Origin of the sequence: Enterococcus sp. HMSC076E04 (assembly GCF_001814285.1) — a bacterium.
Lineage (GTDB): Bacteria > Bacillota > Bacilli > Lactobacillales > Enterococcaceae > Enterococcus_B > Enterococcus_B lactis.
On the sequence record NZ_KV815613.1, the window covers coordinates 86,156 to 136,323 of the forward strand.

Consider the following 50,168-nt stretch of genomic DNA (forward strand, 5'->3'; position numbering starts at 1 on the left):
TTGAAGCTGACCACTTCTGTCACAACCTCTTTTTAATAACCATAAAATCCTATTCCTTCATATCTCCAGCCCATTGGCGTTAGCCAATCTCTTTCTTTCGCACTTAAGGTATAGTGATGGGTACCAGTTTTTTCATTTGGATTGAATAGTCGATAGATTGGCTTGGAACCACCAGAGTAAAAACTTAGACCTTCATAGCGCCAACCGATTTTTGTTAAGGAGTTGATCTCAGATTGCGCCATTGTGTAATGATGGTCTCCGCTGTAAGGATTGTATAAACGGTAGACAGGCTGTCCACTGTTTGGTGCTTGCCAAGCAATTCCTTCATATTCCCAGCCTACAGTTGGCAGATAATTTTTTTCGCCGGCATTCAATGTATACAAATGCTCTCCTGTATGACGATTATATAAACGATACATTGGAGAAGTTGAAGTTGGTGCTGTATCATACTGCGTCAGATTGTAAGTCTCGATTACATTGTTTAGTGTAGCACCATAATTAGGCGCAGTGGCATAACGACCGGTCAACCAAGCTGTAGCATCCTTGTAAGAGTTCGTATTGCTTTTCCATGCACCAGAATAGTAATACACGCCCGGCTGGAAAGAAGTCGTCTTCAATACCGTCACATTATCTTGTAATGATTCTTTGTACGAAGGATATTTTCTAAAAGCAGCATTTACCGTAATCCATTGTCCATTGACATATTCCGAAGTAGGCATCGTAACAGATTGACCATTATAGCTTCCTTTGATTCCAAATAGATTGTAATTAGGAGCAGAAGCCAAGGCACTGTTCCCCCAGCCGCTTTCAACGATTGCTTGTGCAATCATGACTGATGCGTATAAGTCATTGGCACTTGCCAAACTTTGTGCAGTGGATGCAATACTATCAATGAATGCTTGTCGAGAATTAGCAGATGAGCGGGCAGAAAAAGCGTAGCCAGTATAGTTTTCGAATTCAGACAAATCTGCTTGATGGGTATGTGTCAATGTTTGTCCATCTGTCAATTGGTTCGTGATTTCTTCCGCATTCTCTGGATTTTTCTGAGCTTCTGCTGATGTGCTTTTTTCCGTTTGCGGTTGTTCTGTTGTCCCTGTTGTTGATTCTTCAGTTGAAACCGTATTTTCGGAGACAGTAGCTGACTGCAACGTACTTTCTGTATCGTTTTCAATTCCTATTTCTGAAGAACTCGTTGTCTGAGCTGTGACTGTTCCTGTCGTTTCTTCAGCTAGCACGGTTGTGTTGGCAACTGCTAGATTTCCTAAAAGAATAACGCTAAATAATAAATTTCTTGCTTTCATTCTTTTTCTCCTTTAAATATGAAACTTTACCTAAATAACAGTGTAACTAAAAAAGTAAAAGTAAGTCAATGCTCATAATTAAATAACATACGTTTCTTTATTTTGTGCTCTCAATGATCCTCATATATTCCATTAAATTACTATAATTATAAAAAAAGAATTGACAAAACATAACTGTCTATATAAAATGATTACGTTAACAATAATTCGTTTCATGTGACTAGATCATACTAGGCATGAAAAATCTCTGAGGAACATGGTTTCCTAGGAGGTTTTTCGTGTCTATTTTTGTTTGGCCGCAATCAACTGGTCTAGCAGACATGAAAACCAAATCTTCAAAAAGGGTGCGCGCATGAAAATCAAAAAGATCTTTAATCAAAATGCAGTATTGGTAGATGACGGTGGGCAGGAAAAAGTAGCTATTGGAAAAGGAATTGGATTTGACAGAAAAAGAAATGATTTGATCTTTGATCGTGATATTGAGCGGATATTCGTCATGGAGCCAGAAGGACAAATCAAATTGCAAAATCTACTCAATCAGATCGATGAACGCTTTTTGTTTGCAGCAGAAACAATCATCGATCATGCGGAAACTGTCTTGATGGAGAAACTGAATGAACATGTGTTGATCGCTTTGACCGACCACATTGCTTTTTCTGCGGAGAATATCAATAACGGTATCGTCATCCGCAACAAGCTTTTGAGAGAAATCGAAGTGCTTTACAGTGATGAATCCAGTATTGCTCAATGGGCAGTAGAATATCTGACAAAAGAGCTTGGGATTCCATACACTTATGACGAAGCAGGATATATCGCAATCCATATCCACAGCGGTCGAAGCGGTCGAAATAATAACCATCGCAGTATCCGTGAAGTGACGATTGTATCTGATATCATCCATTTAGTGGAATCAGAATTGGAAACAGATATCCATTCAGAACCATTTTCACTGAATTATTCAAGACTGGTGAATCATTTACGACTGCTTCTACAACGAACCCATGCGCAACAATATGCTGTCTTGGATACGGAAATCGTAGAAATGGTCAAACGAAAATACCCAGAAAGCTATAAGATTTCTAAAAAAATCCGTGTGTTGCTGACCAAAGAATACCAGCTCGCGATCACGAAAGAAGAACTGGGTTACTTGGCCATCCATATCGAGCGTTTAAGAAGCGCAATCGTACAAACAAATGTTAACAATCATGAGGAGGAAAAAAATTGAAAGCATATCTACAACGAATGGGACGTTCCCTTCAACTCCCAGTTGCGGTCTTACCTGCTGCTGCTTTGCTAGTAGGGATCGGAAACTGGTGGGCATCTTATAGTAACGACATTGTCGCTCATTTTTTACAAGCTGGAGGTAACGCAGTTTTAGGTCAATTGCCTTTGCTGTTTGCTGTTGGGTTAGCACTAGGGATGTCAGTGGACAAATCAGGTGCTGCTGCCTTGGCAGGTTTGGTTGCATTTGAAGTTCCCGTAAACGTTTTAAAAACTGATTCAGTAGCCACTTTATTGAATATCAAACCAGAATCAGTTGATCCATCTTTTGCTCAGATCAGTAACGTATTTATTGGTATTATTGCCGGATTGATTGCGGCAGCTCTTTATAATCGTTTCCACGAAGCAAAATTACCGATGGCTTTATCTTTCTTTAGCGGCAAGCGTTTAGTGCCAATCTTAGCTGCCTTCGTCATGCTGCTGATCAGTGCAGTGCTACTGCTCGTATGGCCTCCGGTTTACTCTGCTTTAGTTTCTTTTGCTAAATTCATTTTGAGTTTAGGATGGGTTGGTGCAGGTCTTTATGGCTTCTTCAACCGTTTACTGATCCCTACAGGATTGCATCAAGCAATGAACTCCGTGTTCTGGTTTGACGTAGCTGGAATCAATGATATCGGTAAATTCTTGGCTTCTGAAGGAACAAAAGGCGTAACAGGAATGTATCAAGCTGGATTTTTCCCAATCATGATGTTCGGGCTTCCAGCAGGAGCATATGCTATTTACAGAAATGCACGTCCAGAAAACAAAGCAAAAACAGCTTCATTGATGTTAGCAGCAGCTTTTGCTTCATTCTTTACTGGTGTAACAGAACCACTTGAATTCTCATTTATGTTCGTTGCTTGGCCATTATATGTCTTGCATGCCATTTTCACTGGGATTTCTTTAGCAGTGAGTGCATTCTTCCATTGGACAGCAGGATTTGCCTTTAGTGCCGGATTTGTCGATTACTTCCTATCTTTGAAAAATCCGATTGCGAATCAGCCTTTGATGTTGATCGTCCAAGGGTTAGTAACAGCAGTGATTTACTACTTTGGTTTTAACTTTGCTATCAAAAAATTCCATCTGATGACTCCTGGCCGCGAGGAAGCAGATCTTTCAGATGACGATACTGCAACGACTAATTCAGACAATAAATATGCGGCACAAGCAAACAAAATCTACGCTGCATTAGGCGGAGCTGACAATGTAACTTCAATCGACAACTGTACTACACGTCTTCGTTTGCAAGTCAAAGATACAGGCCTGATCGATCAAAACAAAATCAAAGCCACTGGCGTACCTGGAATGAAAATCATTGATGGGAAAAATGCGCAAGTCATCGTAGGTACAGAAGTACAATTCGTTGCAGATGAGATGGCAAAACTGCATGGTGGTGCTGCAGCACGACCTGCACAAACAAACACTGTGGTTAAAACAGAAACATTTGCCGGTGGAACGATCGAACAAGATATTTACGCTATCGCAAATGGGAAACTGATTCCAATCACTGAAGTTTCAGATGATGTATTCGCAGAAAAAATGATGGGTGACGGCTATGCTGTATTACCAGAAAATGGAGAAATCTTCTCTCCAATCGCTGGTACGATCACAAACATTTTCCCAACGAAACATGCCGTTGGTATCCAAACTGATTCTGGTATCGAAGTCTTGCTTCATATGGGAATCAACACTGTTGACTTAAAAGGCGAACCATTCACTTTATATGTAGAAGAAGGTCAAAAAGTCGCAAGAGGTCAATTGATTGCTTTAGTTGATCTTGCTGCTATTCAATCTGCAGGCAAAAACACGGATATGGTCGTTGTATTCACAAATGGCGACAAAGTCCAAAACCTAGAAATTAAACCCGCACGTGATGTAAAAGCAAATGATAAAATCGGCTCTGTTTCCAACAAAGCCTGATCCATCGTCTTCCCCAGACTTTTTTATCGATAAACAAAAGCAGCTGAGACAAAAATCTTGTCTCAGCTGCTTTTTTCGAATAAAAACGGCGTTCTCCTGCCAACTCCGCGGTAATAAGTCCAGCCAAACGAAACATATGAAGAGCTATTTTTTATTTGACTCTTCTTATTACTTGATGCAGAACAGCTTTTTTACAACCTCTGGTAAACGGTGTTCAAAAACCAGTTTATCGGCATGAAGTCAAATTTATGCAAAAATGTGGAAAGCCATTTTCATAAAATTTTTCTTCATACTCAAAACTAAGCGGCTTTTTCACAACCTCTTTATATCATCCATTATTCCTGATCCAATATTTCTTTCAATGCTGCTTCAAGAGAGACTAATGGTTTTTCCAAAACTTTTTCTAAATCATCAGAAGAAACAGCTAACTGACCCTTTTTGATATCATGTTGGATCGCTAAAAACATGTCAGCTGCTTCTTGAGGGAATCCGGCTTCTTTTAGATTTTCGACAAACGCTGCATCACTTGCTTCAATAATTTCTAACTCTTTACCTGTCGCACGCTCTAATGCCTTGGCTAATTCTTCATAGTCAGTTAGATGGCCGGATAATTCTAAGATTTCTGGGGAGTCATTCTCTACTAGTACTTTTGCTGCGGCTTCTGCATATTCCCGTTTCAATGCCCAACCTGTTTTTCCATTTCCTGCAGCATAAACGAATTGACCAGTTTTTAAAGCTTGCCCAATGATAGGTAATTCATTCTCTACATACCAATTGTTCCGTAAAAATGTATGGGGAATACCTGAATCCTTAATCGTTTTTTCAGTGAATTGGTGATCTGGCGCTAATACACTGATTGAGTGATCGGCATCTGCAAAACTTGTATAAGCGATATAAGATACCCCGGCTGCTTGCGCTGCTTTCACTACATTCTCATGTTCAGCTTGGCGATTTCCTGGAACGCCAGAGACAAAAAGCAATCGATCTATTCCTTTCAACGCTTCTTTCATTGAATCTAAATCATCATAATCACCAATACGTATGTTAAATCCAGCTTCTTTCAGTGCTTCTCCTTTTTCTTCACTACGTACTAGTGCATAGATTTCATTTTGTGGAACCATCTTTTTTAAGAATTCTAGCGCATAACCACCAAAACCTCCAGTTGCTCCTGTTACTAAATAATGCATCTTTCCCACTCCTTATTCTTTTTATTTGTTAAGATTTATAGCTGTACATTTATAAATTACACCTTTATCATAAAGAGTGTGGTAAGATAAGTCAAGCAAAAAAAATGAAAGGATGACAACTGATGAAGTATTCTCTGCAATTTAGTGATGCAATCCATGTACTTGCCTATATTGAAATGTTTCAAGATACCCGATTGCTTTCTAGTGAGATGATTGCCAACAGTATCGAAACAAATGCAGCAAATGTACGTAAAATCATGAGTCAGCTCAAAAAATCCGGCTTGATCCTTACAAAAACCGGAAAACCGCAACCTTCCCTTGCCAAAAGACCAGATCAGATTTCTTTACTAGATGTCTACCGCAGCATTGAAGGTAATACACAGCTTATCCAAGTCGATCCAAAAACAAACCCAAATTGCGTCGTTGGTGCAAATATCCAGGAAGCTTTAGAAGAAAGCTACGCTCGACTGCAGAAAAAAGCAGAAGAAGAAATGGCTAAGATCACACTTGATAGTCTGATACATAAAATAGCCGTTTTGGAAAAAGAAAAAAGACCAGAAAACACAGGCCTCGTAGAGAGATTTTTATAATTCTCTCTACTGGGCCTGCATTTTTCTGATCGGAATCGTCTACATAAATTCTTTTATTCTCCGGGAGACAAAAGCCTTGTCATGCCTCATTTTCCTCTCTAATGCTCAGGTCAAAACGCTACTTTCACGACCTCTATATTATCATGGTTTGTTGACTACCGGTATCCAGATTTCTCCAATGTATTTCCCATCGGCAACACCCATTTCAACGACAGCATTCGGTCCCCCAACATAGGCGTAATCTTCTACTTCTCTTAAAACATGTCCAAAGGCCGTATTCGTCAAATCATTTCTCAACTCTTCAGACGACTCAGCAGAAGCGCTTACAATGAGATAGGTTCCTTTTGGAAATGGGATGATTCTCGTAGTGTTAGGAATATCCTGACTCGTTTGAACACCGACATAGTACATCATTTTCCCGTCATAGGGTTCGTTGACTGTAAAGAAATAATGATTTTCAGCAGCTTGTTTCAAGGTGTCTATTGTTCCGTCACTGATGACTTTTTGCTCAAAGGCTTGCTTCTCTGCTGCCAAACCGACAAAATCTGTATTGCTACTTTTCAATTCCACACCAATACCTGTCACTGCAAACTCTGGTTTTTCTTCAATCTTATACTTTGCCATTTCTCCCACCCTTTCTATTATGTTAAGTTCATCTTACATAAAATTAAAGAGAAATGACACGATTACGCTCTTCTTGTAGGGATACTTTCATTTTTTAACTATTTTTTTGCTTTCACTGCAATCCAAATTTCACTGTAAACATGACTGAAGTCCTCTCCCCATTTTGTAAAAGAGATCTCGGGAGCTTCAACTAACTCATAATCTGAAGAAGGAAGCCATTCTGCATAGATTTTCCCCCAAGTGTCTTGTAAAGTTTGGGGAAATGGTCCTTTATTAGGAAAAATGGCCCAAGTGTGTTCTTCTATAGCAAACATTTCTAAATCAGCGTACGGATTTTCTTTTGTCGTAGCAAAGCCGATCATGTGCATCAAACTACCCTTTTCTTCCAAGCGGTCTCCATCAAATCCATAAGAAACGTTGATTACTTGATGTGGATATAAATCTCCTAACTTATGCATCTCTTCCCTTTGAGTCTCCGTGATCGTCTGCGCTAACTTTTGTATTTCTTGATTAACTCCTTCAAATTGGACAGGGACTTTTTTCGCCACACCTGCCACATAAAACTGTTCTTTCTTTTCGATACGAAATTCCATCGATTTTCCTCCTCTGACATCAATAAAAAATGTCAAGCGTGGAAAAGATTTTTGTATGCCATATCTGCTGATTTCTGAAGGCAGATAACCTGACCAATCACGAAAAGCTCTTGAAAAACCCTCGACTGTTTCATATCCATATCTAAACGCCGTTTCTGTTACTTTTTCCCCACCTAGAAGATCGCGATTAGCCAAAGCCAATCTACGGTTTTTGATATAGTCCATCAGAGACATCCCTGCAATAAACGTAAAGATGCGCTTTAACTGATATTCAGAGATTCCTGTATTTTCGGCTATTTTTTTATAGGTAAGACTTTCTGTCAAATGTTCTTCGATGTAATCAATCAATTGGTTCAGATCTTTAAGCATATTTATCTTCCTCCTTGCTTGCCTTTTCATCATATTATCAAAGAAAGTCAATTACTTGATGAATCAGGAACCAATTTAGTCGGGTATAGAAAAATTTGTATGGATTTAAAGAAAATTCTCAAGCAGCGTTTTGTAACGGATAATTGGTAGTATCTGCCTACTTATGTTTTACCTTTAGAAAAAATGAATTTTGGGGAAGACACATTCTAAGTTAACAAAGCAGGAAAAATAGCTTTTATCCCCTTCGTTAAACCGCTTACTATCTACTGTACAAAGCAAGTAGCTATTCGGACTGTTGATACGAACGCTGCTTGAATCTTTCTTTGCGTTACATCATACCTCTTTTATTGATTGAAACCATTATTTATTTCCAACAAAATTCCTTCATTTTTGCCAGATAAATAAAAAAACAAAAAGTTCCATCTTTAAAATACGCTATTTTTTTACTTTTTCTCCCATTCTCTAAGAAAAGGAACGCAGAATTAATTTTTGACAATTCGAGAAAAAGTTGCTTCACAGATATGGTAAAATCAGCTACTTTTTTCTTTGACGATTCTTTATACTAAATATAAACAAATGTTTCATGAAAGGAGAACTATATGAATAATTGGCTTGAGCTTTTTCCTGAAAACATTTTGGAACGCGGGTACAGCTATCATCTGCACGGATTTGTCAGTCATTTGAACTATACGAGTAAACACTTGACCGCAACAGTTTCTGGCACGGAAGATTATAAGGTAGTGATCACATGGGATGAAAAGACGAATATGACTTGCGATTGTCTATATGCCATAGAAGGAAAAAACTGCAAGCACATGGCTGCTGTCTTATTCGCTTACGAAGAACGTCCAATAAAAAAATCCAACTACTCGCTTTCCGAACTCTCTTCCTTTGTTTCTTCCGCTAGTTCCTCTCTTGTACGGGAACTTTTAACAGAGATTCTTATAGAACATCCGCAATTTATCGAACGCTTCAAAGAGAAGATCCCGCTCCATGCAGTAAACTACACAGATAAATTAGCAACAATCATCCACAAATACGATCATCCTATCGGAAAAAACAAAAACAGGAAAACAGCGAAGTTCATCATGGAGATGCGAACGTTCATTCAAGAAGCTGTTGAGTCGCTTATACAGCAAAATGCCTATCTTCCCGCATTCGAATTGATCAATGAAGTGATTGCTACTCTTGAAACATGCTATTTGGAGCCTGCGGACGAACGATCACTTCTTCTGATAGAGGACTGTTATTATTTATGGAAAGAATTATTAGCAGAAGCACCCCGTGCAGAAAAAAGACAAATGTTCTCTTGGTTCGTCTACCAAGTCGATCATACTGACGCCTCTTATTCAAAAAGCTACTCCATAAAAATCCTGAAAGAAGAATTTCAGGAAAAAGAGTTTTCTAGCCAAAAGAAAAAAATAGCCAAAAAACGAAAAGAATCTGTAAAAAAAGGCGAGCCCCACAAAAAAGGACAAACACACGCGGACAAGCAGTCTGAATCCCTCAAAAAAACAACTGGCTCTACTTTAAAAAATGCGGATGATACAAGTAAAATAGACAATTTGAAAAAACGTTTATTAGCATCTGACAGTATCCACTTCCCTACATTGGAAAAACTAAAAAACGCATGTCCACCTGAAACATGGCCGATCATACGTAATGAACTGTTTTCAGCTCTTAAATATCATAAAAATGTGGATCGTTTTTATGCAGCAGAAGGTTGTTATGATTTATTGTGGGATTATGTAAAAAGTACAGACAGATTGATCATGATCGATCGGTACTTTGATATCTTGAAAAACTATTGTCCTAAACAGTTATTACAAAAATATGAATTTGAATTACGCCAAAACGTAGCTAATTTTGCGACAAAATTGGAATACCAAAAACTTGGCAACCAAATAGAAAAAATGGCTAGCTTGCCAAACGGACTTGTGACAGCTAAATTGTTGACCAAAGAACTTCGAGAAAAATATCCGCGCAGAAAAGCATTGATTGCTGAGATGAAAAGAATTGAACCAAGGTTGAAGTAAAGAAGATGGAAAAGATTGTGACAGAAGTGGTCAGATTCAAGAAATAAGAAGAGACTGTGACAAAAGTTTTGTCACAGCCCTTCTGTTTTATAATTTATAAGTTATGACAGATTTCCTTCGTTGCTGGATAGATTTTTCGGTATTGTTGATAGATTTTGCGATACTTTTCTACATTTTGTGAGAGAGGTTCCACTGCATCTGTATATTGGATAAAAGTCTGACAACAGCTTTCAGGCGTATCGAACCATCCTAATCCTAGTGCAGCAATCATTGTTGCGCCTAATGCAGGTCCTTCCTCCACACTTAAACCATAGATCGTTGCATCGAAAATATCTGCTTGGATTTGTAGCCATGCAAGATTTTTTGCGCCTCCTCCCACCGAAACAATACGTGTAAATCTGCGACCCGCTAGTTCTTCCATCAACTGTTGCGAATCTTTCAATGAAAAGGTGATTCCTTCCAACACTGCTCGGGTAAAATGGCTAAGTGTATGTCGAGTATCCATACCAATGAAACTCCCCCGTATCTGACTATCGGCGTACGGTGTTCGTTCCCCTGAAAGATAGGGTGTAAACAATAATCCATTTGAACCTGGCTCGATCTTTTCGATTCCTTGCAGCAGTTCTTCAAAAGAAAGTCCTTTGGCAAAAGTCTTTTTGAACCAATTGAGACTGTGTCCCGCAGCTAATGTCACTCCCATAGAATAATAAGCATCATTTATTGCATGATGGAATAAATGGAGTTTGCCTTCATAAGACTTTTGGTTATTTTTCTCATAAGACAAAAATACTCCTGAGGTTCCAATACTAACCATAGCTGCGCCATCTTGGATGATCCCAGCACCTAAAGCAGCACATGCATTGTCTGCTCCGCCAGCAAATACCTTTACTTCTTTGTGGAAACCAAATTGTTCTGCTAGTTCTTTGCGTACCGATCCAATGCAATTAGTAGAAGATACAAGCGGAGGCAATATTTTAGGAGAGATATGGAAAGTCTGTAAGAGCTCCTCAGACCATGTTTTTCTTTCCATATCAAGTAATAACGTACCTGCAGCATCTGAATAATCCATCTGCTGGTTTCCTGTCAGCCAAAACCCAAGGTAATCTTTCGGCAATAAAACATGACGAACATTTGCCCATAATTCCGGCTCATTTTCTTGAAGCCATAGCATTTTAGGCAACGTAAAACCTTCTAATGCGCGATTATTGGTAATCTCAAGTAATCGATCACCAAAGTTTTCCATTATTTCTTCACATTCTTTGGTTGTACGCACATCATTCCATAAAATCGCATTTCTTAACGGTTGGTTCGCTTCATCTAGTACGACTAAACTGTGCATTTGACCAGAAAAACTGATTCCTTCTATTCTTTGAGTAAAATCAGGCACTTTTTCAGCTAATTCTTCGATCACTTGACCACAAGCTTGGATCCAGTCTTTAGGATCTTGTTCACTAAATCCAGCTTCTGGTTGTAGCAACGGATAGTCTTCGCTCGCCGCACCCTGGATCGTCCCATTCCTATCCATTACTAATCCCTTCAATGAACTAGTTCCTAGATCAATACCTAAAATATACATTTGACCACCTGCCTTGTTTTTATTATCCTATCAAAAACGACTGCTGACAATGTCTGTTTTTCCTATTCTTTGATCCCACCTGCAGTCACGCCACCTATAATGTACTTCGATAAAAACAGATAAATCAGCAGAAGCGGTGCGATACTGAGAGAAATCCCTAGATACATACTGCCGAATTCTGTACGATAGACATCGGTTTTTAACAGCTGGATCAACATCGGCAAGGTAAATTTGTCAGTATCGTTGATCAAGATCAGCGGCATCAAAAAATTGTTCCAAGTAGTCACGAATGAAAATATAGCCATCGTCGCTAATCCCGGTTTCATCAAAGGAAGCATCACTTTATGGAAAATCTTCAGCTCTCCTGCACCATCTAAACGCGCTGAATCTGCCAAATCGGAATGATAAACAGTCTCCAGATATTGTTTCAAAAAGAAGACAGTCGTAGGCGATGCAATCGCTGGAAAGATCAATGGAATATAGCTATTCAGCAAATCCAACCGATTCATAAATTGATAAAAACCAATCATGCTGATCTGCTGAGGAATCATGATCAAACCAAGAATAACGGCAAAAGCAAGTCTTTTTCCTTTGAAGCGATAAGCAATCAATCCATACGCAGTTAAGGCAGAGAAATAGACATTCAATAACGTAGCACCAGCTGAGATCACCAAACTATTTTGGAATCCGTTGAACACATCGAATCCTTTATTCCTCAAAACATGCCAATTCGCTGCTAACTGTGTTCCCGGAAGTAAGGATAGCCCTTGTTGTATTTGCTCTGCTGAACGTGTGGAATTCACCAGAACGACCCAAAAGGGAAAAATACTCAAAAACGTAAGTAACAACATGAATCCATAAATCAGCAGACGTTGCAACCGATAGTGTTTATCCATTTCTTCCCCTCACTTTGCTCTTTTCTTGGAAAAACCGGAAAAGCAATGTACTCAAAAGAATCGACATCCCTAACAAAATGACTGAAGCTGTCGCAGCAATCTGAAAATTCCGACTACCAGTAAATGCTTGTTTGTAGATGAACATCGTGATCGTGTTGACACTATTGTCAGGATTTCCGTTAGTCAATAAAAACGGGATATCGAACATCTGCAGACCCCCGATCAATGACGTCACTAAAGTATACAGCATGATAGGTTTCAATAACGGCAACGTGATCTTTCGAAAAATCTGAGCATCACTTGCGCCATCAACCATGGCAGATTCGAAAAGTGACTGATCGATACTTAATATCCCTGAAACAAGTACAATCGTTGTCTGCCCATACCACATCCAAAACTGAATAAAAGAGACAATCAAGCGTGTACTTGCCACACTTCGGAAAAAATCAAACGGTCGCTCCAACACGCCTAAATGAGTCAGGACCAAATTCATCGGCCCCATCGGAAAGCTGAACAATGCAAAAAATAGAACGGCTACAGACGCTGCTGTAATAATGTTTGGCAAATAGAAAATGATTTTAAAGAAACCTGTCCCCTTCAACTTCAATTTGAGATTTGTAAACCAAGCAGCCAAAAGGAGCGCCAACGTAATCTGAGGGACAAAATTCACACCCCAAAGAATCAACGTGTTTCTGATTGATTGAAGGAACAATGTATTGTTCAAAAGATTGACATAGTTTTCGAAACCGACGATCGAGGCTTCTGTATTCCATCCTTTCAAATCTGTGAAGCTTAAAAAAATAGTATAGAAGATTGGATAAAGCTGAAATACTAGAAATGCTAAGAAAAATGGGGCAATGAATAATAAACCATAACGATTGTAGCGCTCAAATCTAGCTTTTTTCACTCGAATCTCCTTTCTTGTACCTTTTAGACAACTGTCCCAGCTAATCGATTTCTAAATCAGGATAAGCATTCGCTACGGCATCTTTGAAATTTTGGATAGCCGATTCTTTGTCCGTCTCTCCTTTAGAATAAGGTGTCAAGCAATGGTCGATAAACAACGTTTCGATTGTTTGATCATATTCAGTCAGAATTTTTGCATTGATTGATTGGACTATTTCAGAAAATTCATCATAATGGTTTTGCCCGCCCAGAAAGTCTTCCTGGTAAGACGATTTGATTGCTTCTACTACCCGTTCATTCGATACAAAGTCTCCCGTATCTTTTGCCCATTGTTCCAAAAATTCTGGGTCAGTAGTTAGATATTGGATCAGCGCTGCCGCTTCTTCTTTCATTTCTGAGGTGTCCGTGGCACCGATCCATGTACCACCCCAAAACCAAGAAGAAGGTCCTTGGATCATCCGCCAATCCCCTTCTGTTGTTCTAGAGCCGTCTGCCGAAGTAGCATTTTGTTTCAACCAATAATGTAATCCCCATGTAGGCAGACTATATCCAAAGTCTGTCTCGCCATTCATTCCAGCAAACCATGCTTCTGATTGACCTTCTGTATCTTTCGTCAAATCTTCTTCAACAAATCGCCGTGAAATATCCATTAATTCATGAAGTTTATCATCGATGATTAGCTTTTCATCTTCCACCCATCCTGATTCCCGCATACCAAAAAATGGTTTTGCTAAGTCTTGGACACTGGAGATCATCTGGACAGTCCCACCACTGTTTTCTTTGACTTCTTTTGCCACTTCGTAAAATTTCTCGTAATCAGCTATTTGCTCTTGCATCTGGTCTGCATCTGTAATCCCTAAAAGTGATTCTGCTAGAGAAGCACGACAATAAAATCCGCCAGGCGCTGCTTGCCAAGCTAAAGCATGTAAAGTCCCTTCTCTGCTAGTTCCGACATCCTTGACATATAAGTAGGTATCACTTGCCGCTTCTTCCAGACCGTATTCTCCTAGATCAGCCATCAATCCCGATTCGACATATTTCTTTACGAACGCAGATTCTAAGGCAATGACATCAGGCGTATTTCTTGTTCCTAACACTGGATCTAATTTAGTCTCAAATTGATCAGAAGGGATCTCTACGATCTTTATCTCGTAATCCAAAGATTCATGAGCTGGCAAATAATATTCATTGATCATCGTCGAAAGTTCGTCTGTGAACGTCCACACAGTCAATTCTAAATTGTCTTCTGAAGAACGTTCAGAGCTCGTTCCGCAAGCAGTTAGTACGCCTATCAGACTGACTCCTAATAAAGTGACACTCAGCTTCTTCCATTGTTTCATGGCTTCCCTCCTTTTTCTTCATACGAAAAGAAATCAAAATCTGCAGCCAGCCTTGTGCCGGAAGTATCGATGGCAAACATACCGACAAATGCTCCCGTGAAAAATCCTTCTTGGGTTTCAGCAGTATAATCATCGGAAAGTTTTAAGCTATCAAAAGTATAACCAACGTCTATCCATACTTTCCCGTCGAATGAATAAGAATAACGATATGTCTCATAAGAAACAATAGTTTTTAAATATACAGCGCTTACATTATCAGGTGTGGGGATGATTCCGACTGGTTCACATAATTGTCCATTGACACAATCTAAAAGAGCGATGACCCTTCCCTTCTCTTCATCATGTGTGAGATGGATGCTTGACCAGTTCTTAGTATTGTAATAATTCGTCATTCCTGCTAGTTGCATAAAATTCTCAGGTGAACATTCTACTTTCGTCACGGCTTCAAATGAAAAATGCTGCCATCGTCTAGCAACTAAAGATTTGGTGAACAGCGAATGGAATGATTCTCGACCAAACAGTCTCAAATAACCTTTCCGCTCAGTCAAACTACCGATTTCTTCAGTAAAGGGAATCCTTAATGTTTGAAAATGCAGAGGGAGCTGTTCTTGATCGAATGATTCTTTGATAGGTGTTTTTTCCCACATCTGTTCTGGTATGGACGGGCTTTCCACTCTATTTTTTGGAAAATTCTCTCCAGTTATATACGGCCATCCCCCTTTCCACTCTATTTTCTGGATCGCAGTTTCCCTTCCTAAGGGGCAATACCCTCTGTTTTCTAAAAGCGGTGTTTCTTTGTATTTTAGTGGTCTAGCTGTCAAATGGACAAAATACCATTCATCTGTATGTGTCTGAACGAACGACCCATGACCTGCTTTTTGCAAAGGCAGTTCGGGATATGACCAAGAAGTAATCAACGGATTCTCTGGATGGATTTCGTACGGACCCTCGATTTTCTTTGATCGGGCAATGGTTGCCGCATGCTCATACTTCGTGCCACCTTCTGCAGTCAGCAAATAGTAATAGCCGTTGATTTTATAAAGATGAGGTGCTTCTGTCAATTTTCGATTCGTCCCTTTAAAGATGATCTTTGATGGACCAATCAATTTTCTTTCTTCTGGTGAATATTCTTGAAGGGCGATTCCATAGAAAGAATGACGAGTAGGACGATAATCCCAAACCATATTGACCAAGTACTTTTTCCCATCTTCCTCATGGAACAAGGAAGGATCGAATCCTGAGCTATTCAAATAGATTGGATCTGTCCATTTTCCGTCGATGGTATCACATGTAATCAAATAATTGTTCACGTCTTTCCAACTACCACTCAATTCTTTGACATCGGAATAGATCAGCCAGAATTTCCCATCGTGATAACTCAAAGCAGGAGCCCAGACACCTCCAGAATCCGGGTTCCCTAACATATTCAGCTGACTTGTTCGGTTGACAGGCGTACTTACCAAGTGCCAATGTTTTAAATCCTTTGAATGATAGATCATGACACCTGGGAACCATTCAAAAGTAGAAACAGCGATATAATAATCTTTCCCAACACGACAAACACTAGGATCTGGATGGAATCCAGTTAAAATCGGGTTATTTATCATAAAGAATTCCTTTCTATACTAGGTAATCGTTCAAACGCGACTTGATCCATTCTAAGTGACTTGACTCATTCTTTATTTGGTCATGTACTAAAGCATACTCTGTCAGTGATTCAAGATCTTCCTGATCCATGACGATCCGTTCTCCCACACCTGATTTATAGCTTGCATAACGTTTTTCTTTGATTGTTTCGAAAAACTCCTCTTCTATCAATCGTGCGGCAGCTTTCAACCCACGTGCAACTTGGCCACGCCCATTAATTGCTTGAGGAACAAGGCTTGCACGACCTACTAAGCTGGTGATTTCCGTTTCATCATTCAAATATAGAGCTATTTTGGTAGAAATATTACTCAGCATATTCATACGAAGGCTACCTACTCGATTAGCAGTAAAAATAAGATAGCATCCTAAACTCGCACCATCACGAAGTAGCTGCAGGAGTAGTCCATCGATTTTTTCCTTACGCGTATCATCCGTGCTTAGACCATCATAACTATCAAGAACTGTAACAACGATTGGTAATGTTATTTGCCTTTTCGTTTCATATTGTTCAAGATTTGCTACGCCGCATTCTTTGAATAACTGTTTTCTTTCTGTTAATACAAGAGAAATCCTATCCAACATTTTTTGCAGCTTTTCGTCTTCCTCCAAAGTGACAATGTCTGCTGTGTGAGGCAAATTTTTTAATGGCAATAGACCATTATTCCCAAAGTCCAATAAATGAAAGTGAATCTGTTCCGGCGTGTTCTGACGTGAAAGATTCATCGTAATCGTTTGCAATATTGTTGATTTTCCGTACCCCGGACTTGCAAATATAGCAGTGTGGCTAGCTTTTACCAAATCATAATTATAGATCTCTTGTGTTTGTTTGGACGGTATGTCTACTACTCCAAGCGGGATATCCATTTTTCTTTCTTTCGTTTCTTTCACAGACGGCGTCACGATCTGGTCTTCCAGATTGGGTAACCAAGGCTTCTCGGGGAGGATATAATCCGACTGTTGAAAAATTTGATCGATCTTGTCAATCACTGCCTCTAGTTGCGTTGGTAATTCGCTAGTATCTTTTCCTTGAATCACTTCCTCACCAGGATCATAGAGCACCTCTGATTGCCCTAAATCATTGATCATAAAAATCCGTTCGTCCACATTCTCTTCGATTATTTTGTCTGGATCATATGAAACACCGGCATAACCGCTTTGGAATAATTCATATACTTCATTTTCGCCAACTTTAAGATAACCACGACCAGGATTTATGATTTGAGCAGCATCTGGGGTTTTTAGTAATTCATTCGAATCTTGGACACTAGCCATTTTAAGTGCGATTTTACTTGTACTATTTGCTTCAATCTGGTCATTTACCACACCAGATGGCTTTTGTGTGGCTAGAATCAAATGGACTCCTAGCGATCGGCCGATTCGTGCTACTGAGGTCAATTCTTCTAAGAATTCAGGAACATTTGCTTTTAATTCAGCAAATTCATCTGAAACTAAAATCAAATGTGGTAATGGTTTACTAGGATAAGTGATAGCTGGATTAGGGTTTAGACGTTGTTTATATAAACTCATGTATCCATTGATATTGTTTACTCCATATTTAGCAAACTCTCTTTGTCTTTTGTTCAGTTCTGCTTTGATACTTGCCAATGCACGAGCCGTCCCTGCACCATCTAGATTAGTAATTGCCCCCATGAAATGAGGTAATTTTTCTAATGTATTTGCAATTCCTCCACCTTTCCAGTCAATAATCAGCATTCCGATATCCTCTGGAGAAAAATTAATCGCCAAACCTAGCAAATAGGTGGTCAAAAACTCCGATTTTCCTCTCCAGCCAATCAAAGAACGAATTGATTTGTTTGGTTCAGCTTTCAACCAGCGAGTCCGAATAGAAAGTTCTTCTATTTTTTTCACTTCGTATTGATCTAATAAACTAAGACTTTCCGGCACCGCATTCTTCTCCACTTCCACGTGCTGCAGGTTCGCTAAACGCTGGATGGCTTGCTCCAGTGGATAGCTAGTTGGCAGATGGTTTGGCAAGAAGGTCTGATTGATGTATTCGCTGTTTTGATTGATCAGGGTAGCAGATTCACTACTTTGATATTCGATGAGCGTTGTCGTTGTCTCCGGCAGCATGTTCAAAGCTTCTTTTCCCCAAATGACTGTCACACCGTAAAGACTCATGTCTTCAGCCAGAAATTCATTCAATCCATGACCTGAAAGCCAGCTTTCATCAAGGATCGAAAAAATGTAATGCGGCTGAAAAACAACTGTTTCATTTCCGGCTTCTTTGACTTGCTGGCGTCGCTTTGTCAGCATTTGATAAAAGGAATTCAGGACCATGTCCCGTGACTGTGCGTGATGGACGATTCCCCGAAGATTCAAATGTCGGATCTTCGTATGGGGCAGCCAGCGCCAGGCACTCCACTCCTTTTGATAATCCGCTTCCGGAACCAATGTGATGAATTCGACATCTCGGTACGAATGAAGAACCGATAATTGGAAAAGGATGGTTTGGACGGCGGTTCGCAGTACAGCAGATGGTCCTGCTAATCCTAGCGTCTGATCCTTTAGCGGAACGACGATTGGCGCTTCGTCCAACTGTTTATAAGGCCAGACGAGCTGTTCTTCTGCTTCTTTGCTCAAATCATCTTCTTCTGCTGGCTGGTAGTTCGTCTTGAAACTGGAGATGATTTCTCCTGTGCCCACTCGAATATTCAAAAAATCTTCATTGCGGCTCATACGCTCATAGATCCGCGCATGATATTCTTTAGCCATCACAGCCAAATCATCTATAGAAGGATTCATATACGCTAACGCTTCTTTTTGTTTTTGTTGCAGCTTGTTCAGTTCTGATTTTTTTTGAAGCATATACTGGCGGTAGGTGGTTTCCCGTTCCTCGTTTGTTCGTTTCGTTTCTTTTTTATTGGTCAGATAACTGGAAACTGAAAAACCAGCTGTCAATAGACTCGCACCACCCATGCTCAGCATCATGATCGGGTTTCCTCCGCTAAGAAAACTTGTGGCACCGCTTAAAACGACCATACCAAGTGGTGGTACGATTGTTTTCAATAAGTCATTCCTGCCTTCTGTTTCTTTTGGTTTCGGTGCAAGGATCTCGATTTCATTCGCTGGTTCTTTCAAATGGATACGCGGGCTTCTTCTAAAAAATGGGAAATCATCCGGATATTCGGGAAGAAACGTTTCTTCTACCAGTTTCCATGGATCCAGCTGATAGTTTGTGCCCAGACTGGTGAAACGCAGCTGCTTTTCCCGGACTTCGATCACTAAACGATCGACCATCAACCGATCTCCTACGCCAAACGAAAATGTACCTTCTTGTATAAGCTGATCGTTGTAGTAAACACGTTCCTTACTCGGATAGATCTTCAGCTGATATTCTTTGGTTTTAGGATCGATAGGAATTGAGATCAATGCATCTGTTTCTAAAAAAACTGCCGATTTTTTCGCTCCGGAGATCAGAAAATCTTTTTTGGGTTTATTCGTAAAAACAGTTTCCAGCTCTTCATGTCTTAAAATCAGCAAGTGTTCATCTGACTTGATTGGTTTTCCGTCACACAATAACTTCTGGTCTTCATAAGTGAAGCTTTGACCGTTAAGCACGACTTGACGCTGTTTCTCGGTGAGTTGTTCATGGACGAACGTTTCACCAAAATAAAAAATATCAAAGAGGATCTTTACAGATGTCCGGATTTGATCACTTAATGGGACGAACCGATCAGTTGGCTTCATTTCCATCTTCTCCTCCTAACAACTTCATGTATTTATTGATCTCTTCTTCATACTTTGTGAGCAATTCTTGTTTTTTCTCACCTTTCATCTTGTTGTTGGTCTTTGTTGCATCGTATAACTTGGTATAAGCGTGTAAGATATATTGATTGTCACCAAGATTCTTAGCGACATCCAGTGCCTTATCGAAGTTCCCTTTTCCAGCATAGATCCAGTAAAGCAATGTGTTGTCGCTCGATTTAAGGGACAAGTTATTTAAAATAGCTGCCTTTTGTTCATTGGACAAATTGTCCAGTTGTACGGCACTGACTGCGGCAACATATTTAGCACCAGTGGGCAGTTTTTCAGGTTCGTCTTCTTTCAACGTATTCAAAACACCAGCGTAATCATTGGCGATATATTGTGTCTCAGCGGAACTGATACGCTCTTGTGCCGGGAGTTTATCCAGAGCATAGATCCCTGTCGCAACAGCAAATCCGATTGTCGATATCCCCAATACCAAGCTGCTCCACTTAAAAATCTGATGATTTCTTTTACTGACCACTTGTGTTTCTTTGGCTCGTTTTTGCTTTTGCTTCAGAATCTCCGTTGCTAGCAACTGATCGATGATTTCGATCGTATCTGCTTCGTTTATTTTTTTTGTAAAGGCATCTTTCAGCGTACCGCTGCCTTCGATCAGCAGTTCATAGTTTAATCTAGGATGCAAGATATAAAGGACCAATGCCCGATATTGCTTGATAAAATCATCTTCTTCATTGATATAAGGGACGATCGTTTCCATAAATCCTCGGTGCCCGATAACTAGTTCTTCTCCACGAACGAATAGATTAGCAGGATGGAGGAAAGGCTGAGCTGGACGGTGTAGAAAATCCGTTAAGAAATGGATTTTTTGTGCCAGCAGCAAACGTTGGAAGAGCTCTTCCTTTTTGACGACTTGCTCAAGCGGCAAGGTAGCCGATTCTTTTTTATAGCGAATAACCAGCTTTTCTTCTGTTGCTTCTATAATCTCTCCTGACAGCATTCGGATACCAGGTGCTAAAAAGTGCTGATACTGTGTCAGTTTGTCCAGCCTATACTGATTGGCCTGCAGAGTCACCTCTACAGCGTTAGTTTCATTCATAAATCCAATGGTTTGGTCGATGTTCTGTATTTCTCTCACAGTGGGTTTTCCTCCCTGTTTTTTTGTCTTTCGATCACTTGTAACTGATCGCCATTGCCTAAAGAATAATCAGCTAAGATGGCCTCATTTCTCAAATGGATGGGTTTATTCAAAAGAGCCAATTCAAAATTTTCGGGAAGTCGGATATGAATGATTGGAAACGACTCTTGTAAAATTGTTTTCAGTCGTGCCACAGTGACTTGGCTTGGGACTTTCAGATCGATGATCCGATCAGCTGTATGCAGACTGATACTGATTGTTGTACCTTTTTCCATGCTACACGCCACTCCTGCTCCTTTTATTTTTGTGATAAGCTAATTGTTTCCCTAAAAATAGACCGATTCCTATGCATAGGCTTCCGCCAAGAACATAGCCGCTAAAGGTAACCAGCTGATTTACTTTCCTTTGCTGCATGGTCGAAGAAGAAGTACTTTGGACTGAAGCAACAGTGTCTCCTTCTTTGAAGAGATAAGGCATTACTTTTTGGTCAAGAGCTTCTAGCTCAGTCGTTTCCTCAAAAAATACTTTTTCCTGTGCAGTTGAGACCAGTTCTTTTTGTTTTGCTTTCAATTGCTGATCTTTCGCTTCTTTCTCCGCCAAAAACAAGTCGTCGATGGCAAATGAGACCTCGTTTCCGCCTGCTTCCGTTTGCTGATCCTCATAGATTACCTGATTGTTGATTGTAAGAGACCCTTGTTCAGCATGCACACGTGTTCCGTCGAAGCTAATAGGAAAAAGAACACTCAAAATACCGATGATCCAACAGATTTTTCTTTTTTTATTCATGATTCACGCTCTTTTCTATCTTGTTCTTCAGGAAGAACAATGAGATTCAGAAACAGTCCTAAAACAAGAAGGGTGGCGATCACAAGATAACTGACCCAACTGATACGGCCGCCATTCAGCAGGACTGTGAAACCATTTTGGATATTTTGGAACGGTGACAGCCGATAGAGAAACTCGGTGAATGAACCTATTTTGACCGTCACTCCTAATAATGGTGTGAGTATGAAATACAATCCTAGAACGATGCCGTAACCATATAAGGTAAGTTTCTTGAATTGCCGTAAACAGCCTGTGACAAGCAGCTGCATGCTGGCAAAGGTCAAAAAGGCATAGCTGAACCACAACAAGCGATTCGCCGTGCCAGCACTTGCACTGGTAGCACCAGCATAAAAACCGGCAAGTAAGATCGTCACAAACGAAAGAAGGAAGACATTAGGAACGTTCAGCCATATCCTTGTCGGCTGAACCAGCAGATTGGCTTCTGTCACTTTACGTTTTTTCATAAATCCTAGTAATGAAAGCCCTGCGACCATAAGCAGAATCGCGCCAGTTAATGTTGCGTAATAAGGAACTAACGAGATTTGTCTTGTTTGTCCGAACACACCTTTTCCTTGGATCGGCCGTGACAGAAAATGGAAAACTTGTGTATTGTCTGCTCCGCCGTTTTTCGTGTTGGACAACACTTTTTCAAAGGTCTTTGCATATTCTTCGTTTTCTTTCGTTATTTGCTTCGATTGTTGAATCGATTGATCCAGATTGGTGAGGATCGTTGTTGCATTTGTCTGAACATCAGCTGTCGTTGTTTTTAATTCTTCGATTACCGGCGCGATATCTTTGACTTCTGCAGCAGATTTCTCGGTGCTAGCAGCCGTTTCTTTGGATGATCGCATCAGTTCCTGCATCGTTTGGACTAAAGACTCTGTTTGGGTGGCAATTTGTTTCGTCTCGTTTTCTTCAGGATGCGGATTTTCTTCATTGATCACTGATGCGGCTTCGATTTTTGCTGTTTCGCCCCATGCATTGTATGAATCCTTGATTTGCCGGTTGGCATCTGTGAACCATCGATTCAATTTATCTGCTTCCTGTAGCAGTTTTTCCGGGATGGTCATCAGATTCAATGTGCCGTAAAGCGTAGGGCTGGCTTCTTCTTTATTCTGATCTGTTTCATGCCCAATGACCGCTTGCAGTCGATTGATCTGAGTCTCGGTGTCCTTGTAGATCCTGTCTCCTGATTTCTTGTATTCTTCATATAATTTATCGGTAATGACCGTTTGTTTCTCAGCATTCGTAATATTGTCATACCGACGATAGATCGATTGGTCTTTAGCTAATTCCAGAACTGTTTTCCCTTGATTTTCTGACGCACGGATCATGGCAGCATAAGACTGGACTGATAACGACTGGTTCGGATTACCGAAAAGAGTCGCGATTTGCTGCGCAGCAGTATCCAGTGCTTGTAAATGTGTCAGAATTTTAGGCACATCATCGATCAGCGGCTGATCCATCGGGAGATAGACGGCATAGTGATGATCGCTTTGGACCGTTTCGTTCCTGCACCATGAATAGTGAAGTTCATTATAAGATGTCGCTTGTTCTATTGAGTTCAAATGCCAGATGATCGGCAGGTTGACCGTGAATGTCACCTGTTTCGGCAATTCTTTTTCTTGCGGGTCATCTGTTGAATCTTGCGTACTTTCTTCCGTTTCTTCGATTTTTTCAGGTGCTGCGAATGTAAATTGATGATCTGAATGGTCGATGATCGTAGTTTGATAGCGATAAGGATGCAGTTCATCATTCACTAACTGTTCGATTTCTTGCAGCTTGGGACCATCTAGCATCACACTGACTTGTTCTTGCGAATCAGCTGGTAATTGGATCGAATAAGTATTCTCTTTTGTCGGGTCCATGGAAAGCGTGACTGTTTGCTGCGGAATGGTGATCATTTCAGGATGTCCTTGTCTAGGATCTAAATACGTGAAATGGACCTCTTTTCCCAATGGCTTGTTCAAATCATTGGCGTATTTTCGGACGATTGCCAGTTCATCCAAGTAAAGGGAAGCTTGATCAGGTGTGATCACTTGCTGTTTTGCTAATTCGTCCACTAACTGTTCCAAGCTCTTGTCTGGGATCTGAGCCAATGAGGTCTCTAGTGTTCCTTGATACTCAGCATTCAATTTGGGTGCGTTCCCTCCCAAATCGGAAATCAGCTGGAGGATAGCTGTTTTCACTTGCTCGGTGGTTGCTGTATCAGGAGTAGCTGCAGGATCGTTATAATAAGTCGCTGCAATCTGGCTTTTCAACTGGGTCAACTGTTCTGTCTGGGCTTGTAGCTCAGCGATTTCTGCCTGAAGTTCCGTGATTCTTTTTATTTGTGTCACTTGGAAAAGAACCGATTCTGATAAAAACCCGGCGTACACACCTGTGTTTTCCTGTTCATTGCTGGTATAAAAATCACCCAACTGGGACAAGATTGTTTCATTCAATTGATCATGCTGCTTTTTATAGTCTGCCGTATCTGTTTCCCATTGTTCGTTGAGCTGCTTTTTTTGCATCGCTACTTGATCATTGAATTGTCTGATCGATTCTTTCAGTTTTTCATTTGCCTGCTTCGTGTAGTCCTCGACCGATTCTTTGACTGCTTCAGTCGATTGGCTGCCTCCTTCTAATCCTTGATTGTTTCTGTCCAGCAACTCTTTGACCGACTGGACAAAGGCTTGCTGCTGGGCAGTAAAAGACTGATTGTCTGTGTCTAAAATACTGGCTGTTTCCAGCACATTCGTATAATTGCCTGGGATTTCTTTGAATGGACTGTAAATAGATGATTCCAAATTCGTCTGATAGTTTACTTGTGTTCCGGCGATTTGATTCACGTTTTGCTGTGCTTCAAATAAATTCCCGACGATACTGGAAAAATACATTTGGATAATCCGCTGATTGAAGTCCGTTAAGATCATGTTGACATTGTCTTGAATCATTTGATTCGTGATTTCATTTTGTCCATCTCGAACTTGATATTCGATCAATGCTTTTTCCGGATTGATACTTTGCAGCGAGAGCAATTTTTCAGAAAAATCTTGGGGAATGATGATTTGCGCATCAAATTGCCCGCTTTCTACACCAGCTGTAGCGATGTTTCGAGTGGTGGTTTCCCAGCGATTTTTACTGTCTTTATTGATCAATGTCACAAAATCCGAACCTAATGAATAATTTTTGCCTTCAAATACTGCTCCTTTATCTTCGTTGACTAGTGCATATTGCATTTTCCCTGTAGGATCAGTTGTACTGATCGTGACGTTCTCATCTTTGAAACCTAGATAGATGAAGAAAAGCAATAGACATAGACTGGCAATGATTGTCAGGAATAAAGAAACCTTTCTTTTTAAATTTATTTTCATATCAAAAACGTCCACTCCTTCCCAATGAATGACGAAACTTTTTTGCTTCAAGTAATAGGGCAAATTTTTGTGAAAACTTATTGAAAAATTTGTACAAAAATTGGTCCTAATACCTGTGTTGAACAAGCCCCTATTGAAAGGAAGAGGCGATGAGGGTTCTCACTGCCTCTTCCATTTGCTTAAAATCCAAATGAGCTAGCGTCTTGACGATCCCGCTCTGCCACAGTGTCAGCATACTTGTTCAACTGTTGATTGATGCTTTCCAATAACTGCTCCATCTGTTTGACATTTCCTTCCAGCTGATTGTATTGCTCTAAATATGCTTGGAAGGCTTGCCCTTTCCATTGTTGAGCGATTTGTTGGTTCATGGAATTGACCTTTCTGATCGCATCTTGGATTTGAGATGCTGCCTGCTGGTAGACCTTTGCCTGTGATTTAAGCTGTTCGGGTGTGACTGCAATTGCTCCTGCCATGTTTGTTCCTCCTAATAAAAAGTTATTTTTTGTTACGCGTACATCATAAACTATTTTTTGTCTCTGTGGTCAAAATGTAGCATTCACGCACATCATGTGTCGTATACGACGTGTTATTTTGCCTCCTTATTCCTCCTTTTTTGACTGGTCAAAAATCCAAGAAAAATAACTATACAAATTATTTCTAATCTCACATATTTTTCTAAGTATGACCTTTTTAAATTTATTACAAATCACTTTGAAATAATTCTTAAAAACTGGCTGATATTTTAATGTTTTATGTTCTTTCTCAAAAAAATATAAAAAAAACGGCTAATATTTACTTGACAATACTCCTCTATCCCCCTTTTCTTTCTATCCGGAACGAATATTCCTTCTTGTAAATGCAGATGATCCTCCTTCGTTTTATATGTGGTGAATATTCTCCCATTTATTAAGTACGTAAATATTTGAAAAAATTTTTTTGATTTGTTTTTTTATTCTCTCCTTATCCTTTTGATATTTTTCATGCAAAAAAATAGCCAAGGTATTTGATGTAACACCTCGACTGTCTCTCTTTTTATTTGTCTACTACTAGTAATTCGTCTAATTGAAAATCGATTTCATAGATTCTTTCTACATTTCTCAAAAGTTCATGATTCATTTTATGATATTTCGTTGCACAAAGTTGCTGACAAATCTGCAACGCTTGGTTTACTTTTTGTCTTCCTTTTTCATTTCCTTTGATCATCTCCCAGATTCCAGTGAGTAGGGAATACTGATTTCGCTCAAAGAACATATCTTCTTCTAAAAAGACTGCTTCAAGTTTTGAGATATATTTCCAAATTAGTCCGCGTTGTTGCTGCTGGATAAAATGGATAATCGCGTTTGCCAGCATCCGAAAGCTCTCATTCTTTCGATCCTTGCTGTTTTGATAAGCGGAAATACTGACTAATGCTTTATCTAACACTAAATCGATAAAGAATGGATCAAAAGCATACATACAATGATTGAATAACACCAACTCATAATTCGTCCATGTCTGTGCATAAATCAGATACTGATAAACTTCTGAATCAGCAACAGCAATTGGCTCATCTACTATACGAGCAATCAGTAATTTGCATAAACTAGCTAGATGTCTCTCCTTTTGAGTGATGTCTCCTTTTTCTTCGCACAGGCTGATCAAATGTTGCAATTCTTCTTTATCTTGATTCATAAATGCTAAAACCATTTCTTTCATCATCCGGTCCATGTTTGCCACTTCCGGCGGATAATCGAATATCCTCAGTTCATCATAACCAAGATTGAGTTTTTGTAAAAAATATGAAAATTTGCTAACTGTCGTGTCTGCTTGATTTTTTACAAACCGTTCGTAAACGGATCGGCTGACTTCCTTTCCGCATAATTCTGCTACGGAGATACCTTTTTGCTTTCGAACAAATTCGATGATCTCCCATACTTCCATTTTGCCAACTCCTTTATAAATATGGCTCTCCTTCAGTTGAAAACAATCGCAACATGATTTTGTATGAAATAACATATACCAATCCATCAGATCTTCATTTTTCATTTCTAAAAATCATTTTTTCGTAAGACGTTCCTTATTTTTCATGATATCATCGCTGTTAAAACCAATTGTTCATTTACCAGTATTTTAAAAAAAACTTAATCATAATAGTTGTTTTATAATTTTGCAATCCATTAGAGGATAAAGAATAAGCGGTAAAGCAATACATATAATACGTTATTTTATTTTTGCTATATGAAAAATACTCATTTTTATTTTTTCTAGTAGAATTTTATCTTCTAAGTATGCCCCTCGTATGAACTATTTACCATTGACAAACGTTAAATAAAAATTTAGAATATTCACAAGTTTGACGACAATTATGAAAATTTATGTCGTGCTAAAGGAGTTTTGTTATTGGATGAAAAGTTAGATATAAAAACTGCGATCAAAGACACGTTACCTACCGTTTTTGGTTATATCGGTATTGGACTTGCATTTGGTATCGTTGGGAAAGCTGCCGGGTTTCATCCGCTGGTCGTCACGTTGATGTCCCTGCTGATTTATGCTGGTTCCGCTCAATTTATCACGGTCAGCATGCTTGCTAGCCACAGTCCGTTGCTTTCCATCGTTCTCTCGACCTTTCTAGTCAATTCCCGAATGATTTTGATGAGTATGACGATCGCCCCTTATTTCAAGAAAAATCGGTTGATTCAAAATCTGCTCATTGGCACATTGCTGACAGATGAAAGTTTCGCTCTGGGAATGAATAAATTGAACTATACGGGACAAAAGTTAAACTTTCGTTGGATGAATACAGCTAATTGGATTTCTTATTTGACGTGGGTGGGTTCTTCTCTTGTTGGCGCACTTTTAGGTAATTTTATTACTGATCCGAAAAAGTTTGGTTTGGATTTCGCCATCGTCGCTATGTTTATCGGCTTACTTTATCTTCAAGTCATTTCTGATAGAAACACCTCTAAACGATTACAGTTGATCCTGATTGGTCTCACTTTGATTCTGGTATATGTCGGACTGATTTTTATCCCAAGCAACTTAGTGATCGTAGTTGTGACACTTATCGGGTGCGGATTGGGGGTGTGGATCAAACATGCCTTCTTTTGAGTTTACATTGCTGACTATTTTAGGTTGTACTCTAGCGACTTGGCTTTCTAGGGTTCTACCGTTTGTCTTACTGAAAAAATTCGACTTACCGCAACCGTTGCTTGAGTATTTAAGTTTTGTTCCAATCGTCATTATGTCTGCTTTATGGTTCAGCAGTCTATTTACCCAAAATATCGGACATCTGCCACAGATCAATCTCGAAAATGCTTTGGCTTCAGTTCCTACGCTTTTAGCTGCTATTCTTTCAAAAAGCTTATTGGTGATCGTCTTGATAGGTATTCTTTCCCTTTCATTGATTCGCTTATTATAAATAAAAAACAAGAGCTTATGGCAAATTACTGTCATGCGCTCTTGTTTTTTATTTATAATAAGAAGAAAATCGGCGTATTCCTACTTATCCGTTGAACGGACCACTAACAACGACTTTTCCTAACATATGTCCTGTTTCTACGTCTTTGGTTGCTTGTTTCAAGTTCTTCGCATTGATCCCATCTGAATAGACCTTGCTCAATGTACTGCGGATAATCCCTTCGTTTGCTAAAGCAGCAATGTGCGCTAAAGCTTCTCCTTGCGTTTCGATTTCATAGTTATAGTCTGTTTTAGCGAACATATACTCCCAGTCGAAACTGATAGATTGGTTTTTCCAAACACCTATGTCTAACGGCTCTTTTATCCCTACGATCGTTCCCACATGTCCAAATGGTCGGACAAGGTGCTTGATTTGATCAAAATAGCGGGTAATATCGAATAATACAGCGACATACTCTACTTGATCGATTCCTAATTCACGAAAACTTTTACTTAAGTCTTGATGATAATCGATTGGATAGTCTACGCCTGTTTTTTTCAGCCATTCAAAATTCTTCGGACTTGCAGTCGCATAGACTTCTAGACCAGCCCAATGCGCTAGTTGATTCAAAATCGAACCGACGCCCCCAGCTCCGTTGATCACTAAGATTTTTTTCCCGCGGTTGGCATTTTCTTCTGGAATCAGACCAAATTTTTCAAATAACAATTCATAAGCGGTCAATGAAGTCAATGGCAACGCTGCGGCTTCTTCATCTGACAGATTTTTCGGTGCAAGAGCGGCAATACGTTCGTCAACCAGTTGGTATTCTTGATTGCTTCCTGCTCTTGTTGTTGTACCTGCATAAAACACGCGATCGCCGACAGAAAATTTTTGCACTTCATCGCCTACAGCAACGACTTTCCCGACCCCATCAAACCCTAAGATACGCAAAGCATTTCTTATCCCATTATCTTGGCGAAGTTTCGTATCGACAGGATTGACAGATACTGCGTTGACTTTTACCAGAAGATCCTGTGGAGTGGGTACAGGTACCTGTTCTTTTTCATCCATAAAGCTTTTTGGATCATCGATCGGCAGCCCTTCATAAAAACCGACTACCTTCATTAATTCCTTTTCTGACATACGAATTCCTCCTTAGCTTCATCAAGTTGGAGCATCCATACAGTGTTCATTTCAATATATATAGTATGTTATTTGTTCCACCTTTTTTATCCATCATAATTATTCTCTTACTTAAAGTAAACTATTTGTACTTTTTTGGTTAAAAAAGAGGCTGCGACAAGACTTTTGTCACAACCTCTTATAAACGGTGTTCTCCTACCAACTCTTCGGTCACAAGTTACAATATTCATAAAATATGAGGAGCTATTTTTTGAAATTGCTCCTTGTAACTCAGAGTTAAACGGCAGGCTCACAACCTCTGATTCGCGGTGTTCAAGCAAGAAATCATCGTTCACTGAAAAGTGTTGGATGTTCTTTTTCAAAGGTGTCTAAAATCTCTCGTACTTCATCGGTAGATTTCGTATTCATCAACTGAACACGCAAGTCATTTGCTCCTGGAAATCCTTTGATATAGATTTTAAAGAAACGATGCAGTCCTGTGATCGAACGCGGGATGATTTCTGAATAATGATCTTGCAGATCTAGTTGCAGACGAAGTAGGCCAATCAGTTCTTTTTCTGTATGTTCCCTCGGTTCTTTTTCAAATGCATAAGGATTCTTGAAAATCCCCCGGCCAATCATGATGCCATCTACGCCATATTTTTCAGCCAATTCTTCTCCTGTCCGGCGATCGGGGATATCTCCATTGATCGTGATTAGTGTTTGCGGAGCGATTTGGTCACGTAAAGCAATGATTTTAGGAATGACTTCCCAATGTGCATCTACTTTACTCATCTCTTTACGCGTACGCAAATGGACAGAAAGATTGGCTATATCTTGATGAAGTAGGTGACTGATCCATTCTTCCATCTCAGACATTTCCGTATAACCGATACGCGTCTTGACGCTGACAGGCAAACCACCAGTTTTAGCCGCTTCAATCAATTGTGCCGCTACTTCTGGACGAAGGATCAAGCCACTGCCTTTTCCACGTTCTGCTACATTAGGAACTGGGCAGCCCATGTTGATATCGATTCCTTGGAAGCCCATTTCTGCCATAGCAATGCTCATTTCTCTAAAAAATTCTGGCTTGTCTCCCCAGATATGGGCAACCATCGGCTGTTCATCTTCTGTAAAGGTCAATCTTCCTCGTACACTGTCTTTTCCATCTGGATGACAGAAACTGTCTGAGTTTGTAAACTCAGTAAAGAAGACATCCGGTGCTGCTGCATGCTTTACGACATGGCGAAATACAACATCTGTTACATCTTCCATTGGTGCTAAAACAAAAAAAGGCTTTGGCAGCTCTTTCCAAAAATTAGTAGTCATTTATTTGTTACTCTCCATTCTATCAAGCAGTGAAGTCGCAATCTTTCTCAAAAACATTGTCATTATACTAGGAAACAAAAAAAGAAGCAAAGTGAACAGCTTAAAAGATGTTTCTGATTGAACAAAAAAGACTGTGACAAAAATCTTATCACAGTCCATTTTCCGGAATAAATGGTGTTCTCCTGCCAACTCCTCGGTATTCGCTCAACAAACGACAAAATATGAGGAACTATTTTCCCGTTTGTTTCTCTAATACTCAGGTCAAAACGCTGATTTCACAACCTCTGTTCTAACTTCTCAATCCTCTTCCTTTATTGATCAGATACCAAGTAACAGCGTACAAAACAACGATGAATAACACAAGTACGATCATCGATGTTGCTACTGGCACATCGATCGTTCCAAGGAATCCGTAACGGAAACCGGAGATCATATAAACGATCGGATTGACTTTCGAAACAGCTTGCCAAAAGGGCGGTAACATCGAGATGGCATAGAAAACGCCACCTAGATAAGTTAACGGCTGCAAGACAAATGTAGGCACGATCGATACATCATCATAAGACTGAGCAAAAATCCCGTTGAGCAGACCTGCTAACGAAAACAAGATTGCCGTCATCAATAATGTAATGATGACCATGAACCATGAATACACATGAAGTGGTACAAAGAACAAGGAAATGATCGTTACGAGAGAGCCGACGAGAATACTACGACCCACTCCGCCAATCACAAAGCCCCAAATGATCACATGGGTAGGAACAGGTGCTACCAAGATTTCTTCGATGTTTTTCTGGAATTTTTGAGAGAAGAAGGACGAAGAAACGTTGGCATACGAACTAGTGATAGCAGACATCATAATCAAACCAGGCACGATGAATTCCATATATGAAAAACCACCCATGTCACCGATCCGACCACCGATCATTTTTCCGAAAATAACAAAGTACAAGGATGTCGTGATCACTGGCGGAACCAGTGTTTGGACCCAGATACGCAAATAGCGGTTCGTTTCCTTGATAGCTAAACTTTTTAATGCAGTAAAATAAAGATTAAACATTTTTCTCCTCCGTATGATCATTTTCTTCTGTGATTTTCAAGAACAGTTCTTCTAAACGATTCGACTTATTCCTCATAGAAAGAACTTTGATTCCTTGTCTTGTCAGCTGATCGAAGATTCCGTTCACCCCTTGATTTCGTTCAACTTCGACAGCGATTGTCTGTTCATCTTCAAATGTACAAGCGTATCCTTCAATCACAGGTTTGGTCTCATATGGCGCTAAATCAAAGATAAATGTTTCAAATTGCAATTTGGATAGAAGCTCTTTCATACTAGTATTCTCGATCAGTTCACCTGATTGGATGATCCCGATGTTACGACAAAGCATTTCAGCTTCTTCTAAATAATGCGTTGTTAAAATGATCGTTGTACCATGTTCGTTCAATTCTCGGAGAAACTCCCACATCTCGCGTCTCAATTCAATATCGACTCCTGCTGTTGGTTCATCCAAGATCAGCAAACGTGGTTCATGCATCAATGCCCTAGCAATCATCAGTCTTCGCTTCATTCCCCCGGAAAGCATACGTGCACGGACATTTCTCTTTTCCCAAAGATTGGACTGCTTCAAATATTTTTCGCTGCGTTTCATCGCTTCTTTGCGAGAGACACCGTAGTAACCTGCTTGATTCACGACGATTTGCTGGACCGTTTCAAAGGGATTGAAATTGAACTCTTGCGGGACTAATCCAATCTGTTGCTTTGCTCGGACTAGATCCGTATCCAGATCATAACCGAAGACCTTCACTTTTCCAGATGTTTTATTAACTAAAGAAGTAATGATTCCGATCGTTGTAGACTTTCCAGCTCCATTTGGTCCTAATAGCGCATAGAAATCTCCTTCTTTCACGGAGAGATCGATTCCTCGCAATGCTTCGACCCCACTTCCATAAACCTTTTTCAAATTATTTATTTCAAGCGCATTTGCCATTTATTTCCTATCTCCTTATAGACATGATTCTTTATTGTATCATGGAATACAGCAGATGAAAAAACAACTTGGTTCCAGCGAAAAATCAGGTTGCTGGGCTCAGGAAAATCTCCTAATAAAAGACATCAATCGGACGAAGTCAGACAACCTTTTCAGAAAAAACAAATCGAAGATAAAGGATTACTATTCATATGTGCAACAAAAGGAGCGTGAGACAAAAGTAAAGAACACTTTTGTCTCACGCTCTAAACACGTATAAACGGCGGAAGCAAAAGCCAAGATTTTTGATCCAATAAATACTTTCGATCACTTCGCCTATCCCAATACATGCCACTGCCGCTTTTCATCAAATGACGCAGCTTCCGTTTTTGCGGTTTCTACTAAAGTCTCTGGGTAATCCAAAACTTTCAGCAAGGCAATCGCATTTCGGGTCCTTGAAGGTCCTTCTTTTAATTTGAAATCAAAACTGATTCCTTTTCCTTCTGTTACTTGTTCTTCAAAGTGGACATTCTCACAATAATTCTTTAAAATCTCTGTCAATTCGATATCATGTGTGGCGACAAATGCTAAAGATGGATACTCCGCAAGCCACCGAACGACTGAAGCGGAAGAAGCAATCCGTTCGATCGTATTTGTTCCTTTTAAAATCTCATCTACGAAGCAGTAGCAGCGTTCTTTGGAAGCCACTTGGTCCAACAAACGTTTGATCGATTTGATTTCTGAAACAAAATAACTGTCGCCTTCAAATAAATCATCTTCGATTGCCATGGAAGTCAACACATGTCCAGGTTGCAGGGTAAACTGTTCTGCAATCGCTGTTTGGATCGTCTGTGCTAGAATACAGCTGATAGCTATACTTTTGACATACGTAGATTTTCCTGATGCATTGGAACCCGTGACTAATGTATTCTTCTGCCAGTTGACTGGATTCACTACCGCTTCTTTTAATAATGGATGATAGATATCTTTCGCTGTCACACCGCCCTCAGTAAATTCCGGACGGCAAGTGATGGGCATATAAGTACGGTAATTCAATACTGCGGCGGCTACTTCCAGTTCTCCCAGCAGTTCCCACAGCTTGATAGCTTCAGTTGAATGCTTTTCTAATTTAGTGAGAACGAAATGATAGGAGATAAATGGCAGCATGAACATGATGTTGACATATTCAAAAATCAACTCTGCTTCACTCCCGCTCTTCATACGAAATGAAAAACCTAATTTAGGGATGTCTCTTAATGGTTTAGTTTGCTGCTTCAGCTCTTCTTGAAGTGGTGTCGGCAGTTTTGCTAACTGATTGGCGGCTGAAATCGTTGAAACCAAATAACTCATGCTATTCAGCTCTGTTTCTAGTGTTTGTTTCTTCACTAGATAATAGACCGTATTGAATACTAACCCACCGATTGCCAAATAGATTCCTAGTACTTGACCTAAAAGAAGCAAACCTACACCCACCAGCGGAAGCAAGCCAAGAAAAATAAATAAACCTACGCGTCCAATCTTTTTACTTTTTCCATCCGCTAGATATTGTTTTGCAAAATTATGATCTTTTTTTCCTAAACGAGCGAATTGATATTGGATTTTTTCTCTCAGTTGAGGATTTTCCTGATAAAAAGCAATCAGTTTTTCTAACTGCTGATCTTCGCCAAAATCAAAGCTGCGTAAACGTTGATACAACGCTTCTGAACCTACACTAGAATAGGTACTGTTGATCCCTTCGAATACTTCGAACATATCCAGGTCATACCAAGTAAGATCGTCGATTTCGCTATCCCATGAACGGAACTTCTTCTCCGTGAGCCATGCTTCCTTCAAGCTTTCTTCTTTATCAAATCTCGGTTGATAAGGAATTTTTCCCCATTTGCTACGAACTGTTTCCTTTAATTTCAAACGTGAAAAAATTTCTAAAGCAACTAATAAAATAACAGCCGCAATAATAATTGAAATGATAAATTCTCTTTGACCCATATCCCTCTCCGTTCCTTTATTTGTTAGCTTTAGTATAGCACTGTTGCGCTATTTGAAAAGGGGGTAAAAAAACACCTTTCAAAATAAAAGGTGTTTTTTTCTTGTATATTACATATTTATCTCTCATTTATCAAAATTGACAAATAATCATAGGGAGGAATTGTTGTTAATTCTTGTTTATTCTCCAGTGCATTGACAACTGTCCCAAGGGAAAGGATAGCCTCAGGTACTATTTTTTCTTGTTCTGTTGGATTAGCTAAGCGAAGAACAAATCCTTGTTCATGAAAATAAGAAGGATAAATCGATGATACAATTAAGTCTTCAGGTAATTCAATCAATGAAAATTTACGAGGAACATCAAGTTCGTTTTGTAATGGCCAAATCTTGTTATCTAACCTGTGAATAAATACATTCAGTTTCTGCTTTTGATAAGAAATAGATTGTTCTAACCGTTTTTCTGCCTGTTTTGCCACTTTGAACTCATTAAATCTTCCTTCTTCTACATTAAATCCAAAAGTGACTTTATACTCACCTATTTCTTGAGCTAGCGGTGTTTCCATCATGACATGCCCTTCATTTGTCGTATCTCCTGAAGCTCGCCCAGGTCGCCAAGCAAGATTAGGTTTTCCAAGTTCCCCTGTTGTTGAAAATAAGGTTATGATCAATTGATTTTCTATACGTTCATACTCTTTTAAACCATCTGCATAAAAAGTAAAATAATGATCATTTTCTGCCACAGAGACACTCTTATCGAATATTTCTAAATTAACAGGTTTCTCTACCATAGTTTCTGACCAATCCGGAGGAATGACATCAGGGGTATTTTCAATAAATCCGTTTTGAATTTGTGCAATTGATTTTTCAGATTTATCTAAAACATTAATTGCTAAGCGCATACGATGCGAGTAAACAGTATTATGAATTTTGAGTGTGCCTTCAACGATTTGACTTTCTCCCAGACTGAACGATATTTCATAAGATATTTCTTCCATTTCGGGTTTTTCAGATAAACGATCTTTTAAATTTTTAGGAAGTTGAGCTTTTCCGTAAACAACTAATGTTTCTTGTAAAGAATCTTTATATACTTTAGCTGTTTCAAATTTTAGAGATAGTTCTGTATCTCCTTCTAATGGTGAATAATCATACGTATCGCCATCATTTGCTGAATCGATCAAATGAACGAAATCAAGATATTGTCTATCTCCAACTATCAAATTCAAGTGCCCATCCTTAAAAGAAAGTTTATATTTATTGTTACTTATCTCAGTTTTGTCTATCTCGATTGCTGTTTCTAATTTTTCATTATTTTTCTCAAATTCAACAACAGTGTATCCTAGCGCTGGCACATTTACATTTATTTTTATGTCAAGTTCATAATAAGCTGGTTCATCAAAATATTCGAAACCTGTAGCAATCATCCGATAAGCATTTTTCCGTTCTGGAAAATAAACTTCTTTTTCAATGATATTATAGGGACTGCCTTTGAAATGTATTTTCTTTGAATCAGCTACTACATGCACGATTTTCGATCCACTATAATTCTCAGTCGTTGTGTTGAAAACAAGGACTTCATTCGATTTTAGCTTTAATGCATCAGCCATCCGTTTTACAATAAGGTTTTCGATTCCGTCGGCTATCTCATTAGCTTCTTTGATCCGATGGAAAATATCTTCCGCAACATTATCTGAAACACAGCCACCAATACTATCATGAGCCTGGTTTTGCAAAATCTTTTTCCATAACCGACGAAGTAGGCCTTTACTGATATGGATACCATTTCTTTCTGCAATCAGCATGAGTGGCTCAACTCGTTTTAAAATTTTTTGTTCCAATTTAAAATTTTCTATTTTCATTTTTGTTCTTACTGAGCCAATCGAACGATGAACACGAGAGTAAACCGGCTGACGAAGTTCACCTTTATATTCAGGTAATTCTTTTTTATTTTTGATAACTTCTACATAAGAAGGATAGTCTGAAATAATATTGTGGAATTTACTGTATTTATTCAACTTCTCTACGACTTGATCAAAATTTAAAATCATTGACTTTTGATCTACACCCGAAGGTACTAAAATATCTTTGTTTTTTCCTTGCATATGAAGCATTTCAACTGCTTCATCCAACTTTTCTTTTGCAAATTCAGGAATATCTTTAATTGCGTCTAAGGTCATCATTCCAGTCATATAACCAAATGGAAAATTCATGGCATAAACAAATTTATCTCCTAATCCGTTCCAGATAAAGTAAGGAGATGGAACCATCGTTTCAAAGTTTAATCCTCGCCAACACATGAAATTATCGATTTCTACTTGATGCAAAAGTGTAGGCAAATTCGCATTGAACCCAAACGTGTCAGGCAAATACCCTACCATCATTGGATCTCCATATTTAAGGATCGTATCACTGATCCCAATCATTAAGTTTCTTAAAATTGATTCAGCATCCACTAATAAGGCATCTGTTTGTGCATACCACGGTCCCACGAATAGTTGTCCTGTTTTCATCAGTCGTTGGATAACCTTAAGCTTTTGCGGATTGATCTCCAAATACTCATCGACGATTGAAGTTTGTCCATCTAAACAAAAGTTTACTTTAGGGTTCCTTTCCAATTCATCTAGAACTTCAGTAAAGACCTGATCAGACAATACGATGGCATCTTCATTTGTAAAATACCATTCTCTGTCCCAGTGCGTGTGTTGAATTATATGTGCATTGACCATGTCAGATTCCCCTACTTTCCTTCTTCTACTGAATTTACTTGTTGTTCTTTTTTATACTTGATGGATTTTAGTGCATTGACCATTAACGCTGTAACCACTCCTCCAATAACAATTGATACTAAATATAAAGGTATATTCGTAACAAAAGGAATCGCCATAAAGGTTGAAAGCATTGTTTCTTGTGTAACACCAAAAAATCCATTTAGACCACATGCTACTGCAGTGCCCACCACGATGCTCGGTATTACTCGTAAAGGATCTTTCACGGCAAACGGGATCGTCCCTTCAGTAATCCCCACAAGGCCCATAATCATAGCTGTCTTTGCATTATCTCGTTCTGATTCATCATAGAGTTTTTTGTTTAAAATTGTTGCTAAAAACATTCCAAATGGCGGAATAGCAATTCCTAACAACATGGCTGTACTAGGTCCAAAGCTTCCGCTTGAAAAAGAAGCAACCCCAAAAGCATATGCAATTTTATTGATAGGTCCTCCCATATCAAACGCCATCATTCCTCCTAAAATAGCCGACATCAAAGCAGCATTTGCTCCTGACATGCCTTCTAGCCAATTAGTCAGTCCTGTTGTCATTGCTTGAATAGGCGTAGCTAGTACATACCATAATATGATTCCAACAACTAATGTAGTAACAAAAGGAATCAGCATAATTGATTTTAGACTAATAACTTGCATCGGTACTTTTACTTTTTTCAATGCATTAGCTAAATAGCCACAAGCTAATCCAGCAACCATTCCTCCAATAAATCCCATACCAAGATTTTGACACATCATCCCAGTGATAAAAGCTGGTGCTAGACCGGGACGGTCAGCAATTGAATATGCGATATAGGCTGAAATCATCGGTACGATAAACTGTAATCCCGTCTGACCAATCATTCGCAGGACTCCCCAGAATGTATCCGTCTGGTCCCAAACACCTGTGCCACCAAAAATGACTGCAATAGAAGTTAGTAACCCTGCTGCTACGACAAGCGGGATCATATAGGAAACCCCACTTTGGAAATGATTTAAAATTTCTCTTCCTTGTTTCTTGAATTCCATTAGTAACTCCCCCACGATACATTTTTTATTTGTTAATTAATGCAATTGCTTCATCAATCGTCTCTTCACCATCTTTTACTACCTCTGAGGTTCCTACTATTAAAATCGGTTTACCATCAAAGCGACCTCGTTCTGAAACATTTGTATCTACTGCAAATATGACAACATCTGCCTCGGAAACATCCGAAATTGAAAGTTTGTTTTCTATCCCCATAGCCCCCTGTGTTTCTACTTTAATATCTAACCCTTTCTTCTTCGCAAACTTTTCTAAATTAGCTTTTGCCATATAAGTATGGGCAATCCCTGCAATACATGCTGTTACTGCTACTATTTTTGTCATATGAAATTCCTCCTTTTAAAATGATAGAGCTTTTACCAATTCTTTTTTATTTCTCGAATCTTTTATTCTTTTAACAAACTCGTCATCCATCAATCTTCCAGATAATTCTGCTAAAATACGTAAATGATTAGTACCTTTATCAGTGTCTTTTATTGCTAACAAAAAGACGAGATCAACTGGTTGATCATCTAATGCGCCCCATTCAACAGACCGCTTTAACTTGGCTACAGCCACTGTTGGTTCAATTACTGCTAGGCTTTTGCCATGAGGAATGGCGATATTTTTCCCAATTCCTGTGGTCATATGGTTTTCTCTGTCAAATACGTCTTTTTGAAATTGTTTGTGGTCAGACACAAACCCATTAGTCTCTAACAATTTCGATAATTTTTCGACTACACTTTTTTTATCAGATGCATTTAAATCTATCACTATATTATTTATATTGATTTTTTCACTGATCATTTATAAGCCTTCTTTCAATATATAAACTAATTTTTCAAACGACGAACTCGTTTTTAAATTTGCTAATAACTCATGATTCGAAGCGATTTCATTGAATGTTTCATAAATTTTATTCAATTCAGGTTTTACTTTTTCATTAAGTGCAAAAAAGAAAACAGAATGAACAAGTGTCCCATCCCAATCAATTCCTTCTGGATTAACGTAGACACAGATTACTGGTTTTTTTATAAAATCTACTTCAATATGCGGCATAGCAAAATCATTCATCGCTGTTGAAGATAGTTTTTCTCTTTTGATTGCTCCCTCTAGTATCCCTTCTTTCGCGTAATTTTCTTTTACCAATTTTTTGGTAATTATATTTAAAACGTTCACTTGATTATCCTTTATTTGGTGGGTAAAAAAGCAAAATCGTTTATCTAATAAATTTAGAAAAGCATCTTCTGTTTGTTCATTTAGCTGTAGATACTGTTTTACTTTTCTGACATCTGCCCCTAACATCAAAGGACTAACAACAATAACAGGAAAATTTGTATTTTCAATCGGAATCGTGCTTATAACAAGTTCATCAGTGACTTTTCGATCTTGTAGTTCATTGATGCTTAGTACATCTTCTATCTCAACCATATCTGCAAAACCGTTATTTATTCTTTGCTCTAATAATTTTGATGTTCCATATCCGCTACTACAAACTAATATCACTTTCGTTTTGTCAGGTTTGTAACGATCCAAAAGTGATTGAACATGGAGTGTTACGTAAGCGATTTCATCTTCATTGAAATGTATACAGAATCTCTCTTCGATTTCCTCTAATAAATCCACACTTATCATAAATGACCTTTTAAAAGAATATTTGATTTTGTCCGTATAAGGATTATAGATATTTACTCCCAATTTGAGTCTTTTAACTGCTGCATTGAGATGTAATACTAGATTATTGATCAATTCTTCATCAGGATAAAATTCATTTAATTTAGTTCTTACTAGCTCTTGTAGCTCAACACCCATATCTAAATAGGAAAGCTTCGTTTGATCTAAGTCGTGATTCATAGCATTTTTTTCAATCGAAGTAATGTGGATGTCAACATAAGCTTGTTCATCTATTGGCACAATAATTGAAAATGCTTTTTCAATCATTTTGATTAAAATAAGTGTATTCTCTGAGATTTCTTCTTCAGAATTATTACTACGTGATAAGAAATTGCTTGTTTCAATCCTTTCTATCGCAATAGCAAGGTGGATAGCTAAAGTTTGAAATTCATAATCTGTAAATTTCAATTGTGTCTTATTCATGTATCGATTAAGCAATTCGGCTACTTTTTTCAATATGTCCTTATTTAAGAAATTATTCGCTTCACCAATGAAATTAATATTCAAGTCTAAGAGATCTGTTTTACTGTTAGATGCTGTAAAGCCACCCCAATAATAGTTCACAACTTCTGACATCAACCTTCTTTTACTTTTTTCATCAGCTTTGATGCGCACGCCATTTCGATCTGAAACTAAGGACATCCCATGCTTGTTTAGTCTTTTTCTAACATCTTTCATTGTGCTTTCTACCGTCGACCTGCTCACGTATAATTCGTCAGCAAGATTTTGAATCTTTAGAGAATCATTAGTATTCAATAATTTAGCAAACACATAAGTTAGACGGTCCTCCGGAGAGTCTGCGATATTGATTTTATGACTGGATAATAAATTTCGAAGTGTTTCTTTTTTTCCAATAAGCGAAACGCCTTTTTTAGGTTGAACCAACATTTGTACATCTGGCATTTTTTGGATTATTTCTTTCAAAATTAAAATATCTTTGCTAATTGTTTTCGTAGATACATATAATTGTTCTGATAATTCTTTGTAAGTTGTGTGCTCATTTTCAATCAAAAAGTATAGTATTTTCATTTGCCGTTCGCTAAATTCGATGCCCATTATCTTCACCTCCTGAATACAGCTTAAGTGTACAATTATTATCTCTATTTTCATACAGAAGAAAGTTCTTGATTAATGTAGAAGTTTCTAATATTCTTGATTATTTCAAATCAATAAAAAAGCCAGCAATATTTATATCACAGGCTTTTTTCTCTATTAAATCTATATATCTATATATATATATAGATAATACGTTTTTCTACTAGTTCTCACTAATCTTGTATAATTAAACCCTCCGCAACTTGACAGAGATGGAGAAGATGTCCCCGTCTAATTTAGCGGTCATCTCTCCTCCCATTCCTTCCACCAATTTTTTTGACAGGTAAAGCCCGATTCCGCTAGATTCCGTATTTGTGCGGCTGGTATTTTCGGTATAAAAACGCTGGAAGACTTTTTCAACAGAGGTTTGCGCTCCTGCTTTGATAGGATTGGCCACTGTTAATCGAATGAATGGATCCTCTTTTGAAAATGTCACCTTTGCTTGTCCATCTGCATAACGCAATAAATTCTGTATGATATTTTGCATCACTCGCAACAACATGAGCGGATCTGCTAATACAGTTGTATTTATCGAGTGTTCAGCGAACGCTACCTCGATATTTTTCTCAGAAAACTGTTCATAAAAAGAGAAAAAAGCTTCTTCCACCTCTTTAGAAAAAGAAAGCGTATGGAGATCCATTTCTTTTTGCTTCGTCTCTATTCGAGCAAGATCATAAAACTGATCCGTCATACTGAGTAATCTTGCAACAGATTGTTTGATGATCGTTAAATACTTCTCCCGTTTCTCCGTATCCTCTACCTGTTCTAGTAATTGTACATAACCGTTAATAGCAGTCAAAGGAGTTCTGAGATCATGAGAAAGGCCGACGATCGATAGTCGGATGTTTTCTTCCATTTCTTGAAATACTTGTCCTTTTTGTTCATTTTCATCCACCCATGTATTCAGTGCATCTACTAGGTCCATTAGATTCTTTTCTCGAAACTCGACTGAAAGACGACCACCATATTCTTGTCGTTCAGAAAGAGTGGCGATTTTCTTAGTCAATCGCTTGATTTCCCTTTGCAGGAAGAAAATAAAACTTCCCATAAAGATAACAACGAGAAGCAACAGCCACCTAATCAAATCTAAACCCCACTCCCCACACCGTATGAATATACACCGCATGTGCCTTTGCTAGTTTCCCTCGAAGATTGGAAATATGCATATTCACTGTTTTCTCACTATCAAAATATGGTTCTTGCCAAACTGTTTCATAAAGATTTGCTCGCGAAAATACTTTTTTCGGATGTTCTAAAAAAAGCTTCAGCAAATCGAATTCTCTTCCTGTCAAATGGACAGCCACACCATTCACATTTACATCCCTTGACTCTTTGTCCAGTAAGATTTCCTTATAATAGATGCGTTGTGACAGATCTTTTACTTGGACAGAAGTCTGATGACGAAGTTGGATGCCGATTCGTAACAACAGTTCTTCGATATCAAATGGTTTCGTCACATAGTCATCCGCTCCTGCTGCCAACAAGGAAACTTTATCTCTTTGATCGCTTTTTGCTGAAAGAACGATGATCGGAACATTCGATGTCTGTCGGATTTCTGCTAACAATGCTTCTCCTGAAAGCCCTGGAAGCATGAGATCTAGAAGGATCAAATCGACAGGATATGTGCTTAACAATAATTTTCCTTCCGTACCTGAATAAGCATCGAGAAGTTTGTATCTCTGTTCAAGAACCTCCTCCAGTAAGGAATGAACAGCTTCATCGTCTTCGATAATCAAAATAGTTTCCAGCAGGACCACCTACTTAATGTCAGATTTTTGGAAAATAAACATTCCTAGAGCTGATGATACCACGATTGTTACTAGATTGACCAGAATCATTTTCGGTGCTTGCGAATAAGTTGCTTGTTGCGCAAAGTCCGTATACATGAGCCACGTTTCCGTAAACCACTCCGTTAGAAATTCCAAGCCTTTGATTTTTGCGAAAACACCGGGAACGAAGGCCGTTCCCATGATATAAAGAAAAGAAAGAAGCAAACTGACACTGGTACTTCTAGTGATGAATGTCAAAGCCACTGGAACAGATAATGTCCCTAATGTCAGCAGAAGCAAGACAGGAAATACTTGCAGAACATAATTTCCATAGTTTTTGATTCCCTCGATTTCACCAAATCCGAAAGCAAGTGTGTAAGCAAGCATGGCTAGACCCGTGATCAAAACCACGCCAAGTGTTGTGATCAAAAGCGTAACGAGAAGTTTCGACACATAATAAGTCATTCGATTCCGTCCTAAAGATAACGTATTGCGAATCGTACCGTTTTGAAATTCTTCCCCAATATAAAAGCACGCAAATGCTGCAAAAGCCAGAAGAATCCATGCAGCCATTTTTTCCACCATTAAAATCCCTGTTGCACCGTTGATGACTGTATCCGTTGCTTGATTTAATTCATTGCCGTATTTTGTATGCATATACCATTCGTTCCAAGAATAAAAAAGCGGAAGTACGACCATCAGTCCTAGTGAAACCCACATTTTACGGCTCTTCCATACTTTTATTTTTTCAGCAGTTAATAGATTAAACATGTGTCTTGCCTCCAGTTAATTGTAGGAAATAATCTTCCAGTTTTTGCCCAACTAGGTGGATGCCATCCACAGGAACTTTTGCCTCTACCAATGCTTGATTGATGGCTGCTACTTGGTCAATTCCTTCAAAAAGCTGGATAACACGGCTAGATTGGACAAAATAATCCCTATAACCAAGAGAGTCGAGAACCGTTACTGCTTGTTCCGTCGCCGAAGTGTCAATTTTTATAAATTGACGAGATTCTTGTGCCAATTCTTCTTTCGATAATTCTTTGATCAAGTGTCCTTCATGCAAAATACCATAGTGGGTGGCGATCTGTGACAATTCATCTAGCAAGTGGCTAGAAAGCAAGACGGTGATTCCCCGTTCTTTTACCAAACGTTGGATGATTTCTCGCATTTCTGCCATCCCCGCTGGATCCATCCCATTCGTCGGTTCATCCAAAATCAAAAATTCCGGATTCGTGATCAGTGCATTTGCAATAGCTAAACGCTGGCGCATACCTAAAGAGAAATTCTTTGCTTTCTTTTTCCCTGTATTTTCCAACCGCATCATTTTCAGCAGGTCTTCGATTTCTCTATCCGACACACCGCCGTTCGCTGCTTGGATACGTAGGTTATCTCTTGCAGTTAATTCTGGATAAAGAGCAGGGGTTTCAATCGATTGACCCATACGTCGTCTTGCTGCTTGCAAATCCGTCGTTCCAAATAATTCGATCGAACCTTCATCAATCGAGATCAAACCCATAATAGTTCTCATAAAGGTAGACTTCCCCGCTCCATTTTCCCCAATCAATCCATAGATCATTCCACGTTTGATTTCGATCGATACTTTATCTAATGCTTTGGCAGCACCGTATTTTTTGGTTATACCAGTTGCTTTCAAGACCGTTTCATTTCCAAAATCCATACTTATCCTTCTTTCTTATTGATAAGTGAAGTATAGTTGACGGGTATAAAGAAAGCAGCCAGAAATGTATAAAGAAAGTGTAAATTTTCCAATTGAATGTCAAAAAAACAATCTGACAATACGTGTCTTTCCTATTATCAGACAGTTTGTTATACGCTTGTATCAGTTTCCTGATTCTTTCTTTTCGACCAAAGTCGTTTCTCTGTATTCCTCTTCACTGAAAATTTTTGCTTCTTTCAGATCAAGCTTGAGTAATTTTACCAGACCAGTTATAAGGATAACTATAGCAAGACTCCCTCCCAGAAAAATCAGACTGTCTCGCAGACGTGGTTGCGTTGTCTGCCAATCAAAGAGCGCACCAAACAGTGCTAATCCAAGTGGACTGGCCACCATGGTAATCGTTGTTATCGTTGACATCAGACGTCCTTGTATATGCGTTGGAACTTCTCGCTGAAGCCAGACCATAGTTGGGATATTCATCAGATTGTTCACGATAGCAATCGCAAAAAGAAGCAAGCCATCAATGATAACTGCAAGAATCTCTCCGTGGACCAAAAGAACCATTAAACTAATGCCTACATAACCAACTGCATAGCCATAAGAAAGCTTACGAGATCGTTCAAGAGGAGCCGATGGATCTTTTATTTTTCCTGCTAACCAGGCACTTACTAACATCCCGACAAAAAAGAATGTTTCAGTCAATCCATAAAGAACATTAGATACCTTCAAAGTACGAAGCATGATGATGGGCAGCCCTACATTGATGATGGCACTGAAAAAATTCATCAGTAAAGCAAAAACCAACGAATAGATAAGATATTTTTGATGTTTGATGTAACGCAACCCTTCAAGAAAAGAACCTTTATCTGATTCGGTAGCTCTCTTCAGTTGGTCTTCTTGTGAATGAACAAGGCGAAAATCCATTGTCAATGTAATGAATAACGTCATGATCTCAGTCAGTATCTCGATAAAAACAAAAAGCCAGAATGGAAGAAGTGTATAAAGTACCGCACCTAAAACTCCTGTTAGTAGACTCGAGATACTCGTAGCCATGCTCAAATAACTGGCAAGTTTCATCAAGTCATCCGACAATACTAGATCGGGTTTTGACGCCTGTTGTGCAGTATAAGTAAATTGGTCGGTGGCTTTCAATACAATAATCAGCAAGATTGATTGCAAAAGAATTCCTTTTTGCGGATGAGCAGACAGCCCCCAATATAAACCGTATATGGCTAAAATAACTAACGTTACAAGCTGGCTGATGATGATCACTTTTTTACGATCGTATCGATCCACGATGGGTCCAACGATGGGTGTTAGAAAAATGGCAAGTATTGGCTGAATGACAGATGCTAAAACAAATGAAATAGCTAACCCGGTTTTTTCAAGTAGCATCAGACTAAGTCCAAATGTAAAGATAGAAGAACCAAATGTCCCGATAAGAGAAGAAATTGCTGCTTTCATAACTTGTTTCTTTGATTGCTGTTCAAGAGTGAGTGTATTCATGCTCCATGCTCCCTTCGTTTTTTTCATCCTATCAGCAGATCAATTTTTTATGCTATTATGTTCACTATAATGAACACAAAAGAGGGAAGTATATGGAGAAATATGGATTGACAGCGCGTCATATCAGGATAGACAAAGGGTTGCTGATGAAGGAAGTGTATGGAGGAATCGTTGGACGGACCTTTGCTTATCGTTTTGAACGGGGGGAAGTAAATCTAGCTTTAGAGGCTTTTTTATCCGTTCTCGATAATTTAGAATTAGAAAACCCCGACGAATTTTTCTTTTTACATTATGGAGAAAAATATCGCGGACAGAAAAGTTTCTTAAAAGAAATAGCAGAAGAAACCCAACGATTCCAACATGTGGAAAAAGAACCTAAGTTTTATTTGAAGTACAAAGATAGTAAGAAAAAAGAAGAACGTTTTTATGCGTACCTCATCCACTTACTCGCTACTATTGATCGAATCGATGCACAGACAAGCGAAGTCAATACCGAAGAAATGAAGTTCATGGAAGATTATTTGATGCAGATGGAGACGTGGACGCTAAAGGAAATGAATAACGCAAGCATCATTTTGCCAATGTTGGCAGATGATATCCGCCCTTTATTCCTCTCACGCTTTAAAAAGAATTATCAGAACTACCGTGACTTTGAAGAAGACTGGTCTTTTAAATATGCCAATCATCTACTTAACTATGCCTTGATCCAGCTACTCTTTGATAGATATGAAGAAGCATTGTCTTTAGTTCCCGACCTCCAAACTTTAGTGAAAGAACATCCGAGTTTACAAGGACGCTTAGTCATCACATTGCGTCTTTCTCAACTTGAATTGATTGCTGCTGTTTTTCGAGAAGACGATGATTTCATTCGTTCAGAGACCCAACGAATCCAGACAATCTGTGATCTTTGCTTCCTAGATGAAGAAGTACGTATGGCCTACCCTCGAATCACCGCAGAACACGTCAAAAGAGCCAGAGTATATAAAACGCAAAAGGAAAAGAAAAGCACTCATCCTTAAAAACGGACCTATGAAAAATAAGAGGGGTTGTGACAAGACTTTTGTCACAACCCCTTCTTCCGAATAAACGGTGTTCTTCTGCCAACTCCTCGGTCACAAGTCACAATATTTATCAAACATGAGAAGCAATTTTCGTAAATTCCTTCTTATTTCTTGAAGCTGACCACTTCTGTCACAACCCCATGTTTGACTTTTCCAAAGACAGTCAAAAGAGTATTTTTACTTGTGAAACTAAAAAATCATTTACTTTCACATAATCTGTTCTGTTTTTTCTCGATTAAAAAAAATGTAGACAACAGCACAATACATTCGATTAGTATGTATAACGAAAAAATAAAGACATCCGTTATTCTAAATGAATGGACAGCTACATAGATAAAAAACAAAAGATATTGTAATCCAAACAGCAGAAAAATTCTTCTATAAGTTTTGAAAAAAGAAACACCATTTAATCGCCAAACAACAAATTTTTGCTGATAAAGGCGGAAATAGCTCAGTGTGGAATAGGTGATCAAAACAATAACCAATAAAATAGTAATCGATAAATCAGTTATCCTTTGTCTTATGTCCCACAAATAAATCAATTGCAATTCTGTTTTCCTTAACTGTTCCATTGGGATCAAAAAAGGAAAGTTGTCTTCCAATCCTGCTTCCTTCAATAACGGAAGATATCTATCATAGGTTTCTTGTGCAGTCCCAATCAATGGAATTTTTAATGGTTCAGCAAAACTATTTCCTGTCAGAATATTTCTATGAGAAATGGGTAGATTGTTCAAAGTGAATACATGGATGATATTCGGCTGATTGATGATGATTGCCTGTTCTTGGTCAAAGGCAAAGATTTCTTGTTCATCTTGGATGGTATAAAACAAAACATCCTCTTCTTTTTTTGTTCGTCTATCAGGATTCGTTTCATTCAAAAACCAAGAACGAAGTTGAACAAAATCGGGCATCATTCGTTCTGGGATTAATATGATTTCTCGATCCTCATTTTTATCAATTTGGATAGGCTGATTTGTTATGCTGATGAGCGGATACTTGTCTAAATAGTTTGTATTTACATAAATAGATTGATGGATCAAAGGATTCTCTTCTTCAAAATAAGCACTTGTATCAACCTCGATTGCTCCATCATCCAACAGTTGCGAAAGCAACTTTGTTTTATCTAATCCTCTCATATCTTGAGAAAGATCTGTCAAAGTCGCTTCATTGCCGCCAAGTCTTGGATAGAAAACGGCATGATTTTTTATTTCTTCAGGTACTGCTTCTGGTGTAAGGAATGTGCGAGCATATTCAGTTAACGGAACAAGTTGTACCACGCTAAAAAATAAAATCAACATTTTGACAGAATAGATAGTATAAAAGAATCCTTTACCAAAAGTTTGGCGATTTAGTTGCTTATTCAATGAAAGATTGCCTAGTAAATCAATCACAAAAAAAGAAATGATTAGACTAAAAATAAGCAAGAACAGTTGCACTAGCACAAACAAATGATTCACTGAATGTAGGACAAAGAAGAAAGCTACCAATAGATTCAAGAGAAAAAGAATCACTAATTCTTTTAATAATAATCTTTTTAAAATTTTTCTACTAGTTAAACCATTTAAACGATAGATCGCAATGTGTCTATTGTTCTCCAGTATCCATAAAATCAAGGAAAGGCTATAGAAAAGAGTAAATATCACAAAAGTAGATGCTTCTAATGTTCGAGATGGTGCAAATGTTTCTATGTCATTCTCATATTGAAAAGATGTGGGTTCGTACGCTGTCTCAAAGGAGAGATTGTATTCATCAGATAATTTTGATAGGAACCTATCTAGAGTTTTTTGATCTTTCGTTTCCACAAAAAAATCAGCTGGATTTAGCGCCTCAGCCATTTGTATCGGTAGTATAAAAAAATCTTCGTTTTTCAGTTGTTTATTTTCTAAATATTCCGCATCTGGATATTTCTCTAAGTCAGATGCAAAATAATTTTTTTCACTGATTATTTGAGGCTCTATGTAAAAATTGTTCAAAAGATGTGTTTCTGTTTGCTTGGAAAGAAAAAATGTATGTGTTTCACCTAAACGATCAAAAGAGATTTCTCCTGTTTCAGAAAAGGTATGGTCTCTCACACCATAGAATGAAACTTTTGCCATATAGTTTACATTCAATTTTTCTGAGACTGATTCAAGTATTTCTAGAACCCTAGTTTCTTGCTGAGGATCTACGATAAATTCTGGAAATCTGAACGGTGTAAAATACTCGGCCGTGTTTACCTTTTTCTGGAAATCTTCTTCCCTATTCACATTCCTAATGGCAACAGCTAATGCAAGACTTGAGAGTATAGACAACAGCAAAACGATTTTTTTCAATACTATATTAGTCATCGGCAAAACTCCTTGTTTTTAACGTAGTTAGTCAATTAAAAGTATAGATGGACACTAAACATTCAACAATCTATGTTTGTTAAGAGGTCATATTATTACAAATAGATATAGGTATATAGTCATGATATTACATAGAAAATATGGCTAACCTCATAGTATTTTAAATGTGGGAATATGGATCTGTGTCAATAAAGTGGACTCATTTTTTG

At 38.6% G+C, this 50,168-nt stretch carries 38 protein-coding genes and 1 pseudogene; 7 read left to right on the top strand and 32 right to left on the bottom strand.

What is annotated here, in order from left to right:
* Window positions 1-32 precede the first annotated feature (32 nt).
* On the bottom strand, window positions 33-1,301 hold the full coding sequence (locus HMPREF2961_RS09630; RefSeq protein WP_070704656.1) for a glycoside hydrolase family 73 protein: 1,269 nt from the start codon (window positions 1,299-1,301) through the stop codon (window positions 33-35).
* A 352-nt stretch (window positions 1,302-1,653) separates the two neighbouring features.
* Here HMPREF2961_RS09630 and HMPREF2961_RS09635 point away from each other — a divergent pair, with 352 nt between their 5' ends.
* Window positions 1,654-2,526 carry a PRD domain-containing protein gene (locus HMPREF2961_RS09635; protein WP_070704696.1) on the top strand — a complete coding sequence of 291 codons (873 nt, stop codon included), beginning with the start codon at window positions 1,654-1,656 and terminating at the stop codon, window positions 2,524-2,526.
* Window positions 2,523-4,481, top strand: coding sequence for an N-acetylglucosamine-specific PTS transporter subunit IIBC (nagE, locus tag HMPREF2961_RS09640; protein ID WP_002315862.1), 1,959 nt, complete (start codon window positions 2,523-2,525; stop codon window positions 4,479-4,481). The genes HMPREF2961_RS09635 and nagE overlap by 4 nt, the downstream gene beginning before the upstream one ends.
* Before the next feature lie 335 nt (window positions 4,482-4,816).
* Here nagE and HMPREF2961_RS09645 read toward each other — a convergent pair whose 3' ends face one another.
* Window positions 4,817-5,668 carry an SDR family oxidoreductase gene (locus HMPREF2961_RS09645; protein WP_002315861.1) on the bottom strand — a complete coding sequence of 284 codons (852 nt, stop codon included), beginning with the start codon at window positions 5,666-5,668 and terminating at the stop codon, window positions 4,817-4,819.
* A gap of 122 nt (window positions 5,669-5,790) precedes the next feature.
* Here HMPREF2961_RS09645 and HMPREF2961_RS09650 point away from each other — a divergent pair, with 122 nt between their 5' ends.
* Window positions 5,791-6,258, top strand: a complete 468-nt coding sequence (locus HMPREF2961_RS09650; RefSeq protein WP_002315860.1) for an Rrf2 family transcriptional regulator — start codon at window positions 5,791-5,793, stop codon at window positions 6,256-6,258.
* A gap of 141 nt (window positions 6,259-6,399) precedes the next feature.
* Here the strand turns inward: HMPREF2961_RS09650 and HMPREF2961_RS09655 are convergent, their stop codons facing one another.
* Both HMPREF2961_RS09655 and HMPREF2961_RS09660 read right to left on the bottom strand, forming a co-directional pair.
* The gene (locus tag HMPREF2961_RS09655) at window positions 6,400-6,882 is read right to left on the bottom strand and encodes a GyrI-like domain-containing protein (RefSeq protein WP_002315859.1); all 483 of its coding nucleotides are present in this window, start codon (window positions 6,880-6,882) and stop codon (window positions 6,400-6,402) included.
* 98 nt (window positions 6,883-6,980) lie between these two features.
* Window positions 6,981-7,844, bottom strand: a complete 864-nt coding sequence (locus tag HMPREF2961_RS09660; protein ID WP_002315858.1) for an AraC family transcriptional regulator — start codon at window positions 7,842-7,844, stop codon at window positions 6,981-6,983.
* A gap of 599 nt (window positions 7,845-8,443) precedes the next feature.
* On the opposite strand from HMPREF2961_RS09660, the pseudogene HMPREF2961_RS15790 reads away from it, so the two are divergent.
* Window positions 8,444-9,286: pseudogene (locus HMPREF2961_RS15790) on the top strand (SWIM zinc finger domain-containing protein); the annotation flags it as partial.
* Between the two features lie 688 nt (window positions 9,287-9,974).
* Here the strand turns inward: HMPREF2961_RS15790 and xylB are convergent.
* From xylB to HMPREF2961_RS09725, 12 genes are all read right to left on the bottom strand, one after another.
* On the bottom strand, window positions 9,975-11,456 hold the full coding sequence (gene xylB / locus HMPREF2961_RS09670) for a xylulokinase (protein ID WP_070704659.1): 1,482 nt from the start codon (window positions 11,454-11,456) through the stop codon (window positions 9,975-9,977).
* A gap of 62 nt (window positions 11,457-11,518) precedes the next feature.
* A complete protein-coding gene (locus tag HMPREF2961_RS09675) occupies window positions 11,519-12,352 on the bottom strand; it encodes a carbohydrate ABC transporter permease (RefSeq protein ID WP_002315855.1) in 834 nt (277 codons plus the stop codon).
* The gene (locus HMPREF2961_RS09680) at window positions 12,345-13,259 is read right to left on the bottom strand and encodes a carbohydrate ABC transporter permease (RefSeq protein ID WP_002315854.1); all 915 of its coding nucleotides are present in this window, start codon (window positions 13,257-13,259) and stop codon (window positions 12,345-12,347) included. The genes HMPREF2961_RS09675 and HMPREF2961_RS09680 overlap by 8 nt, the downstream gene beginning before the upstream one ends.
* Window positions 13,260-13,299: 40 nt before the next feature.
* Window positions 13,300-14,598, bottom strand: a complete 1,299-nt coding sequence (locus HMPREF2961_RS09685; protein WP_070704662.1) for an ABC transporter substrate-binding protein — start codon at window positions 14,596-14,598, stop codon at window positions 13,300-13,302.
* Window positions 14,595-16,205 (bottom strand): glycoside hydrolase family 43 protein, encoded by a 1,611-nt coding sequence (locus HMPREF2961_RS09690; RefSeq protein ID WP_070704665.1) that lies wholly within the window; start codon window positions 16,203-16,205, stop codon window positions 14,595-14,597. The genes HMPREF2961_RS09685 and HMPREF2961_RS09690 overlap by 4 nt, the downstream gene beginning before the upstream one ends.
* A 13-nt stretch (window positions 16,206-16,218) precedes the next feature.
* Window positions 16,219-19,959, bottom strand: a complete 3,741-nt coding sequence (locus HMPREF2961_RS09695) for an FtsK/SpoIIIE domain-containing protein (RefSeq protein ID WP_002315851.1) — start codon at window positions 19,957-19,959, stop codon at window positions 16,219-16,221.
* Window positions 19,940-21,109, bottom strand: coding sequence for a type VII secretion protein EssB (gene essB / locus HMPREF2961_RS09700; RefSeq protein ID WP_070704667.1), 1,170 nt, complete (start codon window positions 21,107-21,109; stop codon window positions 19,940-19,942). Before essB ends, HMPREF2961_RS09695 begins: the two co-directional genes overlap by 20 nt.
* Window positions 21,106-21,384 carry an EsaB/YukD family protein gene (locus tag HMPREF2961_RS09705; RefSeq protein WP_002320467.1) on the bottom strand — a complete coding sequence of 93 codons (279 nt, stop codon included), beginning with the start codon at window positions 21,382-21,384 and terminating at the stop codon, window positions 21,106-21,108. Before HMPREF2961_RS09705 ends, essB begins: the two co-directional genes overlap by 4 nt.
* 1 nt (window position 21,385) lies before the next feature.
* On the bottom strand, window positions 21,386-21,895 hold the full coding sequence (locus HMPREF2961_RS09710) for a hypothetical protein (RefSeq protein ID WP_002315849.1): 510 nt from the start codon (window positions 21,893-21,895) through the stop codon (window positions 21,386-21,388).
* Window positions 21,892-25,290, bottom strand: a complete 3,399-nt coding sequence (esaA, locus tag HMPREF2961_RS09715; RefSeq protein ID WP_070704670.1) for a type VII secretion protein EsaA — start codon at window positions 25,288-25,290, stop codon at window positions 21,892-21,894. Before esaA ends, HMPREF2961_RS09710 begins: the two co-directional genes overlap by 4 nt.
* 179 nt (window positions 25,291-25,469) lie before the next feature.
* Window positions 25,470-25,763, bottom strand: coding sequence for a WXG100 family type VII secretion target (locus HMPREF2961_RS09720; RefSeq protein ID WP_002315847.1), 294 nt, complete (start codon window positions 25,761-25,763; stop codon window positions 25,470-25,472).
* 559 nt (window positions 25,764-26,322) lie between these two features.
* A complete protein-coding gene (locus tag HMPREF2961_RS09725) occupies window positions 26,323-27,210 on the bottom strand; it encodes an Rgg family transcriptional regulator (protein WP_070704673.1) in 888 nt (295 codons plus the stop codon).
* 459 nt (window positions 27,211-27,669) lie between these two features.
* Here HMPREF2961_RS09725 and HMPREF2961_RS09730 point away from each other — a divergent pair, with 459 nt between their 5' ends.
* On the top strand, window positions 27,670-28,377 hold the full coding sequence (locus HMPREF2961_RS09730) for an AzlC family ABC transporter permease (RefSeq protein WP_002315845.1): 708 nt from the start codon (window positions 27,670-27,672) through the stop codon (window positions 28,375-28,377).
* A complete protein-coding gene (locus tag HMPREF2961_RS09735) occupies window positions 28,364-28,687 on the top strand; it encodes an AzlD domain-containing protein (protein WP_002315844.1) in 324 nt (107 codons plus the stop codon). The genes HMPREF2961_RS09730 and HMPREF2961_RS09735 overlap by 14 nt, the downstream gene beginning before the upstream one ends.
* Window positions 28,688-28,771: 84 nt before the next feature.
* Here the strand turns inward: HMPREF2961_RS09735 and HMPREF2961_RS09740 are convergent, their stop codons facing one another.
* From HMPREF2961_RS09740 to HMPREF2961_RS14840, 15 genes are all read right to left on the bottom strand, one after another.
* Window positions 28,772-29,809 carry a zinc-binding alcohol dehydrogenase family protein gene (locus tag HMPREF2961_RS09740; RefSeq protein ID WP_025477344.1) on the bottom strand — a complete coding sequence of 346 codons (1,038 nt, stop codon included), beginning with the start codon at window positions 29,807-29,809 and terminating at the stop codon, window positions 28,772-28,774.
* Window positions 29,810-30,133: 324 nt separating this feature from the next.
* On the bottom strand, window positions 30,134-31,117 hold the full coding sequence (locus HMPREF2961_RS09745) for a tRNA dihydrouridine synthase (RefSeq protein ID WP_002310522.1): 984 nt from the start codon (window positions 31,115-31,117) through the stop codon (window positions 30,134-30,136).
* Window positions 31,118-31,406: 289 nt separating this feature from the next.
* Window positions 31,407-32,177: an ABC transporter permease gene (locus tag HMPREF2961_RS09750; protein WP_002287492.1), complete on the bottom strand. Its 771-nt coding sequence runs from the start codon at window positions 32,175-32,177 to the stop codon at window positions 31,407-31,409.
* Window positions 32,170-33,105, bottom strand: a complete 936-nt coding sequence (locus tag HMPREF2961_RS09755) for an ABC transporter ATP-binding protein (RefSeq protein ID WP_002315841.1) — start codon at window positions 33,103-33,105, stop codon at window positions 32,170-32,172. Before HMPREF2961_RS09755 ends, HMPREF2961_RS09750 begins: the two co-directional genes overlap by 8 nt.
* A 315-nt stretch (window positions 33,106-33,420) precedes the next feature.
* Complete coding sequence (locus HMPREF2961_RS09765; protein ID WP_002315839.1) at window positions 33,421-35,070, bottom strand: MutS-related protein; 1,650 nt, start codon at window positions 35,068-35,070, stop codon at window positions 33,421-33,423.
* Window positions 35,071-35,186: 116 nt separating this feature from the next.
* Window positions 35,187-37,790, bottom strand: a complete 2,604-nt coding sequence (locus tag HMPREF2961_RS09770; protein WP_070704675.1) for a glycoside hydrolase family 38 N-terminal domain-containing protein — start codon at window positions 37,788-37,790, stop codon at window positions 35,187-35,189.
* An 11-nt stretch (window positions 37,791-37,801) separates the two neighbouring features.
* Window positions 37,802-38,851 (bottom strand): PTS fructose transporter subunit IIC, encoded by a 1,050-nt coding sequence (locus tag HMPREF2961_RS09775; protein WP_002305530.1) that lies wholly within the window; start codon window positions 38,849-38,851, stop codon window positions 37,802-37,804.
* A 25-nt stretch (window positions 38,852-38,876) separates the two neighbouring features.
* Window positions 38,877-39,191, bottom strand: a complete 315-nt coding sequence (locus tag HMPREF2961_RS09780; RefSeq protein ID WP_002315837.1) for a PTS fructose transporter subunit IIB — start codon at window positions 39,189-39,191, stop codon at window positions 38,877-38,879.
* A gap of 15 nt (window positions 39,192-39,206) precedes the next feature.
* The gene (locus HMPREF2961_RS09785; protein WP_070704678.1) at window positions 39,207-39,653 is read right to left on the bottom strand and encodes a PTS sugar transporter subunit IIA; all 447 of its coding nucleotides are present in this window, start codon (window positions 39,651-39,653) and stop codon (window positions 39,207-39,209) included.
* On the bottom strand, window positions 39,654-41,576 hold the full coding sequence (locus tag HMPREF2961_RS09790; RefSeq protein ID WP_070704681.1) for a BglG family transcription antiterminator: 1,923 nt from the start codon (window positions 41,574-41,576) through the stop codon (window positions 39,654-39,656).
* Window positions 41,577-41,802: 226 nt separating this feature from the next.
* On the bottom strand, window positions 41,803-42,699 hold the full coding sequence (locus HMPREF2961_RS09795) for a sensor histidine kinase (RefSeq protein WP_070704684.1): 897 nt from the start codon (window positions 42,697-42,699) through the stop codon (window positions 41,803-41,805).
* Window positions 42,692-43,372, bottom strand: a complete 681-nt coding sequence (locus HMPREF2961_RS09800; RefSeq protein WP_002303698.1) for a response regulator transcription factor — start codon at window positions 43,370-43,372, stop codon at window positions 42,692-42,694. The genes HMPREF2961_RS09795 and HMPREF2961_RS09800 overlap by 8 nt, the downstream gene beginning before the upstream one ends.
* On the bottom strand, window positions 43,373-44,155 hold the full coding sequence (locus tag HMPREF2961_RS09805; RefSeq protein WP_070704687.1) for an ABC transporter permease: 783 nt from the start codon (window positions 44,153-44,155) through the stop codon (window positions 43,373-43,375).
* A complete protein-coding gene (locus tag HMPREF2961_RS09810; protein ID WP_002315832.1) occupies window positions 44,148-45,065 on the bottom strand; it encodes an ATP-binding cassette domain-containing protein in 918 nt (305 codons plus the stop codon). Before HMPREF2961_RS09810 ends, HMPREF2961_RS09805 begins: the two co-directional genes overlap by 8 nt.
* A 162-nt stretch (window positions 45,066-45,227) precedes the next feature.
* Window positions 45,228-46,598: an MFS transporter gene (locus tag HMPREF2961_RS14840; protein WP_371089201.1), complete on the bottom strand. Its 1,371-nt coding sequence runs from the start codon at window positions 46,596-46,598 to the stop codon at window positions 45,228-45,230.
* 65 nt (window positions 46,599-46,663) lie between these two features.
* On the opposite strand from HMPREF2961_RS14840, the gene HMPREF2961_RS09820 reads away from it, so the two are divergent.
* The gene (locus HMPREF2961_RS09820; RefSeq protein WP_025477343.1) at window positions 46,664-47,590 is read left to right on the top strand and encodes an Rgg family transcriptional regulator; all 927 of its coding nucleotides are present in this window, start codon (window positions 46,664-46,666) and stop codon (window positions 47,588-47,590) included.
* A 239-nt stretch (window positions 47,591-47,829) separates the two neighbouring features.
* On the opposite strand, the gene HMPREF2961_RS09825 is transcribed toward HMPREF2961_RS09820, so the two are convergent.
* Entirely contained in the window at window positions 47,830-49,959 is a 2,130-nt protein-coding gene (locus HMPREF2961_RS09825; RefSeq protein ID WP_002315828.1) for a hypothetical protein, read from the bottom strand.
* Window positions 49,960-50,168: the final 209 nt, after the last annotated feature.

Bases quoted from the DNA above. Each gene is read 5' to 3' on its own strand.
- HMPREF2961_RS09630 (WP_070704656.1), bottom strand. From the start codon at position 1,301: ATGAAAGCAAGAAATTTATTATTTAGCGTTATTCTTTTAGGAAATCTA.
- HMPREF2961_RS09635 (WP_070704696.1), top strand. From the start codon at position 1,654: ATGAAAATCAAAAAGATCTTTAATCAAAATGCAGTATTGGTAGATGAC.
- HMPREF2961_RS09645 (WP_002315861.1), bottom strand. From the start codon at position 5,668: ATGCATTATTTAGTAACAGGAGCAACTGGAGGTTTTGGTGGTTATGCG.
- HMPREF2961_RS09650 (WP_002315860.1), top strand. From the start codon at position 5,791: ATGAAGTATTCTCTGCAATTTAGTGATGCAATCCATGTACTTGCCTAT.
- HMPREF2961_RS09655 (WP_002315859.1), bottom strand. From the start codon at position 6,882: ATGGCAAAGTATAAGATTGAAGAAAAACCAGAGTTTGCAGTGACAGGT.
- HMPREF2961_RS09660 (WP_002315858.1), bottom strand. From the start codon at position 7,844: ATGCTTAAAGATCTGAACCAATTGATTGATTACATCGAAGAACATTTG.
- xylB (WP_070704659.1), bottom strand. From the start codon at position 11,456: ATGTATATTTTAGGTATTGATCTAGGAACTAGTTCATTGAAGGGATTA.
- HMPREF2961_RS09675 (WP_002315855.1), bottom strand. From the start codon at position 12,352: ATGGATAAACACTATCGGTTGCAACGTCTGCTGATTTATGGATTCATG.
- HMPREF2961_RS09685 (WP_070704662.1), bottom strand. From the start codon at position 14,598: ATGAAACAATGGAAGAAGCTGAGTGTCACTTTATTAGGAGTCAGTCTG.
- HMPREF2961_RS09690 (WP_070704665.1), bottom strand. From the start codon at position 16,205: ATGATAAATAACCCGATTTTAACTGGATTCCATCCAGATCCTAGTGTT.
- HMPREF2961_RS09695 (WP_002315851.1), bottom strand. From the start codon at position 19,959: ATGGAAATGAAGCCAACTGATCGGTTCGTCCCATTAAGTGATCAAATC.
- HMPREF2961_RS09705 (WP_002320467.1), bottom strand. From the start codon at position 21,384: ATGGAAAAAGGTACAACAATCAGTATCAGTCTGCATACAGCTGATCGG.
- HMPREF2961_RS09710 (WP_002315849.1), bottom strand. From the start codon at position 21,895: ATGAATAAAAAAAGAAAAATCTGTTGGATCATCGGTATTTTGAGTGTT.
- esaA (WP_070704670.1), bottom strand. From the start codon at position 25,290: ATGAAAATAAATTTAAAAAGAAAGGTTTCTTTATTCCTGACAATCATT.
- HMPREF2961_RS09720 (WP_002315847.1), bottom strand. From the start codon at position 25,763: ATGGCAGGAGCAATTGCAGTCACACCCGAACAGCTTAAATCACAGGCA.
- HMPREF2961_RS09725 (WP_070704673.1), bottom strand. From the start codon at position 27,210: ATGGAAGTATGGGAGATCATCGAATTTGTTCGAAAGCAAAAAGGTATC.
- HMPREF2961_RS09735 (WP_002315844.1), top strand. From the start codon at position 28,364: ATGCCTTCTTTTGAGTTTACATTGCTGACTATTTTAGGTTGTACTCTA.
- HMPREF2961_RS09740 (WP_025477344.1), bottom strand. From the start codon at position 29,809: ATGTCAGAAAAGGAATTAATGAAGGTAGTCGGTTTTTATGAAGGGCTG.
- HMPREF2961_RS09745 (WP_002310522.1), bottom strand. From the start codon at position 31,117: ATGACTACTAATTTTTGGAAAGAGCTGCCAAAGCCTTTTTTTGTTTTA.
- HMPREF2961_RS09750 (WP_002287492.1), bottom strand. From the start codon at position 32,177: ATGTTTAATCTTTATTTTACTGCATTAAAAAGTTTAGCTATCAAGGAA.
- HMPREF2961_RS09755 (WP_002315841.1), bottom strand. From the start codon at position 33,105: ATGGCAAATGCGCTTGAAATAAATAATTTGAAAAAGGTTTATGGAAGT.
- HMPREF2961_RS09765 (WP_002315839.1), bottom strand. From the start codon at position 35,070: ATGGGTCAAAGAGAATTTATCATTTCAATTATTATTGCGGCTGTTATT.
- HMPREF2961_RS09770 (WP_070704675.1), bottom strand. From the start codon at position 37,790: ATGGTCAATGCACATATAATTCAACACACGCACTGGGACAGAGAATGG.
- HMPREF2961_RS09775 (WP_002305530.1), bottom strand. From the start codon at position 38,851: ATGGAATTCAAGAAACAAGGAAGAGAAATTTTAAATCATTTCCAAAGT.
- HMPREF2961_RS09780 (WP_002315837.1), bottom strand. From the start codon at position 39,191: ATGACAAAAATAGTAGCAGTAACAGCATGTATTGCAGGGATTGCCCAT.
- HMPREF2961_RS09785 (WP_070704678.1), bottom strand. From the start codon at position 39,653: ATGATCAGTGAAAAAATCAATATAAATAATATAGTGATAGATTTAAAT.
- HMPREF2961_RS09790 (WP_070704681.1), bottom strand. From the start codon at position 41,576: ATGGGCATCGAATTTAGCGAACGGCAAATGAAAATACTATACTTTTTG.
- HMPREF2961_RS09805 (WP_070704687.1), bottom strand. From the start codon at position 44,155: ATGTTTAATCTATTAACTGCTGAAAAAATAAAAGTATGGAAGAGCCGT.
- HMPREF2961_RS09810 (WP_002315832.1), bottom strand. From the start codon at position 45,065: ATGGATTTTGGAAATGAAACGGTCTTGAAAGCAACTGGTATAACCAAA.
- HMPREF2961_RS14840 (WP_371089201.1), bottom strand. From the start codon at position 46,598: ATGAAAAAAACGAAGGGAGCATGGAGCATGAATACACTCACTCTTGAA.
- HMPREF2961_RS09820 (WP_025477343.1), top strand. From the start codon at position 46,664: ATGGAGAAATATGGATTGACAGCGCGTCATATCAGGATAGACAAAGGG.
- HMPREF2961_RS09825 (WP_002315828.1), bottom strand. From the start codon at position 49,959: ATGACTAATATAGTATTGAAAAAAATCGTTTTGCTGTTGTCTATACTC.